This window comes from Hymenobacter terricola, assembly GCF_017921975.2.
Classification (GTDB): Bacteria; Bacteroidota; Bacteroidia; order Cytophagales; family Hymenobacteraceae; genus Hymenobacter; species Hymenobacter terricola.
Window position 1 is genome coordinate 115,343 of record NZ_JAGEMO020000013.1, and the last position, 51,152, is coordinate 166,494.

The 51,152-nt window shown below is 61.7% G+C and carries 40 protein-coding genes and 2 pseudogenes; 24 read left to right on the top strand and 18 right to left on the bottom strand.

The features are described from left to right. Positions 1-72 precede the first annotated feature (72 nt). Positions 73-2,244, top strand: coding sequence for a tetratricopeptide repeat-containing sensor histidine kinase (locus J4G38_RS11570; protein ID WP_210519423.1), 2,172 nt, complete (start codon positions 73-75; stop codon positions 2,242-2,244). A 7-nt stretch (positions 2,245-2,251) separates the two neighbouring features. On the opposite strand, the gene J4G38_RS11575 is transcribed toward J4G38_RS11570, so the two are convergent. Then, complete coding sequence (locus tag J4G38_RS11575; protein ID WP_210519424.1) at positions 2,252-2,854, bottom strand: hypothetical protein; 603 nt, start codon at positions 2,852-2,854, stop codon at positions 2,252-2,254. Positions 2,855-3,083: 229 nt separating this feature from the next. Between J4G38_RS11575 and J4G38_RS11580 the strand changes: the two genes are divergently transcribed. From J4G38_RS11580 to J4G38_RS11595, 4 genes are all read left to right on the top strand, one after another. Beyond that, positions 3,084-3,317, top strand: a complete 234-nt coding sequence (locus J4G38_RS11580) for a hypothetical protein (protein WP_210519425.1) — start codon at positions 3,084-3,086, stop codon at positions 3,315-3,317. Continuing rightward, positions 3,314-4,246 carry a UDP-2,3-diacylglucosamine diphosphatase gene (locus J4G38_RS11585; RefSeq protein ID WP_210519426.1) on the top strand — a complete coding sequence of 311 codons (933 nt, stop codon included), beginning with the start codon at positions 3,314-3,316 and terminating at the stop codon, positions 4,244-4,246. The genes J4G38_RS11580 and J4G38_RS11585 overlap by 4 nt, the downstream gene beginning before the upstream one ends. Positions 4,247-4,352: 106 nt before the next feature. Further along, positions 4,353-5,381 carry a glycosyltransferase family protein gene (locus J4G38_RS11590; RefSeq protein ID WP_210519427.1) on the top strand — a complete coding sequence of 343 codons (1,029 nt, stop codon included), beginning with the start codon at positions 4,353-4,355 and terminating at the stop codon, positions 5,379-5,381. 152 nt (positions 5,382-5,533) lie between these two features. After that, positions 5,534-7,000, top strand: coding sequence for a GH1 family beta-glucosidase (locus J4G38_RS11595; protein ID WP_210519429.1), 1,467 nt, complete (start codon positions 5,534-5,536; stop codon positions 6,998-7,000). A gap of 38 nt (positions 7,001-7,038) precedes the next feature. Here J4G38_RS11595 and J4G38_RS11600 read toward each other — a convergent pair whose 3' ends face one another. Then, complete coding sequence (locus tag J4G38_RS11600; protein ID WP_210519430.1) at positions 7,039-7,671, bottom strand: hypothetical protein; 633 nt, start codon at positions 7,669-7,671, stop codon at positions 7,039-7,041. A gap of 143 nt (positions 7,672-7,814) precedes the next feature. Here J4G38_RS11600 and J4G38_RS11605 point away from each other — a divergent pair, with 143 nt between their 5' ends. Next, positions 7,815-9,302 carry a 3' terminal RNA ribose 2'-O-methyltransferase Hen1 gene (locus tag J4G38_RS11605; protein WP_210519431.1) on the top strand — a complete coding sequence of 496 codons (1,488 nt, stop codon included), beginning with the start codon at positions 7,815-7,817 and terminating at the stop codon, positions 9,300-9,302. On the opposite strand, the gene J4G38_RS11610 is transcribed toward J4G38_RS11605, so the two are convergent. Next, positions 9,292-10,131 (bottom strand): serine protease family protein, encoded by an 840-nt coding sequence (locus J4G38_RS11610; protein ID WP_210519432.1) that lies wholly within the window; start codon positions 10,129-10,131, stop codon positions 9,292-9,294. The genes J4G38_RS11605 and J4G38_RS11610 overlap by 11 nt on opposite strands. A 36-nt stretch (positions 10,132-10,167) precedes the next feature. Between J4G38_RS11610 and J4G38_RS11615 the strand changes: the two genes are divergently transcribed. Continuing rightward, the gene (locus tag J4G38_RS11615; protein WP_210519433.1) at positions 10,168-12,942 is read left to right on the top strand and encodes a polynucleotide kinase-phosphatase; all 2,775 of its coding nucleotides are present in this window, start codon (positions 10,168-10,170) and stop codon (positions 12,940-12,942) included. Positions 12,943-13,233: 291 nt separating this feature from the next. Here the strand turns inward: J4G38_RS11615 and J4G38_RS11620 are convergent, their stop codons facing one another. After that, positions 13,234-13,794, bottom strand: a complete 561-nt coding sequence (locus tag J4G38_RS11620; protein ID WP_210519434.1) for a restriction endonuclease — start codon at positions 13,792-13,794, stop codon at positions 13,234-13,236. Between the two features lie 28 nt (positions 13,795-13,822). Further along, positions 13,823-14,134 (bottom strand): annotated as a pseudogene (locus tag J4G38_RS11625) (helix-turn-helix transcriptional regulator). Positions 14,135-14,402: 268 nt separating this feature from the next. On the opposite strand from J4G38_RS11625, the gene J4G38_RS11630 reads away from it, so the two are divergent. After that, positions 14,403-15,194, top strand: a complete 792-nt coding sequence (locus J4G38_RS11630) for an NIPSNAP family protein (RefSeq protein ID WP_210519435.1) — start codon at positions 14,403-14,405, stop codon at positions 15,192-15,194. Between the two features lie 54 nt (positions 15,195-15,248). Here J4G38_RS11630 and J4G38_RS11635 read toward each other — a convergent pair whose 3' ends face one another. Further along, positions 15,249-15,830, bottom strand: a complete 582-nt coding sequence (locus J4G38_RS11635) for a TMEM175 family protein (protein WP_210519436.1) — start codon at positions 15,828-15,830, stop codon at positions 15,249-15,251. Between the two features lie 125 nt (positions 15,831-15,955). Between J4G38_RS11635 and J4G38_RS11640 the strand changes: the two genes are divergently transcribed. The 4 genes from J4G38_RS11640 to J4G38_RS11655 all read left to right on the top strand — a co-directional run bounded on the left by J4G38_RS11640 (position 15,956) and on the right by J4G38_RS11655 (position 19,747). Further along, positions 15,956-16,720, top strand: a complete 765-nt coding sequence (locus J4G38_RS11640; RefSeq protein WP_210519437.1) for a nucleotidyltransferase domain-containing protein — start codon at positions 15,956-15,958, stop codon at positions 16,718-16,720. Positions 16,721-16,829: 109 nt separating this feature from the next. Further along, positions 16,830-17,924, top strand: coding sequence for a DNA polymerase beta superfamily protein (locus J4G38_RS11645; RefSeq protein ID WP_226163362.1), 1,095 nt, complete (start codon positions 16,830-16,832; stop codon positions 17,922-17,924). A 362-nt stretch (positions 17,925-18,286) separates the two neighbouring features. Beyond that, positions 18,287-19,204 carry a TIGR01777 family oxidoreductase gene (locus tag J4G38_RS11650; RefSeq protein WP_210519441.1) on the top strand — a complete coding sequence of 306 codons (918 nt, stop codon included), beginning with the start codon at positions 18,287-18,289 and terminating at the stop codon, positions 19,202-19,204. Between the two features lie 12 nt (positions 19,205-19,216). Then, positions 19,217-19,747 (top strand): GbsR/MarR family transcriptional regulator, encoded by a 531-nt coding sequence (locus J4G38_RS11655; protein WP_226163364.1) that lies wholly within the window; start codon positions 19,217-19,219, stop codon positions 19,745-19,747. A 131-nt stretch (positions 19,748-19,878) separates the two neighbouring features. On the opposite strand, the gene J4G38_RS11660 is transcribed toward J4G38_RS11655, so the two are convergent. Then, positions 19,879-20,805 carry a hypothetical protein gene (locus J4G38_RS11660; protein ID WP_210519443.1) on the bottom strand — a complete coding sequence of 309 codons (927 nt, stop codon included), beginning with the start codon at positions 20,803-20,805 and terminating at the stop codon, positions 19,879-19,881. 179 nt (positions 20,806-20,984) lie between these two features. Between J4G38_RS11660 and J4G38_RS11665 the strand changes: the two genes are divergently transcribed. Both J4G38_RS11665 and J4G38_RS11670 read left to right on the top strand, forming a co-directional pair. Continuing rightward, positions 20,985-21,962 (top strand): ADP-ribosylglycohydrolase family protein, encoded by a 978-nt coding sequence (locus J4G38_RS11665; RefSeq protein ID WP_210519445.1) that lies wholly within the window; start codon positions 20,985-20,987, stop codon positions 21,960-21,962. A gap of 90 nt (positions 21,963-22,052) precedes the next feature. Next, positions 22,053-28,166: a carboxypeptidase-like regulatory domain-containing protein gene (locus J4G38_RS11670; RefSeq protein WP_210519447.1), complete on the top strand. Its 6,114-nt coding sequence runs from the start codon at positions 22,053-22,055 to the stop codon at positions 28,164-28,166. Here J4G38_RS11670 and J4G38_RS11675 read toward each other — a convergent pair whose 3' ends face one another. From J4G38_RS11675 to J4G38_RS11685, 3 genes are all read right to left on the bottom strand, one after another. Further along, positions 28,167-28,646, bottom strand: a complete 480-nt coding sequence (locus J4G38_RS11675) for a hypothetical protein (protein WP_210519450.1) — start codon at positions 28,644-28,646, stop codon at positions 28,167-28,169. A gap of 237 nt (positions 28,647-28,883) precedes the next feature. Further along, a complete protein-coding gene (gene katG, locus J4G38_RS11680) occupies positions 28,884-31,088 on the bottom strand; it encodes a catalase/peroxidase HPI (RefSeq protein ID WP_210519497.1) in 2,205 nt (734 codons plus the stop codon). Between the two features lie 336 nt (positions 31,089-31,424). After that, positions 31,425-32,360, bottom strand: coding sequence for an NAD-dependent epimerase/dehydratase family protein (locus tag J4G38_RS11685; RefSeq protein ID WP_210519452.1), 936 nt, complete (start codon positions 32,358-32,360; stop codon positions 31,425-31,427). A 182-nt stretch (positions 32,361-32,542) separates the two neighbouring features. Between J4G38_RS11685 and J4G38_RS11690 the strand changes: the two genes are divergently transcribed. The 3 genes from J4G38_RS11690 to J4G38_RS11700 all read left to right on the top strand — a co-directional run bounded on the left by J4G38_RS11690 (position 32,543) and on the right by J4G38_RS11700 (position 35,363). Beyond that, a complete protein-coding gene (locus tag J4G38_RS11690; protein ID WP_210519454.1) occupies positions 32,543-33,889 on the top strand; it encodes a glycoside hydrolase family 88/105 protein in 1,347 nt (448 codons plus the stop codon). Between the two features lie 66 nt (positions 33,890-33,955). Beyond that, positions 33,956-34,621, top strand: coding sequence for a hypothetical protein (locus tag J4G38_RS11695; protein ID WP_210519456.1), 666 nt, complete (start codon positions 33,956-33,958; stop codon positions 34,619-34,621). 58 nt (positions 34,622-34,679) lie between these two features. Next, positions 34,680-35,363 carry a GDSL-type esterase/lipase family protein gene (locus tag J4G38_RS11700; protein WP_210519458.1) on the top strand — a complete coding sequence of 228 codons (684 nt, stop codon included), beginning with the start codon at positions 34,680-34,682 and terminating at the stop codon, positions 35,361-35,363. Positions 35,364-35,466: 103 nt separating this feature from the next. Here the strand turns inward: J4G38_RS11700 and J4G38_RS11705 are convergent, their stop codons facing one another. The 4 genes from J4G38_RS11705 to J4G38_RS11720 all read right to left on the bottom strand — a co-directional run bounded on the left by J4G38_RS11705 (position 35,467) and on the right by J4G38_RS11720 (position 40,349). Continuing rightward, positions 35,467-36,609, bottom strand: coding sequence for a PKD domain-containing protein (locus J4G38_RS11705; RefSeq protein ID WP_210519461.1), 1,143 nt, complete (start codon positions 36,607-36,609; stop codon positions 35,467-35,469). 70 nt (positions 36,610-36,679) lie between these two features. Next, a complete protein-coding gene (locus J4G38_RS11710) occupies positions 36,680-38,032 on the bottom strand; it encodes a TolB-like translocation protein (RefSeq protein WP_210519463.1) in 1,353 nt (450 codons plus the stop codon). 177 nt (positions 38,033-38,209) lie between these two features. Next, on the bottom strand, positions 38,210-39,733 hold the full coding sequence (locus J4G38_RS11715; RefSeq protein ID WP_210519465.1) for a rhamnogalacturonidase: 1,524 nt from the start codon (positions 39,731-39,733) through the stop codon (positions 38,210-38,212). Positions 39,734-39,941: 208 nt separating this feature from the next. Next, a complete protein-coding gene (locus J4G38_RS11720) occupies positions 39,942-40,349 on the bottom strand; it encodes a cupin domain-containing protein (RefSeq protein WP_210519467.1) in 408 nt (135 codons plus the stop codon). A 561-nt stretch (positions 40,350-40,910) separates the two neighbouring features. Between J4G38_RS11720 and J4G38_RS11725 the strand changes: the two genes are divergently transcribed. The 4 genes from J4G38_RS11725 to J4G38_RS11740 all read left to right on the top strand — a co-directional run bounded on the left by J4G38_RS11725 (position 40,911) and on the right by J4G38_RS11740 (position 44,429). Then, complete coding sequence (locus tag J4G38_RS11725) at positions 40,911-42,437, top strand: DUF2271 domain-containing protein (RefSeq protein WP_210519469.1); 1,527 nt, start codon at positions 40,911-40,913, stop codon at positions 42,435-42,437. Continuing rightward, complete coding sequence (locus J4G38_RS11730; RefSeq protein ID WP_210519472.1) at positions 42,424-43,074, top strand: PepSY-associated TM helix domain-containing protein; 651 nt, start codon at positions 42,424-42,426, stop codon at positions 43,072-43,074. Before J4G38_RS11725 ends, J4G38_RS11730 begins: the two co-directional genes overlap by 14 nt. 296 nt (positions 43,075-43,370) lie before the next feature. Next, positions 43,371-43,817, top strand: coding sequence for a hypothetical protein (locus tag J4G38_RS11735; protein WP_210519474.1), 447 nt, complete (start codon positions 43,371-43,373; stop codon positions 43,815-43,817). Between the two features lie 102 nt (positions 43,818-43,919). Next, positions 43,920-44,429: a DUF4112 domain-containing protein gene (locus J4G38_RS11740; protein WP_226163366.1), complete on the top strand. Its 510-nt coding sequence runs from the start codon at positions 43,920-43,922 to the stop codon at positions 44,427-44,429. 10 nt (positions 44,430-44,439) lie between these two features. On the opposite strand, the gene J4G38_RS11745 is transcribed toward J4G38_RS11740, so the two are convergent. After that, positions 44,440-44,733: a hypothetical protein gene (locus J4G38_RS11745; protein ID WP_210519476.1), complete on the bottom strand. Its 294-nt coding sequence runs from the start codon at positions 44,731-44,733 to the stop codon at positions 44,440-44,442. Positions 44,734-44,906: 173 nt separating this feature from the next. Continuing rightward, positions 44,907-45,203, bottom strand: a complete 297-nt coding sequence (locus J4G38_RS11750) for a hypothetical protein (RefSeq protein ID WP_210519477.1) — start codon at positions 45,201-45,203, stop codon at positions 44,907-44,909. A gap of 212 nt (positions 45,204-45,415) precedes the next feature. On the opposite strand from J4G38_RS11750, the gene J4G38_RS11760 reads away from it, so the two are divergent. Continuing rightward, positions 45,416-45,586 (top strand): YegP family protein, encoded by a 171-nt coding sequence (locus J4G38_RS11760; protein WP_226163370.1) that lies wholly within the window; start codon positions 45,416-45,418, stop codon positions 45,584-45,586. 526 nt (positions 45,587-46,112) lie between these two features. On the opposite strand, the gene J4G38_RS11765 is transcribed toward J4G38_RS11760, so the two are convergent. Then, a complete protein-coding gene (locus tag J4G38_RS11765; protein WP_210519478.1) occupies positions 46,113-47,537 on the bottom strand; it encodes a hypothetical protein in 1,425 nt (474 codons plus the stop codon). A 111-nt stretch (positions 47,538-47,648) separates the two neighbouring features. Then, positions 47,649-49,082: a T9SS type A sorting domain-containing protein gene (locus tag J4G38_RS11770; protein WP_210519479.1), complete on the bottom strand. Its 1,434-nt coding sequence runs from the start codon at positions 49,080-49,082 to the stop codon at positions 47,649-47,651. 724 nt (positions 49,083-49,806) lie between these two features. On the opposite strand from J4G38_RS11770, the pseudogene J4G38_RS11775 reads away from it, so the two are divergent. After that, positions 49,807-50,010 (top strand): annotated as a pseudogene (locus J4G38_RS11775) (transposase); the annotation flags it as partial. A 57-nt stretch (positions 50,011-50,067) separates the two neighbouring features. Further along, complete coding sequence (locus tag J4G38_RS11780; protein ID WP_226163368.1) at positions 50,068-51,018, top strand: IS481 family transposase; 951 nt, start codon at positions 50,068-50,070, stop codon at positions 51,016-51,018. Positions 51,019-51,152: the final 134 nt, after the last annotated feature.

Genomic DNA, 51,152 nt, shown 5'->3' on the forward strand with positions numbered 1-51,152 from the left:
GCTTTCGCTTTCCACGGCCCGCGTACGCAGCCACTTCCTGTTGCCGTGGTGTGATTTTCAGTGCCCGCTGGCATGAGACTTCCTGCAGTTTTGCTGCTCCTGAGCTTGGCGTGGTGCGCGCTGCCCACGCTGGGCCAAACCCCCAGAATAGACAGTTTGCGCCGCTTGTTGCGGACGGACCTCCGCGCCGACACCGTGCGGGTGCGGCGGTTGCAAGCGCTGGCGCAGGAGTGGAGCGTGGCCAACGCGCCGCAGGCCACGCGGCTGAGCCGGGAAGCATTGGCGCTGGCCCGGCAGCTGGGCGATGTGGTGGGTGAAGGCCGCGCCCTGCTGGACCTGAGCAAGGTAAGCCGCCGCCAGGCCGATTACGAAGCGGCCCGACGCTACGCGCAGCAGGCAAAAAATTTGTATGCCCGGCACCACAACCGCCTGGGCCTGGGCCGCTCCTGGCTGCAGCTGAGCCTCGTTGACCTGATGCAGGGCAACTCCGTGCCCGCCCTGGCCTCGTCCCTCAAAGGGCTGGCCCTGGCCGAGCAAACCGGCGACGTGCAGACCCGAACGCGCCTCCAGGCCACCATGGGCAGCATTTATTACCGCATGGGCAATTACAACGAGGCGCTGCCCGTGCTGCAAGCCGCCCTGAAAAACGGGCAGGAGCTGGGCGACCAGCAACTGGTGCTGATGTCGCTGAACGTGCTGGGCAACTCGTTCCAGATGCTGAAAAAATGGCCCCAGGCCGTCGCCTATTACCACCGGGCTTTGCGGCTGAGCCAGCAAGTGGGCGATGTGCAGGGGGAGGTGGGCAACGAAACCAGCCTGGCGGAGGTGTACGGCCTGCTGGGCAACCAGCCCGCGGCCCTGGCCCACGGCCTGCGCGCCCGGCAGCTGGCGTACTCGGCGCACGACGAGTACAACCTGCCCTCGGTGGAGCTGATGCTGGCCCGGGCGTATGTGCTGGCGCACCAGACCGATAGCGCGCTGGTGCTGGCCCACCACGGCTTGCGGCTGAGCCTGAAAACGCGCAGCAACGAGAACATTCGCAATGCCAGCGACATCCTGGCGCAGGCCTACGCGCAGCGCGGCGACTTTGCGCGCGCCTACCACTACCGCAACCTGCACCTGGCCTACAACGACACCCTTTCGGGCGAAGACACCCAGCGCCGGACCAGTGCGTTGCGCTACAGCTACGAGCTCGAAAAGAAGCAAACCCAGATTGCCCTGCTCACCAAAACCCGGCAGCTCCAGAACCAGAAGGAAGCCCGGCGGCGCCAGCAGCTGCACGGCTTGCTGGCCGGGCTGGTGGGCGTGCTGCTGCTGGCGGGGCTGCTGCTGCGCAACATTTTTCTGAAGCAGCGGGCGAACCGGCACCTCAACGAAAAAAACGTGCAGATTGCGGCCCACCGCGACGACCTGAACCGCACCCTGACTGAGCTGAAGACGACCCAGAACCAATTGGTTCAGCGCGAGAAAATGGCGTCGTTGGGCGAGCTGACGGCCGGAGTGGCCCACGAAATGCAGAACCCGCTGAACTTCGTGACCAACTTTTCGGACCTGAGCGTGGAGCTGATGACGGAGCTGAAGGAAGAGCTGGCCAAAGAGGACTTGTCGGTGCACGGCCGGCAAATGGTTGACGAGCTGCTCGACGAGCTGAGCCTGAATCATGCCAAAATCCATCAGCACAGCCACCGGGCCGACCGCATTGTGAAGAGCATGCTGGAGCATTCCCGGGCCAGCAGCGGCCAACGCCAGGCCATCGACCTGAACGGCCTGGCCGATGAGAGCCTGCGCCTGGCCTACCACGGCTGGCTGGCCAAGCACAAGGACTTCCACGCCCAGCTAATCAGCGATTTGGACCCCGCCACGGGGCTGCTGGCCGTGGTGCCCCAAGATATCAGCCGCGTGCTGCTGAATTTGCTGGCCAATGCCTTCTACGCGCTGGCCCAAAAGAGCAAGCTGGCGGACGAAGCCTTTCGGCCGGAAGTGTGCGTGCAAACCAAGCGAACTGCCAGCGCGGTGCTGGTGCGCGTGCGCGACAACGGCACCGGCATTCCGCCCGGCGTGGTAGAGAAAATTTTCCAGCCCTTTTTCACCACCAAGCCCACCGGCGAAGGCACCGGCCTGGGCCTGTCGCTGAGCTACGACATCATCACCAAAGGCCACGGCGGCACGCTGAGCGTCGAGAGCCGGGAGGGGGAATTCACCGAATTTACCGTGAGCATTCCCGTGGGGGCGGCCGGCAATTAGCCCCGGCTTAGGGCTGGGTTTCCGGCGCGGCCGGCAGCGTCAGCGTGTAATCGAACGTTTGGTAGAGCTTGGCGTCGCGGATGCTCACGCTCAGCTCCTGGGGGTCCATTTTGGGAAAGGGGATGAGGCGCTGGGCCTGGTAGAGGTCGCGGCCGAAGAAGCGGCCGGTGCCGGGGGCCAGGGTTTGGGCAAAAACTTCCTTGCCGGCTTTGTCGGTAACGGTGAGGGTGAGGTTGGCCAGCTCCACGCCCTTGGGGCCCTGGCGGTGCACGATAACCAGCAGCGCGCCGCCGGGGGGCAGAGCGGCCAGGCGGCGCTGGAACGTGGTATCGGCCCAGTCGTGCAGCTTTTTGAGGTGGGTGATTTCGGTGAGCATGTCGGCGTAGGAGCGGTAGCCAAGGCGGGTGAATGACCCGTCGACGTCCTGCTCCTCGTCGGTGTTTTTGGTCAGGTTCTGCACGTAGGGCGACTCCGAATCCTTCTGGGCGAAGGTGTAGCGCTTGCGGCCTTTGGCGGCTTTGCCGGTGGGCTGGGCCAGGGCGGCGCCGGCGCAGAGGCACAGCAGGCCGATGGTGAAGAAATGGCGGGCCAGGCGGGGTAGGAAATGCATCAAGGGGATTAAAATAAGGAGTTTAATAAGGTGGACGGTGACCGGTGAATAATCGGGCCCGCAAAGAAACGGAATCCGGCCTGAAATCCGGCCACGCGCCGGGCCTAGCAAATAGGACTGCACCGCCGCGCCACAAGTTGACATAAGGGTAATTCGGCCGTAATCAAGGCTTAATAGGGGTGCGCGAACTTTGAAAGCAGGATTTTCACTAGTTATAACCTTTCCTGCTATGTACTTCCCGGCTTTGGTTTCGGGGCTGCGCCGCCTGGGGCGCTGGCTCGTGTACGAGTTGTTTCAAGTGGCGCTGTGGGTGGCCTTTGCGCTGCACACGCTGGGCAGTTTGCGCTCGGCGTTTGGGGGCGGCGGCGAGCTGGCCGGGCGGCGGGCCGGCCCGGCCATCCGGCCGCGCCGCAGCGCGGGGCCCGCGCGGGGCGGCCGGTTCACGCAAATTGCTGCCGCATGAGGATAGAACCCGCAACGGTGCCCGAAACCGGGAAAAATGCTTCGGCGGCCCCATCCAAGCCCAAAATCCGCCGCAAGCGCCGGGTGCAGGTGGCCGTCATCAGCGACGTGCACCTGGGCACCTACGGCTGCCACGCCAAGGAGGTGCTGCGCTACCTCAAGAGCATCCGGCCGCAGGTGCTGGTGCTCAACGGCGACATCGTCGACATCTGGCAGTTCAGCAAAAACTACTGGCCGCCGGCCCACATGCGGGTGGTGCGCTACCTGGCCGGCCTGGCCGCCAAGGGCGTCAAAATCCACTACCTCACCGGCAACCACGACGAGCTGCTGCGCAAGTTCGCGGGCCTGAAGCTGGGCAATTTCCGCCTCGATAACAAGCTGGTGCTCGACCTGCCGCACGGCCGCACCTGGCTGTTTCACGGCGACGTGTTCGACGTGACCATGCGGCACTCGCGCTGGCTGGCCAAGCTCGGCGGGCACGGCTACGACTTGCTGATTCTGATAAACCGCTTCGTAAACTACGTGCTGGCAAAATTCGGCCGGCCCCGCGTGGCCCTGAGCAAGCTGGTGAAGGAGCGGGTAAAATCCGCCGTAGCGGCCGTGAGCAACTTTGAGGAAACCGCCGCCGCCATTGCCGCCGACGAAGGCTACCGCTACGTGGCCTGCGGGCACATTCACCAGCCCGAAATCAAAACCCTGCACACGGAGAAAGGGGAGGTGATTTACCTGAATTCCGGCGATTGGGTGGAGAACCTGACTGCCCTGGAATACACCCCGGAAGCCGGCTGGCAGCTCTATTACTACAACGACGACCCCAGAATGCAGCAAACCGCCGAAGCCGACGCCGCTGATGCCGCCGAGGAACTGGCCGATGCCAACCCGGCCGCGCTGCTGGAAGGGCTGCTGGCGGAATTCAGGATTAAGGCGTAACGGGCGGCTATTACGTATCAAAACAGAACGTCATGCTCCTCTGGCATCCGCTTGCCGACGCCAGATGGGTATGACGTTTTAAGAATTCAATTCCGATTACCAATCAATGTCCCGAATCCTCTACGCCATCCAGGGCACCGGCAACGGCCACCTCAGCCGCGCCCTCGACGTGGTGCCGCTGCTACAATCCCGTTGCGACCAGCTTGATATACTGGTGAGCGGCCCGCCCGCCGACTTACCCCTCCCGTTCGAGGTGAAATACAAGGCCCAGGGGATGGGGTTTGTCTTTGGCAAAAAGGGCGGCATCAACTTCGTGAAGACGTTTGTGCAGTTCAATTCGGCCAGGTTTCTGCACGAGGTACGGCACCTGCCGGTGGAAAGCTACGACCTGGTCATCAGCGATTTCGAGCCGGTGAGCAGCTGGGCCTGCAAGCTGCGGCACGTGCCCTGCGTGGCCCTCAGCCACCAAAGCGCCGTGCTCAACCCGGCATCGCCGCGCCCCGATACGGAAGACCCGGCCGGCCGCGCCGTGCTCAGGCACTATGCCCCCAGCACGGCGCAGTACGGCTTTCATTTTCAGCGGTATGCACCGGAAATTTTCACGCCCGTTATCCGCCAGCAGGTGCGCGAGCTGAGTCCCACGAACCAGGGTCATTATACGGTGTACTTGCCGGCTTATGAGGAGGAAATTCTGGTGGAGCGCCTGCAACACCTGAGCCGCAGCGTGCGCTGGGAGGTATTCAGCAAGCACAGCCACACGCCGGCCGAATACGGCAACGTGCGCGTGTGGCCCGTCAGCGGTACGGCCTTCCTCGACAGTTTGGCCCGCTCGGCCGGGGTGCTCTGCGGGGCCGGTTTCGAAACGCCCGCCGAGGCCCTGTACCTGGGCAAAAAGCTGCTGGTGATGCCCATGAAGCAGCAATACGAGCAGCAATGCAACGCGGCAGCCCTGGAAAAAATAGGCGTGCCCGTCATCAAAAGCTTCAAAGACAAAAATCTGGACAAGGTGGACCAGTGGCTGAACCGCGACGAAACCATCCCTGTCGATTACCCTGACCAAACCGCCGCGGTAATTGACAGGCTGCTGCGGGAGCAATTGCAGGAGAAAGGTGTTGGGGCAGCTATGCGTTCATGAAGCGCGAAAAAGAACCTCATGTCGAGCGCAGCCGGGACATCGCGCGTGCAGCAGTAATTAAATTGGTCAACGATACAAGCGAGATGTCCCGGCTGCGCTCGACATGACGTTCAGGCTATACCCGTTATTTCTAATTCTTCCGCGCCCCGCGCATGATTAAGCTACCACCTCGCTACGCCGAACCGCTGCCGGCGGCCTTCTTTCCGGCCTCCGCGCCCCTGCCATTTTCCCGGGCCGATTTCGGACCCGATTTCCACTGGGGCGCCTCGGCCGCCGCTTACCAGACCGAAGGCGCGTGGCAGCACCAGGGCAAAGGCCCGAGCATCTGGGACGATTTTACGCGCCGCAAGGGAGCCATTCGGCGCAACGAGCACGGGCGCGTGGCCACCGATTTCTACAACCGCTACGAAACCGACCTGGACCTGGCCAGCGGTATGGGCCTGACGGACTTCCGCTTCTCAGCCGCCTGGCCCCGCGTGCTGCCCGAGGGCACGGGGGCCGTGAACCGGCGTGGCCTCGACTATTACGACCGGCTGGTGGATGCCTGCCTGGAGCGCGACCTGCGCCCCATGCTCACGCTCTACCACTGGGACTTGCCCAGCGCGTTGCAGGCCAAAGGCGGCTGGGCCAACCGCAGCATCGTGGGCTGGTTTTCGGAATACGCCCAGATTATGGCCCGCCGCCTCGGCGACCGCGTGCCGCACTGGGCCGTGCTCAACGAGCCGATGGTGTTTGTGGGCGCCGGGCACCTGCTGGGCGTGCACGCGCCCGGCCGGCGGCACCTCGGGGCCTTCCTGGCGGCGGCCCACCATGCCACGCTGGCCCAGGCCGAGGGCGGCCGCGCCCTGCGCGCTCTGCTGCCGGATTCGGCCCGGATTGGTACCACGTTTTCGTGCTCCTACCTCACGCCGCAACGCCCCGGTAATGCCTATGACGAAGCCGCCACCCGCCGCGCCGATGCCCTGCTGAACCGCTTTTTCGTGGAGCCTACCCTCGGCTTGGGCTACCCCGTGGCCGAACTGCCCGCCCTGCGCTGGCTGCTGGACCGCTACCAGAAGCCCGGCGACGAACAGCGCATGACCTTCGATTTCGACTTCTGGGGCATCCAGAACTACACCCGCGAAGTGGTGAAATTTTCGCCTTGGCTGCCGCTGCAATGGGCATCGTTGGTGCCTGCCAAGCAGCGCGGCGTGCCCTATACCGACATGGGCTGGGAAGTATATCCGGAGTCGATTTGCCAAATGTTAAAGCAGTTTGCGGCTTATCCAAATGCACCAACTTTGCTCGTAACCGAAAGTGGCTCAGCTTTCCCGGATGTGGCAACGGGGGGGCGCATCCACGACCCGGCCCGTAGCGCCTACCTGCAAGCGGCTATCGGCCAGGTGCTGCGGGCCCAGCGTGAGGGCGTGGACGTGAGCGGCTATTTTGCCTGGAGCCTGACCGATAATTTTGAGTGGGCCGAGGGCTACGGGCCGCGTTTCGGCTTAATTCACGTCGATTACGACACCCAGGAGCGCATTGTGAAAGACTCGGGCCGCTGGTACCAGCAGTTTCTGAGCGGCACGGCGGTGGAAAGTAGCGCGGACTTTGCAGTCCGCGACTCGCACCAACTGGGCTGATAACCGGCGTACTCGCGGACTGCAGAGTCCATGCTACATCACAGTAGCAGGTCCCGGCAGCTCAGAAACTTCTCAACCAACTGTTCTGGCTGCTGCTCATCAAACTCCCCGAAACCCAGCACGAAAGCCGGCGCGGGCTGCACGAATTTGATGGCTTGGTTCACCTCTTTCAGGTAGGGGCTGAGCCGGTCTTTGTCGCCGTCAGCGGCGGCGAATTCAGCGTCCCAGCGCAAGGCCTCGGGGTTTTTGCGTACCAGGAACGGCAGCACGAACGGGACGAAGCGGCCGAAAATCGGGTTTTCGTCGGTCGTCAGCCGGCTATCGGGCCAGACGTGGAATTCGGCGAATGAAGCCGGCGGTACCACCACGAATGCCGCCTTTTCCAGCGTCATTTCCGCGAATAGTTCGAGGCGGTTGGGTTGGGCGTAGAGCTGCGCGTAGGCCGCGTACCATACGGATACGCCCGCCGGATTCACCAACTGGTAAGGGTGAAACGAGCTGGCAATGCCCAACCCACCGTGGGTGCCGATAGCTAAGGCATACAGCTCTCCAAACTTCGCTAAATCAGTCGATTGCTGGTAAGGATGGTTGGTGAGGCCGTAGAGGTAGAAGCAGGCGAAATCGTTCAGAGAAGGGCCGATGGGAGCGGCGGCAGGAGTTGTGTCAGGCACTGGGAGCAACGGTGAAAGTGGGAGGAGCGGCCGGTCAAAAAACGGCTTTATACCATACAAACCTACTTGTCATCCGGCTACGTCGCCTGGTTCTGGCCGGTGCCGTGCTACATTCGGCCACCCGTTTTTCTGGCTTATTGCTCATGCTCCTCACCATCTCCACCACCTACCAGCCCGCCACCGACCTCGGCTACCTGCTGCATAAAAACCCGGCGCGCCTGCAAAGCATCGAAGTAGCCGGCGGCGAGGCCCACATCTTCTATCCCGAAGCCTCCGCCGAACGCTGCACCGCCGCCCTGCTGCTCGACCTTGACCCCATCGGACTCGTGCGCGGCCGCAGCGGCAGCAATGGCGAAGGCTTTGCCCTGGAGCAATACGTGAACGACCGGCCCTACGTAGCCTCGTCCTTCCTGAGCGCGGCCCTGAGCAAAGCCTTCGGCACGGCCATGAACGGCACCTGCAAAGACAAGCCCGACCTGCCCGCCCAGGCTTTGCCGCTGGCCGTGAAAGTGGCCGTCGTATCCGCGCCCGGCCCCGACTGGCCGCGCCGCCTTTTTGAGCCGTTGGGCTACGAAGTGGAAATCGAAACCACGCCGCTCGACCCCACCGTGCCGGAGTGGGGCGACAGCCGCTACTACACCCTGCACCTGCACCACGCCGGCCTGCGCCTGCAGGACGTGCTGACCCACCTCTACGTGCTGCTCCCGGTGCTCGACAACGACAAGCACTACTACATCGGCGAAAACGAAGCAGAAAAGCTGCTGCACCGCGGCGGCGACTGGCTGCCCCAGCACCCGGAGCGCGGCTTTATTACGCGGCGTTACCTGCGCTACCTGGCGGCGTACGTGAACCCCACGCTGGCGCGGCTGATGGAAGGGGATGAGGACCTGACGGAAACCTCACCCCCTGACCCCCTCTCCCGTGGAGAGGGGGCACCGGAAATGCCCGTTGCAGAATCGTCAGGCTCCCCCTCTCCGCGGGAGAGGGGGCGGGGGGGTGAGGTGAACGGGGAGGGCGACCAACGCCTGAGCCTCCACGACCAGCGCCTCCAGCAAGTGGCCCACGAAATCTATGAACTAGGTCCCAAACGCGTGCTCGACCTGGGCTGCGGCGAAGGCAAGCTGCTACGGCTGCTCCTGCGCCAGTCCAAAATCGAGTACCTCCTCGGCATGGACGTGTCGCACCAAGCCCTGGCCCGCGCCGCCCAGCGCCTGCACCTAGACGAGATGCCCCCGCGCCAGCGCACCCGCCTCGACCTCATCCAGGGCTCGCTGCTTTACCGCGACGAGCGCCTCGCCGGCTTCGACGCGGCGGCCCTGGTCGAAGTCATCGAGCACCTGGACGAAAACCGCCTCGCCGCCCTCGAAGCCGTGGTGTTTGGTCAGGCCCGCCCGGCGCACGTCTTCGTCACCACCCCCAACGCCGACTATAACCAACTCTTCGAGAAGCTAAACGCCGGCGAATTCCGCCACGACGACCACCGCTTCGAATGGTCCCGCGCCGAGTTCTCTGCCTGGGCTGCCGGCGTGGCCGGGCGGCACGGGTATCAGGTGCGGCTGGTGGGCATGGGGGAGGAGGTGGAAGGCGTGGGCGCGCCCTCGCAGATGGCGGTGTTTGAAACTACTCTTTAACGACGGGTTTAGTACTAAGCTTTAGTTCCTCGACCTTCATTAGGGCATCAAGGACAAGACTTATTTTGTTCCCGATTAGACAGTAGTATTTGCCTTTTTTAAATTCTGTCATAATGCCGATTAGCTTGTAATCGACTGTCCATTTTTCGTTTTGATGAGTTGGTAATAGTAGCCATAAACCGCAACCGCTTAAGCCATATGGTTGAATTTTGATTTTTTTATCTTCTCCTGTCCGGACATCTACTCCCTTTCCCTTAAAATCAAGAATGAAACATGTTTTTGGGTCGAACTTATAATACTCATAAACTTTTTCCTTAGCAGGTTCAACGAAAAACCCTTCTGCTTGAGATTGCAACTCTCCATCTATCTCTTTGGTGCTATCCTCTGGATATCCAAAAACGCAATATTGTGTTGCATAGAATAGCTCTGAATGGCCACGGAATTTTGAAATAGGAAGGAACCTATAGCCACCTTCTAAAGCAGGAAGTATGTGGGGGTGAAGTTTTATATAGGCTAGGTCTATTGTTTTATCAACACCAAGGTTTGTTACCAGAACTTTACCACTTATTGCAGTGAAGCCATCACGACTTTTGATAAACAATGGTTTGGTTTGCGTTAGATGTTCAGCTACATGTGCTGCAGTTAGAATGTAGTGATGTCCACCTAAAAAAGCCATTATACCAGAACCAAATGGTTTCATCTTAGAGCTAGTATCCATCTCGAAAATTTGACATGTATGAGGCATCAGTTCATTGCCCATTAGCTTGTCTAAGGCTTCATCTAGCTCAGGCGTAAACGTTATTTTAATAGAGGAGTCAGGGTTAAGCATTTTTTAATCGTCGTTTTTGAAGCAAGTACCTTTCCAATGCCCCAAGATACCCTCAAGCTCCCCGAACTCTCCCTCGTCCTCCTCATCGGCAGCACGGGCGCGGGCAAATCCACCTTCGCCCGGCGCTTGTTCAAACCCACGGAAATCGTGTCGTCGGATGCCTGCCGAGGCTACGTGGCCGACGATGAAAACGACCAATCGGCCAGTAAAGACGCGTTTGAGCTGCTGCACTACCTGGTGGCCAAGCGCCTGAAGCGCGGGCTGCTCACCGTGGTCGATGCCACCAACGTGCAGCCCGAAGGCCGCAAGCCCCTGGTGGCCCTGGCCCGCCAATACCACGTCCTCCCCGTGGCCATCGTGCTCGACGTGCCCGAATCCGTGGCTCAGCAGCGCAACGCCCAGCGCCCCGACCGCCGCCACCTGGGCCGGCACGTCATTGCCAGCCACCGCCAGCAGCTGCGCCGCAGCCTGCGCAGTCTGAAAGAGGAGGGCTTCCGGCACGTCCACCACCTGCGTAGCGTGGAAGAAATCGACGCCGTCCAGCACCTCACCCGCGACCGTCTCTACAACAACCGCAAGGAGGAAACCGGCCCCTTCGACATCATCGGCGACGTGCACGGCTGCTACGAGGAGCTGTGCGCGCTACTGGAGCAGCTGGGGTATCAGGTGTTGGAAGAGCCGATTCTGGATGTGCGGGATTTGGGCGTGCGGGTGGTGGCGCCGCTGACCGTTCACGCGAGCGCCTCACCCCCTGACCCCCTCTCCGATGGAGAGGGGACACCGGTAATGCACGGTCAGGAATCGCCAGGCTCCCCCTTCTCCATCGGAGAAGGGGGCCGGGGGGATGAGGCGCGCCGCAAGGCCATCTTCCTCGGCGACTTCGTGGACCGCGGCCCCGCCTCCCCGCAAGTCCTGCGCCTTGTGATGAGCATGGTGCGCGACGGCACCGCCCTCTGCGTGCCCGGCAACCACGACATCAAGCTCCTGCGCCACCTCAACGGCAAGAAAGTCACCGTCAACCACGGCCTGGCCGAAACCCTGGCCCAGTTCGAAGCCGAGCCCGAAGCCTTCAAAAGTGAAGTCCGGCGCTTCCTCGACGGCCTGGTGAGCCACTACGTACTCGATGGCGGCAAGCTGGTGGTGGCCCACGCCGGCCTCACCGAGGAGATGCAGGGGCGCGGCTCGGGCGCCGTGCGGGCCTTCGCGTTGTTTGGCGAAAGCACCGGCGAGATTGACGAATTCGGCCTGCCCGTGCGCTACGAATGGGCCCGCGAGTACCGGGGCCGGGCGATGGTCGCCTTCGGCCACACGCCCGTGCCCGATGCCGAATGGCTCAACAACACCATCGACCTCGACACCGGCTGTGTGTTTGGTGGCCGCCTCACCGCCCTGCGCTACCCCGAGCGCGAGCTCGTAGCCGTGCCCGCCGCGCAAGTCTACTGCGAGCCCGTGCGCCCGCTCAACTACCGCCGCAGTAGCGCGGACTCTGTAGTCCGCGAGTCAGAACGATTCCCGGACCCGCGGACTACAGAGTCCGCGCTACAATCTGCCCAGCACGAACAAGACGACCTGCTCGACATCCGCGACGTCACCGGCAAGCAGTTCATCGAAACCCGGCTGATGCGCGGCGTCACCATCCGCGAGGAAAACGCCGTGGCCGCCCTGGAGGTGATGAGCCGCTTCGCCCTGCACCCCAAGTGGCTGCTGTACCTGCCGCCCACCATGTCGCCCACCGAAACCTCGGCCCTGCCCGACCTGCTCGAACACCCCGCCGAAGCCTTCGACTACTACAAACGCCTCGGCGTGGAGCGCGTGGTGTGCGAAGAAAAGCATATGGGCAGCCGCGTGGTCGTGGTTTTGGGTAAGGACGAAGCCACCATCCAGCGCCGCCTGGGTCTCGTGGGCGAGGGCATCGGCAAGTGCTACACCCGCACTGGCCGCAACTTCTTCACCGATGCCGCCCTCGAAACCGCCTTCCTCGCCCGCCTGCGCGATGCCTTCACTACGGCCGGCTTCTGGGAGAAATTCGACACCGACTGGGTCTGCCTCGATGCCGAGCTGCTGCCGTGGTCGGCCAAAGCCCAGGAGTTGGTGAAAAACCAGTACGCCGCCGTGGCCGCCGCCGCCAACGCTGCCCTGCCCCAGGTCGAAGCCGCCCTCACCGAAGCCGCCGCCCGCAACCTCGACGGCATCGACGCCCTGCTGGCCCGTACTACCGCCCGCCGCGAAGCCGCCGCCCACTACGCCGCCGCCTATCGCCGCTACTGCTGGCCCGTCCACTCGCTCGATGACCTCAAGCTGGCCCCCTTCCACCTGCTCGCCACCGAAGGCCGCACCTACTTCGACCGTGACCACGCCTGGCACATGGAAACCCTACGCTCCCTCGCCCTGGCCGACCCCGGCCTGCTCCGCGCCACACCCTACCGCGTCGTCCCCCTCGCCGACCCGGCCGAAATCGAAGCCGCCATCCAGTGGTGGACCGACCTCACCGCCGCCGGGGGCGAAGGCATGGTGGTGAAGCCCTACGACTTCGTCCCTCAGGGCAAAGGCGGCCTGCTTCAGCCCGCCCTCAAGTGCCGGGGCCGCGAGTACCTGCGCATCATCTACGGCCCCGATTACCTGCTGCCCGGCAACCTCGACCGCCTCCGCCAACGCAACGTGAAAGCCAAGCGCAACCTCGCCCTGCGCGAGTTCGCCCTCGGCGTGGAGGGCCTGGAACGCTTCGTGGCCCGGCAGCCCCTGCGCCGCGTGCATCAGTGCGTCTTCGGCGTGCTCGCGCTGGAAAGTGAGGCGGTGGACCCACGGCTGTAATTAATAAAATTATTGGTTGACATTCAGTGGTAAAACCCGAAGCATAATACTTTCCAGCTTCCTGATATTCTTTTTGCTCAATTCAAGTGGCGTGAACATGACGCAGAAAAAGATTAAGTCGTCGAATTCTACAAACCCTGTGTACTCTTTGCTCGGATAAGATGGGATATCAATTACACGAATTTTGACAGATGAGTCATTTCTCTTAATAGTTGGTATATAGCTGATTTTGGCAGCAGGAAAATCCTGCATTGTGTAAGCTTCTTGGAAGCTCAGAAGGTCATCAAGGCTCTATGTATCAGCATCCTTAGCAATTAAGTTAACGTACATGAATTCTTTTGAATCTCCAGCCTCTTCAAAACTCAAGCCTCTCTGATAGAAAGACGCTAATATTCCTTCTCTTCGAGTGCCATCCAGTATCCAGCCAAAAGGTGCAGTTACAATTGCTCCTGACTTTCCGCTATAAATAATCCCTTCGAAGCCTTGAAAATCTTTCAAGTCTTTGAAATTCAGTATATCGAGTTCTATATCGATTGGGTCTGAAAATGCTCTATTGATTGCTGCCGGGCTAAATCCTTGCTGAGTAATAAGTAAACCTTTGTTCGCTTCGCAATCATTCAACATGCCAATAAACATCTCAACATCTTTGACATCAATTTTTTTGGAAAAAAACTTTCCATCGATAACAATTCTGATTCTGTTGCCAGCAACATAGTCTTCAATTAAAATATCAATTTGCCTCTTAGTTTTAGAATACCGGCCGTCTACGCTCGCATTGTGGGTGATTTCGGTGTTCGGAAATTGTTCTTTAAAATAGGAGGCAATTTCAACTTCATAATCTTTCCAATTCATGTGTGTAAACTATTCGTAATTACGATTTCTACAAAACTGGCAAACTCTGATTCAGCAATTCCACACTAAAATTAACCTTCGCGTTTAGCGCCTTAAATACCTTCGTCACCGTGTCGAAACGCGCATCGGTCAGGCTGTTTTCCAGCTTGGAAATCTGCGCTTTTTGCACGCCCACCAGTTCCCCAAGCTACTGCTGGGTCAGGTTGCGTTGCAGGCGGGCTTCTTTGATGGCTTTGCCGAGCAGGTCGAGGCGGAGTTCTGCCTCAAAGGCATCGCGCTTGGGCGTACTAATGGAGCCGAGGTGCTTATCAATGACTTCATCCAGCGAATATACCTGCATTTTCTGGCGGTTTCAATAGTCACAAGTTACGCTTCTGACTTCAGGAAATCAGTCACTCCAGCGCCGTGAATTGCTTCCGCAGCCTCAGTCAAGTCCGCGAGGCTGCCGTCATTGCCTGAGGTATTTTCCTTCGGCTTTATCAACCAGAGTATGGTGCTGCTCGCAATTGGCCGCCGGCCAGGGCAAACAATAGTGTCAGCGAAGGAGATAAGTAGCAGTTGTTGCGCCCACCACGTACTTGTGGCTAAGCACTAATGCTGACCTATTCATGAAAAAACAGCTTTTCCTCCCGTTCCTCATTGCCTGCCTGGGCTTTTGGCTGACCAGCGCCGGCTTTGCAACAACTACCGCCGCTGAGCGCCCCACGTATTTTGAGCTGAAGGTGTATCACCTGAAAACCAGCCGGCAGGAAGCCCTGATTGACAGCTTTCTCCAGCGGCAATACCTGCCGGCGCTGCACGCGGCGGGCATTCCCACCGTTGGGGTATTTAAACCCATTGGCAACGATACTGCTGCCGATAGGCGCGTGTATGTTTTCACGCCGTTTACCTCCCTGAAACAGTGGGAGAAAGTTGATAAAGAAACGACCGCCAAACTGCTGGCTGCTGGCGGCGCCTACGTGAATGCCGCCTACAACAATCCGGCCTATACCCGGCAGGAAACCATCCTCATCCGCGCCTTCGATGAGATGGCTGGGCTGACTGCGCCCAAACTCGATGCACCCAAAAATGAGCGGGTTTATGAGTTGCGCAGCTATGAAGGGGCTAGCGAAAAGCTATTCCGCAACAAAGTCCAAATGTTCAATGCCGGCAAAGAAATTAAATTATTTGACCGGCTGCAATTCAACGGAATTTTCTATGGCGAAGTAGTTTTCGGCGCGAAAATGCCCAACCTCATGTACATGACTTCCTTTGCGAATATGCCGGCGCGGGAAGCGCATTGGAAAGCTTTCGGCAGCGACCCCGAATGGAAAAAACTTTCCACCCTGCCCGAGTATCAGCACAACGTGTCCCACATCGACATCACTTTCCTGCGGCCGACTGATTATTCGGGGCTCTGAATAACTACGCGGGAGAATGGGGCCACCAACCCACCTGCTCGTCGCGGCAATCTTTTAGACTTTCCCGGCCAGCATGCGCTCAATGCGCCGGTCCGGAATGAGCCACATCAGCGCCACGGCCACGTAGATGCCGCCCGCCACCCAAGGGTTCCAGAAGCTGGCCGCGATGCCAGCGCAGTAGAGCGGGGGGGAAGCCTTGCCCTTGTAATCGCGCCCAACCGCTCGGGCCAGTGTCGAATGTGGTCCTTCGATGGCGATGATGCAGTTCTGGAGTACATTGTAGGCCACGCCCGCCATCAGCAGCAGGCCCCCATACACGGCCAAGGTGGCGAGGGCGAAATGGTTTTCACCCATCCAGCCCGTGGCGAAGGGCACCAGTGAGAGCCAGAACAGCAGGTGTAGGTTGGCCCACAGCACACCGCCCGATACTTTGCTCGTGCTGGCCAGCATCATGTGGTGGTTGTTCCAGTAGATGCCAATGTAGATAAAGCTCAGTACGTAGCTGAGGACCACGGGCAGCAGCGGTTCCAGGGCCGCGAAATCGGCCCCGTGCGGCACCTTGATTTCCAGCACCATGATGGTGAGGATGATGGCCAGCACGCCATCGCTGAAAGCTTCGAGTCGTCCTTTGTGCATGGGGAGGGGCGCGGTCCGGTGCCAGTGTAAAAGTGATGCTGCGAAAGTAGGGCCACGTGGCGGCTCGTGCTACTTTCGTAGTGCTGCCGGTTGGCCGCGGCCCGATGAAAACCACTACATTGCCCATGCTAGCTCGCATCCCCACGGCCCTCGCCCACCTCGAAGCCACCCACGGCATTCGCATTCTGTACGCCTGTGAGTCGGGCAGTCGCGCCTGGGGCTTCCCCTCGCCCGATTCGGACTACGATGTTCGCTTCATCTACTGCCACCCCGCCGACTGGTACCTGACCCTGGACGAAGGCCGCGACACCCTAAACTTCCCGATGGACGAGGAACTGGACCTCGCCGGCTGGGAGCTGCGCAAGGCCCTGCGCCTGCTCCGCGCTTCCAACGCCTCCGTGTTTGAGTGGCTACAATCGCCTATAGTATATCACGAGGCGCTTGATTTTCGGGCGCGACTAGCCCCGCTTTTGCCGGCCGCCTTCAACCTAAAAGCCGGCCTGCACCACTACCTGGGCCAGCTGCGGCGCGGCGTGGAGGAAGACATGGCGGCGGAAGAAGTACGGTTGAAGCGCCTGTTCTACGCCCTGCGCTCGGCCCTGGCCGCCCGCTGGATTCGGGAGCGGCACACGCTGCCGCCCATGGAATTTGAGCCGTTGCGCGCACTGCTGCCGGTAGAGCTGGACCCCATGGCCAGTGAACTGCTGCGGGCCAAAGCCGAGGCAGACGAAATGACGACGGTGGCCCCACCTGCCGCGCTGGTCGAGTTTTTGCGGGCAGAATACGCCGCGAGTCAGGCGGAGCGCGATGTCCTGCCAATGCCGCGGGCCAGTAGCCTCGTCGGGGATATTGATGTGGTGTTTCGGGCGTTGCTCAGCGAAGCGTTGTAGCGCACTGTTTTTTGTAAGTGGGATTAATTAGTCGGATTTTGAAAAGGTTTTTCAACAAATAAACTGGTTGAATTAGCGGCCAGCTACTAATATTTTCCGCGCCATGCGAATGACTGGCACTTCCTTTCCCATGACCATTGCCGACCTGCGCCGCCAGAATCTTATTCTCTTCGAAGCCATCAGCGGGAGCCGGGCTTATGGCACCAATCTGCCGCATTCTGATACCGACCTCAAAGGCGTATTCATCCTGCCGGAAAACCAGTTTTTCGGCCTCGATTACGTATCGCAGGTGGCCAATGAAACCAACGATGAGGTATTTTATGAATTACGCCGTTTCGTCGAGTTATTGTTGAAAAATAATCCGACCGTGCTCGAATTATTGGGTACACCAGCCAACTGCGTTATTTATAAACACCCGCTTTTTGAGCAATTTAAAGCAGCGGATTTTCTCTCGAAACTTTGCCGTCAAAGCTTTGCTGAATACGCCGTGGCGCAAATTCGCAAAGCCAAAGGCCTGAACAAGAAAATCAATCATCCCGAGCCGCCGGCCCGCAAGTCGGTACTGGATTTCTGCTACGTGACGGTGGGCGCGGGAGCCCAGCCCGTGGCCGCCTGGCTGGACCGCCACGGCTACGAGGCCGCGCAATGCGGCCTGGCCAACGTGCCCCATCTCACCGATTTGTACGCGCTTTTTGTCGATGCAACGCCGCCGCGAATTCACGGCTACCGGGGCTTGTTGCGCGATGCCGAAACCTCCCAGGATGTGCTGCTTTCCGCCGTGCCGAAAGGAGAGGAGCCGGTGGCGTATTTGTCCTTCAACCGCAACGGCTACAGCGTGTATTGCCGCGCTTTTCGGGAGTATTGGGAATGGGTAGAAAAGCGTAATGCCGAGCGCTATCAAAATACCGTGCAGCACGGCAAAAATTACGACGCAAAAAATATGCTGCACGTATTTCGGCTGCTGCAAATGGCCGAGGAGATTGCCGAAACCCGGCAATTAAATGTGCACCGGCCGAATCGCGAATTCCTATTGCAAATCCGGCGCGGCGAATTTGAATACGAGGAATTAGTAGCCGAAGCAGAGAAACTAGTGGAACGGGTAGAATCAGCGTTTGCACACTCTCCCTTGCCGGATGCGCCCGATAAGGCCGCCGCTGAGAAACTCCTGATTCGGGTGCGGCAGGCGTTTTACCAAAGCGGCTAACGATAATCTAGGGGACGTCGTGCTGAGCACGATGTTCGGTTATCTATTCTCGTCACGAAGTGATTTGCGAGAGTGGGGTAGAGACGCAACACTTTGCGTTTCGTCGTTGAACGACTGGGGACGCACCGGACTGCGCAGTGATAACAATATCAGTAACGACAAGACGCAAAATGTTGCGTCTCTACCCCCACCTGATTTTCCTCAATCATTTCGCGATGAGTACAACGAAAGCACAACAGGCCGTTTATAAATAATGTATCACAAGTTTCAATAATTATTGAAACTTGTGATACATTTGTCTCGTCCAACGGAAACGCCCCGGAACTGACCGGTTGGCGGCTACCCAAATAGGGCAGAAGCGCATGCAACAACCGAAAATGGTCATTGCCGGGGGCAACGGGTTTCTGGGAAGCCACTTGCGCCGACACTTTCAGGCGCTTGGGTATCGGGTAGTTATCATTAGCCGGAGCGAGGCAGCCGGGCCCGATAACGTGCGCTGGGATGCCCATACGCCGGGCCCTTGGGCCGCTGAGCTCGAAGGGGCCGACGTGCTGGTGAACATGGCCGGCCGCACTGTGGACTGTCGCTACACCGATTCCAACCGGCGCGAAATCATGGCCAGCCGGGTGGAGAGTACCCGCGTGCTGGGCGCGGCCGTGGCCGCCTGCCTGGTGCCGCCCAAAGTGTGGCTCAACTCCTCCACGGCCACTATTTATGCCGATACCGAAGGCGACCAGCCGGCTAATACCGAAGCGGCGGGCATCATCGGGACGGGCTTTTCGGTTGAGGTGGCCAAAACCTGGGAAGCGGCGTTCGAGGCTTGCGCCGTGCCGGCCACGCGCAAGGTGGCTTTGCGCACTTCCATTGTGCTGGGGCGCGATGGCGGCGCGTTCCCGGTAATGGCGAAGCTGGCCGGGCTGGGCCTGTGCACGCCGCAAGGCACTGGCCGGCAGTGGGTGAGCTGGCTGCACGTGGAGGATTTTTGCCGGGCCGTGGAGTTTCTGGCCACGCAAACCACCGAAGGCGGGGCTTTCAACGTTTGCGCGCCCAATCCGCTACCGAACCGCGAGTTCAACGGGCTGCTGGGCCAGGGGCTGCGCCCGCTGCTGCGCCTGCCCCAGCCGAAATGGCTGCTGGAAATCGGCGCTTTGATGTTGCGCACCGAAACCGAATTGATACTCAAAAGCCGCAAAGTATACCCGCAGCGCCTGCTGGATTTGGGCTTCACCTTTCACTATCCCACCTGCAAGCCGGCCATTTGCAGCCTGCTCAGCACCTAAACTACTTTCCCGATGAACCCTACCAATTCCTCCGGCCTTCCGCTGGCCGAAGCCAAAGCGCGATTCATCCACACCTGGGGCGTGTCGGGCGCGAGCTGGGGCGTGAGTAAAACCCTGGCCCAGGTGCACGCGCTGCTGCTGGTGAGCCCGGCCGCGCTGAGCACCGAAGACATCATGGACCAGCTGAAAATATCGCGCGGCAACGCCAGCATGACCGTGCGCGAATTGCTCGATTGGGGCCTGATTTATAAGGAGCTGCGTCCCGGCGAGCGGCGCGAGTTCTTCGTGGCCGAGAAGGACATGCTGCAAGTCACGCGTTGCATCATCCGGGCCCGCAAGCGCCGCGAGCTCGACCAGATGAAGCGCAGCCTCGACCAGCTGGCCGCCCTGCCCGGCGATGCCGCCGACCCCGAATACCGGGCTTTCCACGCCGTGCTGGCCGATATTCAGCAGCTGGCCACGGTGTCGGATAAGATGCTTACGCGTCTCATGCAGGCCGAAAAAAGCTGGTTTTGGGACAAGTTTATCAAGCTGTTTATGTAGCAGCCACGGTTGCCCAAGCCCGGTGCGGCGCGCAGACATCGCATGCACACCCGCCAATTTTCGGGCGGAAGCTTCTCGGGCATCGCGCCGATGCCGGCGGCCGGCCAGTAGCCCGCAGTGCCGACGGCGGCCTACCGGGCTACGGATATATTGGACGCTACTTTCACCAACTCGCCGATGGCAACTTCCGTGCTGCCCACCATGCCTACGTGCAGCGTGAGGCCGGGCCCCAGCACACTGCCATCGAGCTGTTGCTCCTGCACATAGAGGGCTTTGGTGGGATTGGCGAAGTGCAGCCAGTTTACCGGCTTGCCCAGAAAATTCCCTTTTAGCAGACGGGCATCGTCGCGCTCAAACCCAAATTCCCGGAAAAAGTAGGAGGGGTGCCGTCCCACGTACACCGTCAGGATTTCGCGACCCGGCGTGCCCAGCGGCCGGTAGTGGTGAAAGTTGAAAACCTGGAAGTCATATTTCTGGTCGGTGCTCAAGGCGAAGTCGGTGGGCAGGTCAATGCTGAGCTTTTTGGCGGAGCCCAGCACGGCGGGAGTTTCGGTGTGGGCCGTGCGGTTGACCTGCCGCGGTCCCACTTTCAGCGACCCGAACACCCGGGCCGATAGGGCCTCGAAATCAGCTCGGTGCGCATAGGCGGCGGGGTTGATATAGGCGGCGAGGCGGAAAACGGTGTTGTCGGGCAGTTTCACCAGCAACGAGTTGACGAGGATGGCCGCCTGGGTGGTGTCAAATTTTATCGGGGTTGAGAGGGTCGTGAACAGCTGGCCATCGTCGGCGAGGACGGTGGTTTTTGCGCCGATTGACAAGCTTTCCTCCCCGGCAAACCGGGCCACCGATTTTTTGTCGCCCGTTGCAAAAAGCTCCTGTGCGAAGAAAACCAGCCGGCTGGCTTGCGCATCAAGCACAATGCGGGTTTCCAGGTTGGCGTTGCGGTCGGTCGACATAATATCGGTGGGCCGGGCGCTGCTGACGGCGGCGGCCGGAAAATCGGCGAATGCCCGGTCGTTGAGAACCGAGAGGTGCCGGGACAGCTTGGTCGTGGCCAAGGGCTGCGCATTGGCGCAAAAGCTGATTGCCGCCAGTAAAAGGGCTGCCCCGCAGCAGCGTAGTGCGAAATGGTAGCTCATTATCATTGAAGCGGCCGGAAGGAAATGGGGGGGAACAGTTGCGGACTGCCAGTCAAAGGTCCGTTCGCGGTTGCGGCCAAAGCTACTACCTTGTGCCCATGCAACTACCTCTTCTGCCTGCTGCCGCCCGCGCCGCCCTGCTGGGCCTGGCCGTGGGCGACGCCCTCGGCGTGCCCGTGGAATTCCAGCCCCGCCAGGCCCGCGTGCTCGACCCCGTGACCGGGATGCGCGCCTACGGTACGCACCGCCAGCCGGCCGGGACCTGGTCCGATGACTCCTCGCTGACTTTTTGCCTGGCCGAAACCCTGGCCCGGCCCAATGGCCGGACGGGCATGCCGGACCTGGGCGATTTCGCCCGTCGCAGCATCAACTGGCTGTACCATGAATACTGGACTGCCACGAATCAGACGTTCGATGTGGGTAATGCTACCCGCATTGCCATCGACCGCATGCAACGGGGCACCGCGCCCTCGGCAGCCGGCCCGCGCTCCGAATCCGACAACGGCAACGGCGCGCTGATGCGCATTTTGCCGCTGGTTTTTCACGACACCTGGCAAGCGGAAAACCTGAATCTTGATGCCGCCTGGGCGCTGACCGAAGCCGTGGCGAGCGTCACGCATGGCCACCCACGCTCCACGCTGGGCTGTTTTCTGTATTTGCTGGTGGCGCGGGGCCTGTTGGCCGGAAATTCAATCGGCGCAGCTTATGAGCAGATGCGCCAATTGGCTGGCCCGTGGCTGAAAAACGGCAGCATTCCCGCCGTTGTGGAAGACCGGTACTATCAAGCGGTGCTCAATGGCAAGCTGCCAGGCTTGGAGGAAAGCAATATTTCCTCCACCGGCTACGTGGTTCACACCCTCGAAGCGGCCCTTTGGTGCCTGCTGAAGCACGATACCTACGCCGCCACCGTGCTGGCCGCCGTGAACCTCGGCGACGACACCGATACCACCGGGGCGGTGGCCGGCGGCCTCGCCGGGCTGGCGTATGGCGAAGCCGGTATCCCGGCCGGGTGGCTGGCCGTGCTGGCCCGTCGCGCCGACATCGAGAGCCTGGCCGAGCGACTGGTAGGGGAGTAAGCCCCGATTTTTTTTATGCGCCAGCCCGTGTGAATTCAGCTGCGGGGCGGCATCAGGCTACCAATTCCCTGGCCTTTTGCTCCGCTGCGCATGTCTTCACGTCTACTTTGCCTCCTGCTGATTTTTCTGCTGAGCGCGCCCGTGGTGCGGGCCCAACAACCGGTGGCCAAGGCCCGGCAAAGCAGCTATTTCACCAAGACTTTCCGCCTGACCGACGCCCAGGCCCGGCAGCTGTATGAGCAAGGGCTGAGCTCAGCCCGGGCCGAATTCTTCACCCAGGTCGTGGATTCTTTCGCGACCGATAGCGCGCAGGTGCCGCGCCCCATGCTGCCGTTGGGCTACTACCTGGTGGCGCACACCGAGGGCCCGCAGCTGGTGTACTGGCTGCGCTCCGAAACCGACCGGCAGGTGATTGTCCTGGACAACCAGGTGGATTTGAGCGTGCTGGTGCGCGACACCCTGGGCCGGCCGCTGACCGATGCCCAACTGCGGCTGCACGGCCACATGGTGCCCTATGACGCCGCCAGTGGGGTTTTTCGCCGCGCCCGCCGGGGCCGGCCGGGGCTGCTGGCCCTCACCGTGGGCGGGCGCACCACCTACCACGCCCTCACCCGCAATGCGGCTATTCCGGGCCACGGCCGAAGCCGGGGCTACTGGCACCGCCTGGGAAACCGGTTGCTCTACGGCTTTCCGGTGGGCTACGCGAGCCGGCCGGGGCAGCAATTCGTGCGCGACCTGCACCATGCTTCGGGGGTGAATACCGGCCTGATTGGCCTGCTGCGCTCGGTTTTCAACGAAGACGTGCGCGATGAGCGTCAGGAGCGCCGCTCGGACCCCGACAACCACTCCGGCCACCAAACGCACTGGACCGGCTACCTCGCCCTCAGCCAGCCCCGCTACCGCCCGCACGGCGACACCCTGCGCCTGAAAGCGCGGGTGCTGCGCCGCCGCAACGGCCACCCGTATTCCCGGCCGCTGGGCCTGTGGCTGGGCACCGAATATGGCCAGCGGGAGCGGCGGCTGGCTATTCTGCGCCCGGTGCGGCCCGGCAGCTACGAGCTGGTGCTGCCTCTGCCGGACTCCCTCAACCTGAAATCCGACACCCAGCCCACCCTGCGCCTGCGCACCCGGCGCGGCCGGCAGCTGCTGGAAACCACGTTTCGAGCCGAGGACTACGAGCTGGACGACACGCATTACGCCCTGCGCCTGGCCCACGCCGAGCACCGCGCCGGCGAAGCCCAGGCCGTGTACCTGCGCGGCACCGATGCCAACGAGCTCAGCCTGCTCGATGCCCGGTTGCACCTCGCTCTCACGCCTAATGGGCAGCCGGGCCCGTTTGCCGGCCGGCAATTATTCGTGCCCGACACGCTATTTACCCACCGCCAGCCGCTGGATGCCGTGGGCGAAACCCGCGTGAACGTGCCCGAAAGCAGCTTTCCGGCCGCTGATTTGGCCTATACCGTGACGGGAACCTTCCTCAATGCCGACAACGAGCGGCACCAGGAAACCGCCCCCGCCCGGCGCCACCTCGACCCCGGCCAGCTGCGTCTGGAGCTGCGCGCCGACTCGGTGCTGCTGCGCTATGAGTGGGCCGGGCGGGCTTCGGTGCCGCACGCGGCCACCCTCACGGTGCGGGGCAGCGCCACCGGCGGCCCGGCGGTAGCCCTGGTCACGCAGCGCCTCACGCTGCCCGCCCGCCTGCTGCTCGACCCGCGCGCCATTGCCTATGAGGTGGCCGATAGCGCCGGCCGCGTGGCCCAATTGGCCCTGACCGAAACCAACGCCGCCGTGGCATTAAACGCCGAGCGCACCACCGATTCGCTGTTTCTGCACCTCGACAACCCGCGTCGGCTGCCCGTGCGCTACTTCCTCTACCGGGGCAACCGACTGGTGCGGCGGGGACAGGGGGCGGTGCCGAAGCTACAGCTTGCCCTCCGCGCCGCTGGTTCGGAGCCGTGGTACGTGTCGCTGCACTACTGGTGGGGCGACAAGATGCGGGCCGCCGAATACACCGTGCCGCTGGCCCGGCACCAGCTCACGGTGCGGGCCGAGCAGGCCGCCGTGGCCTACCCCGGCCAGCGCCTGGAGCTGCAATACACCGTGACCGACGTGGCCGGCCGCCCCGTGCCCGATGCCGACCTTACCAGCTACGCCTACACCAGCAAGTTTGCCCGCGCCGACGTGCCAAGGTTGCCCAATTATGAGCCCTACGTGCCGGGAAGGGCCTCGCGGCGACGCTTTGGGCTGGCGGCCGGCTTCGAAAATGACGCCGAAAAGCCCGCCGCGAAACCATTGCCCTGGGCGGCCTGGCGGGGCCGATTGGGGCTCGATTCGCTGCGGTTCTACCAGTTTCTGTACCCCGAGGGCGGTTTTTTCTACGAGTACCGCAAGGCGCCGGCAGGCCTCACGCAGTTCGCGCCTTTCGTGCTCGACCACGGCGTGGAAGTCCCCATCCTGGCTATTTACGTCAACGGCCTGCCGGTCTGGATTCACGACGTGAGTGCGCCCGAAGCCTATTCCGTAGTGGCCGCTGCGGGCTTGTGCCGCCTGAGCCTGCGCACGGCGGAGCACCTGCTCACGCTGCCCGAAATGTTCCTGCGCGCCGGCTGCAAGCTCACGCTCAGCGTGGATATCAACGCCGTTTGCCAGGAGTTCAAAATAGAAAAGCGCGGCTCCCTGCGGCCCGAGGAGCGGCTGAACCTTGCCCGCTCGCTGGTCCTGTTCGAGCAAAACGAAACGCTGAAACACGCCTTCCCGACCTGGCACGCGGCCGGCGAGGCTGGCCCGCTGGTGCTGGGCCAGGGCCAACGCTGGCAGCAGGTGCGCTGGAACAATGGCTCGGGGTCCTGGCTGGCGGGGCCGTTCCGGCCCGATTCGGTGGCCCTGCGCCGGGCCGATGGCCTGCGTGCCACTTTCGTGCCCGAGCCGCTGTACCACTACCGCTTCCGGTCCGGCGAAATGCGCCTGCGCAGTGCCGTGCCAGGTGATTACGGCCTGCTGACCGGCAGCGGCTACGACGGGCACAACGGATTGCGGCCGTGGGAAAAGGGCCGCCTGCCGCTGGGCGATTTTGCGCTGTCGCCGGCGCAGGTGCTGGCCAGTTTGCAGCCCCAATCCGCGCCGGAAATGTGGCCGGCGGTGCCCATTATTATCTTCGAAACCAAGCCCGGCCAGGGGCGGCTGCTGGTGCGCCAGCCCGGCTGGCCGCGTGCGCTGGTGCCCGCGCTGCCCGCCGTGCGCTGGCTGCGCCTCATCTCCGTTGTCAAGGGCGCCAAGCCGCGCTACGCCCCCGGTAACCGTGCTTTCGAAGGCCTCGCGCCGGGCGCTTACCGCCTCGTTCTACTGCTGGCCGACAGCAGCACGCTGGCCCCGGCCGAGCCTGTGCTCATTCAGCCCAACGGCACCACCTACGTGCAGCTGCTGGCCGCCGACCACCAGCCGCCCGGCCCGCAAGGCCACGCCTTCAACCGGCAGCTGCGCCGCGATTTTGCCCTGCCGCCTGTACCGCCAATACGCAAGGAAATGCGCACGGAAAGGCCCGTCAATGTGCCTTTTTCCTGGCAAACCGTGGTTGGCCGGGTGGTCGATATCAGCACCAACCAAGGGTTGCCCGGCGTGACTGTGCTGGTGAAAGGTACCACGCTGGGCTCTTCGACCAACGCGAAAGGTGACTTTGAGCTGGCCATGCCCAATGCGGTGGCTACCCTTGCTTTTAGCAGCGTCGGCTTCGTTTCGCAGGAGCGGGCGGTGCACGCCGACGAACAGGTTTTCATTGGTTTAAGCGTCGATTCAAAGCAGCTGGAGGAAGTGGTAGTGGTGGGTTATGGAACGCAGCGGCGGAGCGACCTGACCGCCTCAGTTTCCACAACCATGCTGAATACGCTCAGTGGAAAAGTCAGTGGCGTGAACATTGGGAACACGGGCTGGCGAATAACTATTCGAGGCAGCAGCGCCCTGAGCAGCAGTGTTGCCGCGCCGCTGCTCATCGTCAATGGCCTGCCGATGAACATCCGGCTGGCTGATTTAGACCCCGCCGCCATTGCCAGCATGTCCGTTTTGTCCGGGGCTTCAGCCGTCGGCATGTATGGCAGCCGGGCGAGCGGGGGCGTCATCATTATCACCACCAAAACCGGCATGGCGGCCGGGCCAGGGGTTATTCCCGGCCTGCCCACCGGGCCGGAAGGCGGCTCCGACCCGCGCCTGGCGCTGCGCCGAAACTTCCGCGACTACGCCTGGTGGCGGCCCACGCTCGTCACCGATGCCCAGGGCCAGGCCCGCACCACCGTCATCCTGCCCGACGACGTGACCGGCTGGGACACGTTTGCGCTGGTGTCAGACGACCACGGCCGGCTGGGCAGCGCCACCGCCCGCCTGCGCGCCTTCAAAGCCCTGCGCGCCGAGCTGGCCGTGCCTCGCTTCCTGGTGGCCGGCGACGAAGTCCGCATTCTGGGCAAAACGCTGAATTACCTGCCCGATACGGCCCAGGTCGTCACCAGCTTCCGGGTGGGCGACGGCCCGGCCCGCACCCAGGCGCACCGCGTGGCCACGTCTGTGCTCGACACCCTCACCGTGGCCGCGCCCGCCACCGGGGCCGATTCTATTCAGCTGACCTACAGCCTGCGCCAGCCCAGCGGCTACCAGGACGGCGAGCAGCGCACCGTGCCCATTCTGCCGGCCGGTAGCCGCGAAACGGTGGGCACGTTCGCCGTGCTCACCGCCGCCGACACCACGCTCACGCTGCCCGTCGACCCCCGCCTGGGCGAGGTGCAGGTGCGCATCGAAGCCGACGCCCTGCCCGTGCTGCTGCGCGAAATCGAGCACCTGAACCGCTACGCTTACCTCTGCAACGAGCAAATGGCGTCCAAGCTCATCGGCTTGCTTTTGAGCCAGCGCATTATGGCGCTACAGCACCAGCCTTTTACTCAGGAAAAAAACGTCCGCATACTCATTCGCCGTCTGCTGGCTGGCCGCCACCAGCCGGAGGGCCTCTGGGGGACCTGGCCGCAGGCCGCGCCCAGCCCCTGGGCCACGCTGCACGTTCTCGATGCGCTGCTGGCCGCCGAAAAGCAGGGCTACGCGGTGAAATTTGAGCGGGGTAAAGTCCGCGCCTACCTGCTGAGCGAGCTGGACCTGACCTTCGATATTACAACCCCCAAAACCGGCTATCCAGCCTACACGGGCTATTTCCGGCTCGATGACGACCGGCTGCGCCTTCTGCAGCTGCTGCATTGCCTGGGTGCGCCCCTCGATTATGCCTCTTATCTGCTGCGCCTCGGCCGGGGCCAGCACGGCCGCCAGCCCCTCGACCGTGCCCTCGCACTCACGGAATTTCGCCAGCAGCTTCAACTGCCCGTGCGGCTCGATTCTCTGCGCCGTTTCCGTTTTGCAACCCAGTTGGGAGGCGTTTTCTACGCCGATACGCTGCACCCCACCAGCTACTACCAGCACCTGCTGGCGGGCCGCATTGCCGCTACTTTGCAGGTCTACCGCATTTTGCGCACTGCCGGTGGCCAAACAGCCGAGCTGCTGCGCCTGCGCACGTTCCTGCTCAACCAGCGCAACGGCGGCCACTGGGCCAGCACCTACGAAACCGCCCAGATTCTCGAAACCATTGGCCCGGATTTATTGGCCGGCAGCTCGACGGCGCTGCTGGCCGCCACCGTGGAACTTGGCGGTGGGGGAGAAGCCGGCCAGCCGGTGGCCTTGCCCTACGTAGCCAAGCACCCGGCCCGCGCTGGCTCACTCACGCTCCACAAGCAAGGAGCACTGCCGGTCTACGCCACCGTCTATCAAACCCGTTGGAATCCTGCGCCCGCCGCGCAGGCCGCGCCGTTCACGGTCAGCAGTGTGCTGGATGGGCAGCGCGGCAATTCGGTTCGGCTCAAGGCCGGCCAGCCGGTTGAGCTGGTTGTGACCGTGGACGTGCGCGCCGAAGCCCGCTACGTGCTGCTCGAAATTCCGGTTCCGGCCGGCTGCTCCTACGCGCCACACGCCGCACCAAACCGGTACGAAACGCACCGCGAGTACCTGCGCCACCAAACCGGTATTTTCCTCGACCTGCTGCCCGTGGGCCGCCACACGTTCCGCGTGGCTTTGCAGCCGCGCTACCCCGGCCGCTACACCCTCAACCCCGCCAAAGCGGAGCTGGTTTATTTCCCCACCCGCTTTGGGCGCGAGGCCAGCAAGCGCGTGACGGTGCGTTGATTACTGAACGGCCGGCACCAGCTTTACGCCGGTGAACTGCTGCGGATTTTCGACCGAGGCAATGGGCTCGATGGTCAGCCGCTTGTCGTACTTGCTCACGTTGGCCAGCTTCAGCAGCGAGGTATAGTCGGCGGTGTGCCCGCTCTTGGTTTTAATGAAAAAACTGTTGACGTGCAGCGTGGCCGGGTCGTAGCTGACCTCCAGGGCAGTCGTGTCGCGCCAGTAGGTGTAAAGGGCTTCCGTGCCGCCGGTCGCCGATTCGCGGGGCGTTTGGTCGTGGTCGGGCCGAACGGACTGGCTGACTAAGGGCCGGGCAATTTCGTCGGCATTCATGCCAACAAGTGCGGGTACATCAAAGGCCCGGCTCACCGTCGGAACGGTGGATACGGTAGGAGTTTCGGAAGCCGGCCGGTCGGTGCTGGCGCAGCCCAGCAGGAGGGCCAGCGATAAAAAAGGGATGTAGCGCATGTCAGTTTTCAAGTAGGGAGAGCGGGGTTTTACGCAGATATTCCGGAAATAGCTGAAATTCATCCCCGAATTGTCCCGCGTGCAGCAGGTTGCGGCACAAATCAGGCCGGTTGCCCGGCCTCAGCCAGCCCGCTGCCCGCCGCGCTTCCTGTGGAACAAGCGGCAGTTCAGCGCCACAAAAAAGGCCCGTCGCGCGACGGGCCTTTCTTTTGTGGCGACCCCTGAATGGGGCCATTGCTAACCCGGCGCTTAGGCCAGGTCGAATCGGTCCAGGTTCATCACCTTGGTCCAGGCGGCCACGAAGTCGCGCACGAACTTCTCGGTAGCGTCGCTCGTCGCGTAGACTTCGGCGAGGGCCCGCAGCTCCGAATTCGAGCCGAAGATGAGGTCCACGCGGGTACCGGTCCACTTCACCACGTTGGTTTTGCGGTCGCGGCCTTCGAACACCTCGTCATCGTCCGAAATGGCTTTCCAGGTGGTGCCCATGTCCAGCAGGTTCACGAAGTAGTCGTTGGTGAGCACGCCCGGCCGGTCGGTGAAGACGCCGTGCCTGGAGTGGTCGAAGTTGGTGTTCAGCGCCCGCAGGCCACCCACCAGCACCGTCATTTCCGGCGCGGTCAGGGTCAGGAGCTGGGCTTTGTCGACCAGCATGGCCTCAGCTACGGCAATATGATTGGCGCTGAGGTAATTGCGGAATCCGTCGGAATCGGGTTCGAGGGCCGCGAATGACTGCACGTCGGTTTGCTCCTGCGAAGCATCAGCCCGGCCGGCGGCAAAGGGCACTTTTACGTCGTGGCCGGCTTCCTGCGCGGCCTGTTCGATGCCGGCGGAACCGCCCAGCACAATCAGGTCGGCTAGCGAAACCTGCTTACCGCCCGCCTGCGCGGCGTTGAATTCCTGCTGAATGCCTTCCAGCGTGTCCAGCACTTTGGCCAGCTCGGTGGGGTTGTTGGCTTCCCAGTATTTCTGGGGAGCCAGCCGGATGCGTCCGCCATTGGCCCCGCCCCGCTTGTCGGAACCCCGGAACGTGGAGGCCGCCGCCCAGGCCGTGGACACCAGCTGCGGCACCGACAGGCCGGAAGCCAGCAGCCTGGCCTTCAGCTCGGTAACATCGGCTTCGTCAATCTGCTCATACGTGGTGGCGGGGATGGGGTCCTGCCAAATCAGCTCCTCGGTGGGCACTTCGGGGCCCATGTAGCGGGCGCGGGGGCCCATGTCGCGGTGCGTGAGCTTGAACCAGGCGCGGGCGAAGGCATCGGCAAACTCCTCGGGGTGCTCGTGGAAACGGTGGGAGATTTTCTCGTAGGCCGGGTCCACGCGCAGGGCGATATCGGACGTCAGCATGAAGGGCGCGTGCGACTTCGCCGGGTCGTGGGCATCCGGAACAGTGCCGGCGCCGGCATTGTCCTTTGGTTTCCACTGGTTGGCACCGGCGGGGCTGTGGGTCAGCTCCCACTCGAAGCCGAAGAGGTGCTTGAAGTAGTCGTTGCTCCACTGGGCGGGCGTGGTGGTCCAGGCGCCTTCCAGGCCGCTGGTAATGGTGTCGCCGGCGTTGCCGCTGCCGAACGAGTTTTTCCAGCCGCGGCTCTGCTCCGCGATGCCTGCCGCTGCCGGCTCGTGCTCAATGTATTTGCTGGGGTCGGCCGCGCCGTGGGTTTTGCCGAAGGTGTGGCCGCCGGCAATCAGAGCCACCGTTTCTTCGTCGTTCATGGCCATGCGGCCGAAGGTTTCGCGAATGTCGTGGGCCGAGCCCAGCGGGTCCGGGTTGCCGTTCGGGCCTTCCGGGTTCACGTAGATAAGGCCCATCTGCACGGCCGCCAGCGGGTTTTCCAGCTCGCGGCCGGTGGTGTAGCGCTTGTCGCCGAGCCATTCTTTTTCCGAACCCCAGTACACTTCCTCCTGCGGCTCCCACACATCGGCGCGGCCACCCGAGTAGCCGAACGTCTTGAAACCCATCGATTCCAGCGCGCAGTTGCCGGCCAGAATCATCAGGTCGGCCCACGAAATCTGCTTGCCGTATTTCTGCTTCACCGGCCAGAGCAGCAGGCGGGCTTTGTCGAGGTTGGCGTTGTCGGGCCAGCTGTTGAGCGGCGCAAAGCGCTGCATGCCGGAGCCCGCGCCCCCGCGGCCGTCGGCGATGCGGTAGGTGCCGGCGCTGTGCCAGGCCATCCGGATAAAGAAGGGGCCGTAGTGACCGTAGTCGGCGGGCCACCAGTCCTGCGAATTGGTCATCAGCTCGAACAGGTCCTGCTTCACGGCAGCGAAGTCGAGCTTCTGGAATTCCTCGGCGTAGTTGAAATCCTCACCCATCGGGTTCGACAGGGCCGAGAACTGGCGCAGGATGTTCAGCCGCAGCTGGTTGGGCCACCAGTCCCGGTTGCGCATGCCGCTGCCGGCACTTTGCTGTATCGAACCACCCAAAAACGGGCATTTACCCCCCGAAGGGTCGTTCATGAAGAATTCAGTGGTGTTCGATGCGGGTTCGTGGCCCGTTGGTTCGTGTCCCATACTTGTTCTGGTTGTAAATTAGGTGGTTCCGATAGTAAGGCTCCGATAATTGCTATGAGGCTAGTTTCCTCAAAAACAATGTGTTACGAAAACACTTTGTGGCGACAAATTGTTATTGCCTCCGTAAAAATAACTACCCCAGGGCTAAGTTGTTCGGGTGGCCCAGTCCACCGGCTGGGGATGGCGCGGCGGCGGCACTCTGGTCAGCCCGTGCGGCTACCCCGCGCGCTCATCCAGTGGGACAAGCTCACCCTGACGACCCATTTTCCGGAATATGGAATATTAGGCTTTTCGGGCCCTGGAGGCTGGTTTGGTGGTGGCGCTGGTTTTGGCGTCGCGCCAGCTGTATTCGGGCTCGTAGCCCAGCTCGCGGCGGGCTTTTTCGATGGAAAGCAGCGTTTCGTGCCGGCCCAGCTTTTTGCGCACTTCCACGGTGGGGAATACTTCGGCCATGAGGTCGGTCGAGGATTTCGACATCACGGTATCGGCGTTGGCGATGATGAAGGCGTGCATGCCGGTGGCCGGCCACTCCACGGCTTTGCGGATGGCCTGGGCGCCGTCGCGGGCGTCGATGTAGGCCCACATGTTCCACATGCGCTCCTTGGGGTCGTCGTTGTAGGCCGGGAATTTGGCGTAGTCGGCGGGCTCCATCACGTTGGAAAAGCGCAGGCCGATGAGCTTCATGTCCGGGGTTTGGTAGCAGAACTGGCGGGCCATGTCCTCCATCAGCACCTTGGCCAGGGCGTAGGCGCTTTTGGCGCGCAGCGGGTAGTCCTCGTCCACGGGCGCGTAGGGGGCGGCTTCATCGAAGGGCTCGCCCAGCGTGGTTTCGCTGCTGGCCCAGATGACGTTGCGGATGCCCAGCCGGCGGGCGGCCTCGAACACGTTGTAGGTGCTCATGATGTTGTTCTGGAAGATGTGGGCATCGGGGACCATGCGCGGGGTGGGGATTGCCGCCAGGTGCACCACCGCGTCAAAAGCCTGCGCAGCCACGCCCGCATAAATCTCCTGGCCCACGGAGGAAAGCGCATCCAGCGTCTGGCCGAAATCGGCGAGGTCGGCCACCATGTGGGGCACGGATTTGTCGGCCGCCACGGTATCGACCACGAATACGTCGTAGCCGTGGGCCTGCAAATCGGCTACGCACACTTTGCCCAGCTTGCCGGTGCCGCCCGTCACCAGCACGCGGGGGCGGGGCTTTTGATTGGTTGATTTCATTGAAGTAGAATAGGGGGTAGGTTGGTGGCCGGCTATACGGGAATTGGGGCAGAAAAACCGGGCCGCAGGGAGGCAAAAAAGCAAAAAGCCCGAAGCAGGACACCGCAGGAGAATCTGCCCCTACCCGGCTGCTACCTTGCCCCAATCAACGCCGGCAGCTCTGCCCGCCAATCCCACCCGCCATGCGCTTCCTCTCCAAAACCCACCTGCCGGCCCTGCTCTTGCTGCTGGCTGCCACACCCCTCCACGCCCAAAAAGCCAACGATGCCACCACCCCGCTGCACCTGCTCAAGCCCGACTACCCCATCCCCTACGGCCAAACCACCGCCGAGAACGTGAAGCAGGTCCTCGACCGCGTGTACGCCTACCTCGATGCCGCCACACCCGCCGAGCTGGTCGATAAAACCACCAACACCCCCATCACCGACCGCCGCAAATTCAACCCCGACGCCATCATCAGGCCCGGCGATTTCCGCCTCACCAGCTACGAGTGGGGCGTGACCTACGCCGGCATGCTGCGCGCCTCCGAAACCACCGGCGACCCCAAATACGCGGCCTACACCGCCAGCCGCCTGAAGTTTCTGGGGGAGCTGGTGCCCTACTTCCGCGAGTACCAGACCGCGCACCCCGAGGCGGCCACGCCCGTGCGCTCCATCCTTCAGCCCCACGCGCTGGACGACGTGGGGGCCATCTGCGCGGCCATGATTAAGACCCAGCGCCTCGACCCCACCGCCAACCTGCGGCCCATGATTGACCCGTTCATGAGCTACATCATGACCAAAGAATTCCGCCTCCCCGATGGCACGCTGGCCCGCAACCGCCCCCAGCCCAACACCCTCTGGCTCGACGACCTGTTTATGAGCATCCCGGCGCTGGCCCAGATGGGTAAGCTCACCGGCGAGGCCCGCTACTACGACGAGGCCGTGAAGCAACTCACCCAGTTTGCCCCGCGCATGTTCGATAAGCAAAAGGGACTCTACATGCACGGCTGGGTGCAGGGCATGGCCGAGCACCCCGAATTCCACTGGGCCAGGGCCAACGGCTGGGCCATCCTCACCAAAGTGGAATTGCTCGACGTGCTGCCCGCCAACCTCCCCGGCCGCCCGGCGGTGCTGGAGCTGCTGCGCGCCCACGCCCGCGGCCTTGCGGCCCAGCAAAGCGGCTCCGGTTTCTGGCACCAGCTCCTCGACCGCAACGACAGCTACCTCGAAACATCGGCCACGGCCATCTACGCCTACGCCATCGCCCACGCCGTGAACCAGGGCTGGCTCGATGCCCAGGCCTACGCCCCCATGGCCCTGCTGGCCTGGAACGCCGTGAGCACCAAAGTCAATGCCCAGGGCCAGGTAGAAGGCACCTGCGTAGGCACCGGCATGGGCTTCGACCCGGCCTTCTACTACTACCGCCCCGTGAACGTGTACGCCGCCCACGGCTACGGCCCCGTGCTGCTGGCCGGTGCCGAAATCACCCAGCTCCTCAAGCAGCACCCGTATGGCATCAACGACAGCTCGGTACAGGTGGGAAAGTAGTAACGGTTAGGTTGAAATGAGCCATTCATTTAGTAGACCTTTGCGAGCAAAACCAGCTGCGTGCAAATGAAATCCACTCGCGTATTCCTACTGCTTTTGATAGCAGTTCTATGTACACAATGCCGACCAAATATCAGCGATGAGCAACTGGAAGCGGCTTCTAAAATACCGGTTGATACCATTTCCGTTGATTCATTCACCTTCCAACGAGATTCTATCTCCACGTTGAAGGATTGGACAGGCATTCAGGACAAGGGAGAATTTATTCCTCTTCCGCCGGGGTGGAAAGTCCATGTTGCTGACCGCAAATTATATCAAGAGGCTGTTGCGTTACCACCAAATAGCACCGACAGTATAGAGTGCGTTACATTTTCGCGTTGGGAAAATGACGACCCGTCGTTAGATAATTACGCCTTTGCCCGACAATTAGCAAAAAATGCTTTTTCCACTTTCCACGTTGCCAGCGACACACTGAAGAAGCTAGTATTTCAACACGATTTTGGCGTGGAACGGATTGCGGGTTTTCTCGCTCAAAAGAAGGCCTACAAAGGCTACTGCTTGGCCTACGTAAACGACAGTTGCACCTATCGATTTCGCATCATTTTATCGGACGACCGTCTCAAAAGATACCAAGGGAGCCTTGTGGCAGACATTGTTGGAAACATACAGATTAACCACAAGGATTTCTTAAGGAATGACAACCCTTTGAAACAGATAATCCGTCTTCATTAGAGTTCGCCTGTTTCATTCCGTTTAATATCTCAGTAAACTCTGGGCAGCACCTCCCGACATGAAAAAGCTTCTCCTGTTTCTACTGCTCCTGCCGCCCCTGCTGTCCGCGCAAACCCCGGTGGCTTCGGACAAGGTCCTCAACATCTTTACCCTGGGCGACAGCAACGGCACGTTTCCCCAGAGCTGGCCCAAGCAACTGGAGCTGGCCCTGCCCCGCGCGCACGTCTTCAACCTCAGCAAATCGGGCCGCACCATTGGCTTCGTGAACAACGGCGACAGCACGTTGAATTCGCTGCTGGTTATTGACGAAAACCTGCGCAAAGCAGCCGAGTTCACCAAGGACCGGCCGTTCGACTTCGTGGTGCTAGCGCTGGGCACCAACGACGCCAAAGCCGTTTTTGCCGACCAGCAAAAAGCCGTGCCCGCGAACCTGGAAACCCTCCTCAACAAAATCAAAACCTGCCCCTTCCCCGCCATCAGCCGCGCCCGGATTATCATCATCTCCCCGCCGCCGTACGGGGCGAAAGCGGAAGCCCTGCCCAAATACCAGGGCGGCAACCAGCGGGTCAGCAACATGGGCAAAACCTTCAAAAAGGTGGCCCAACGCACCCATTGCCTCTTCGTGAACGGCTACCAAACGCCGGGCCTGGACATCAATACCATGACCGCCGACGGCCTGCACCTGGACGCCACCGCCTCGCGGCTGCTGATAGCGCCCGTGCTGGCTATTGTGGGGCGTTAGGGTGAATCGTTTCAGAACGGAGTAAAGGGAACCTGAAACGGTCATGCTGAGCGCAGTCGAAGCATGACCATTTCAGGTTCCCTTATATACTTCATTAACAGCCTCACTTCACGGCCACGTCCCACACCTTGGCCATGCGGGCCTTGCCGGCCGGACCGTCCACGTCCAGCACCACGATGTACTTGCCGGCTTCCTGGTAGCGGTGCACCGGGCTTTGCTCGGTGGAGGTGGTGCCGTCGCCGAAATCCCAGTGCCAGCGCTTGATGGGGCCCCGGCTTTCGTCGAGGAAGGTGACCTGGCGGTGGGCCGTGTCCGTGACCTGGAACGACCATTGGGCCGCTAGTTTCGGCAGGTACTGCGCGGCCAGCGGCAGGAGCGTGAAGACGGTGCCCAGGCTGGAATTGCCGTACATCTTGTGGTTCTTCGAGAGGTTCCAGAAGCCTTTTTTGCTTTCGTCGGCCACGTCGTCGTAGTCAATCACGGCCCACGTGAGGCCGATTTTCTTGCCCTCGGTCAGCACCGATTCTACGGCGCGGGCGGGGCCTTCGGTGCCGGCGTAGTCGAAGGGCGTAATCCAGAATTCGGCGGTGAGCTTGCCGGATTGGCCGGGTTTGAAATCGTAGGAATAGGCGATGTTGGCGTAGGGCAGGCGCTTTATCCAGGGCTGCGCGCCCCAGGCCAGGGCCCAGTCTTTTCCTTCGGCGGGCATGAAAATGTGGTAGTTCTGGGCGTGCACGCCGTGGAAAGCGAAGTAGCGGTCCATCAGCGGCAAGTCCTGGTTGGGGTGCTGCTCGGCAATGAGCGGGCCGCCGGACAGGTCGCCATCCACCACGATTTCGAAGGTGTCGTTGTGCAGGCCCGGCAGGCTGAAATCCCAGTAGTTGTCGTAGGCTTCGTACAGGAAATAGAGCCGGTTGAGGCCCGCCACCCAGGCCACGCGCACCTTCACATCGAGGTTGCTGGAATCGGGCCGGGGGTAGTGGCCGGAGTCGTCGCGCAGCTGGTCGGTGCCCACGATGTACTCTTTCGGGAAGCTGGCCCAGTCGTCGGCTTTGCCGTCGATGCGCGGAATCATGTTGGCCGGGAATTGGTAGACTTTGAAGCCCCGGTCTTCCTGCGCGTGGGCGGTAAGGGCGAGGAGAAGCTGTAGGAGCGCAAGGCCCGTTTTGCGCCCCCAGAACGTCATGCCGAGCGTAGCCGAGTCATTATCTCGCGTGCGGCAGTAATTCAATCGTTGTTTCATCATTGATTAGTGGCGGCACGCGGAATGCCTCGAATGCGCTCGGCATGATGTTCCATTAATACTCAAAACCACCCTAATACTTCCGCTTCAGCCACGATTCCGGCACCGGGATGATGCAGATATTCATGCTCCGTCCATCGGCCGAGAGCATGGCGGATTGGATTTCGATGCGCGTGCCATCCGGGCTCATGGTGGGGTGCGGGTGGTCGGCGGCGGTGGTTTTGTGGCCGGTGGAGAGCAGCAGCATCTCGCGGGTGTGCCGGTCGATGAGGTAGACGTTGCGGGCGAAATCGTCGCCCACGGCCCAGCGCCCATCCGCCGAGCCGCTGACGTGCCAGAGGCCGCTGCCGCTGGGCGTCTGGCCGATGATGGTCATTTCGCGGGTGCGGAAGTTGACAATGCCCAGGCCCGTGGGCTTTTCGCGGGTGCCGGAGGGGCCCCAGGCGGCCTCCTGGCCAGGGTTGGCCCCGGTTACGGGCGTGCCGGGGGCCACGTCTTTGGCCACGGCGGGAATGGGGCGGTGGCCCATGATGGCGAAGGCGGTTTCGTCCTTCGAAATCACGGCCTCGTGGGTCACCCATTCGGTTTCGGCTTCGGGGTAGAGGGGGCGCAGGCCGCTGCCGTCGGCCAGCACCGTCCAGGTGCGTTGGGGCGACTTGCCGCCCGTTTCCCAGCAAAACACGATTTCGCCCGGCACCCAGGGGTTGGTCTGGATGTGCCCAATCTGGAACGGCACCGACACCACGTACTTGATGGCCCCGGTGTGCACGTTCATGGCCGCGATGCCGGCCGGGCCCGCGCCCATGTGGCGCGGGCCGAATTCCGATTCCAGCTTGGTGCCGGGGGCCAGGTGGCGGGCGGCTTCGTCTTTGCCCACGCGGAAGTAGGCCCAGTTTTCGTCGCCGTCGAGGGCCATGTCGCCGCCGGCTTGCAGGGCGGGCGGCGTGGTGCCGCAGATGCGTTGGTAGGCACTGGCGGGCTGCATGTGGCCGGCCTTGCTGTCGGCAAAGACTTTGGCGAGGTCCACTTCCACGATTTGCAGGGCGGCGGGCTGGCCGTTGGCCGCGTCGTCCGCGCCATTGGGGTTGCGCATGAAATACAGCTTCATGGCGTGGCGGGCCACGTTGAGCATGCCGGTGTAGCCGCCCTCGCTCACCTGCACGATTTCGCCGGTTTTCTCATTCACGGCCATCGCCTCGTTCTTCGCCCGATTGGAGCGGAAGATGAGCCATTGCAGGTCGGAAGTCCACTGGTTATGGGTCTGGTAGATTTTGGAATCGCCGGCCGGCGTGCTGGTGAGGAAGGTGAGCGGGGTACCGGTTACGGGGTCTTTTACGACCTTTTTTTCGGCCGGGAAGCGGCGGCCGATTTGGGCGTGGGCGGTGGTGGCAAGGAGCAGGCCGGCGAGGATTAGGGTTTGTTTCATGGGGTGGGATTGGGGATTGAGGAAGGGTACGGCCGTCAAGCTGAGCTTGCCGAAGCATCTCTACCGCTTCGTTGCAGCGGGATTGATTACTTGCGCGGTAGAGATGCTTCGGCTGCGCTCAGCATGACGTTCCAGTTGACTTCAACATCAGCAACGACGAGACGCAAGGATGCGTCTCTACCTCGTTCTGGTGGACTTTTTCAATGGTTCGCTCTCGCTTACTGATAAACGTTGCACGCCCTTCAAAACCAGCAGCGGCTCGGCCCCGGCCTTGTCGGCCGAGACGTTTCGCAGGCTCGCCCCATCCACGTCAACCAGCATCAGCGCGGGGCGCGTTTCGGCCCCCAGCAGGTGGATGCTCACGTCGCGCAGCTCGATGTTTTTGGCGTGGCGGATGTAGAAGCCGTAGGCCGGGCCCACTCCCAGCTTCTGGGGTTCGGGGTAGCCGTTTTCGTCCTCGGGCAAATCGGTTTGAATGCCGGCGACTGAGGCGGCGTCCAGCGGCTTATACCAGATGCGGATGTTGCTCAGCCGCACGTCTTCGATGGGGTGGCCGGGCACGCCGCTGATGAGTGTGGCAAACCGCGCATCGGCATTATACACCGTCACGTTGCTGATGCTGATGCGGCGCAGCGCCCCGGTGGCGGTGCCGGCCGGCCCGCGCAACCGGCTGCTTAGCCGCAGGAAAATGGGCGAGTTTGTGACGTCGCGCATCGTGATGTTGTCGATGGTCACGTCTTCGAGCAGGCCGCCGTCCACGGTTTCCAGGGCCAGGCCGCGGCAGTAGGTGAACACGCAGTTGCTGATGGCGATGTTGCGAAAGCCGCCGTTCGACTCGGTGCCGAATTTGATGCGGCTGGTGGGGCCTTCGTGGTCGGGCACGAGGGCGGCTTCCTTGCGCTGGTAGGTGCCGTCGAGCAGGGTGCCGCGGTCGAAGCCGCTCACCTGGCAGTTGGTGATGGTGACGTTTTCGGTGGGCCTCGCGTAGCCGAGGGCGAAGGAGCTTTTCAGGCAAATGCCGTCGTCCCAGGGCGAGTTAATAGTGCAGTTGCTCACCCGCACGTTCTGGCAGCAGTCGATGTCGAGCCCGTCGCGGTTGGTGTCGAGCTTCAGATTATCAATGGTCAGGTTATCTACGCCGGTGGCCAGCAAGGCAAAATGACCGCCCTGCCGCACCGTAAAATCCTTCAGCAGCACGTTGCGGCACAGCTTCAGGGCAATGGCCTTGTTGCCCACGGGGGCCTGGTGCGGCCCCTCCCGCGTGAGGCCCTGCCCGTGGATAGTGCCCGGCCCGAGGATGGAAATGTCCACCAGATTCTCGCCCCAAATGAGGCTGTTGTGCCAGTGGCTGTGCCCGAAATCCTGGAATTTGTCGTTGCTGGCCGGCTCCGGCGCATCGTAGCCCACGCTGCCCACGGGCGCGGCCGCCAGCAGCGTCGCGCCCTGGTCGAGGTAGAGCGCAATGTGACTTTGCAGCCGGATGGAGTAGCTGCGGTAGGTGCCGGCCGGGAAGTACACCGTGCCGCCGCCCGCCTTGGCCGCCGCCGTAATGGCCCGGTTGATGGCGTCGCTGTCGAGCGTGGTGCTGTCGCCCTTCGCCCCAAAATCCCGGATGTTAAAACCGCTCGTGGGCGGCGCGGCAGCCGCGTTTCGGATGAAGCCGAGGCCCAGCAGGAGCAAAAAAACGAAACATCGCATCATGCCCGCAAGCACCGGAAATCCGAAGCGGGAACCCTCCTGTACTGTACTGAGCGTGTAGAGGAAGTTTCGGAACGGTCGTGTAACGGTCATGCTGAGCTTGTCGAAGCATCTCTACCGCTTCGCCTGCACCGTTGCAACGAAGCGGTAGAGATGCTTCGACAAGCTCAGCATGACCGTTCAGTATCGTTTCATTGGCTTGCAAACCCGTTCAGCCCGCTGTCAGTTTGGGGCCGACAATCCGGCACTGGTGCGCGAGGTGGATTTTCTGCGCATCGTCCAGCGTGGCGGTGGGCGGAAGCTGCGCGAGCTGCTGAAACAGCATTTCGGTGGTGCCGCTGGGGTGGGTCAGGAAGACCATTTTGGCGGTTTCGCTCAGCACCAGAAAGGCGTGGGGAATGTTGCGGGCCAGGAAGATTAAATCGCCCTCTTTCAGCGTGAATTCCTCTTCGCCCACCTGCACCAGGAATTCGCCTTCGGTGATGTAAAACTCTTCGTCCTGCTGGTAATGAACGTGCAGCGGCGGCTCGTCGTGCCGGCGGTAGTCGCCGGAGAAGACGGACAGTTGCCCATCGGTGTCCTTGCCGGCCACTTTCAGGTACAAGTTGAAGCCCATCATGCGGTAGTGTTCGGCGAAGCGGCCTTCGCCGGTGCGCAGCGCAACCCCATGGCAACTCCCGCCCGTAACCGGAATAAGCCGGGGCCGTTTGGCAATAGCTCATTAACTACCCCGCGCCCTAACCAACCCAAGTTGCGGAATAGCCGCATAGCGGCGACAGGTTTGTAGAAATGATGTTACCAAGACGATAAAGCCGTGCAGCGGTGACAGATTGGTCCGGTATTTCTGTCTCCGCTACGCGGCTTTTTCCGGGCTGGCCGCCTGCCTACTACAAGCCTGTCGCCGCGCTGCGGCTGTTCCGCAACTTGAGTGAGCTAACTCATCTGCCCGGCTCTTAAACCCGCAACCATCCGTAAATCGGCGCGCAGCCGACGTGCTCTACCTTTTGCACCGGGCAATCGTTCCCGTTATTAAGCCGTTAAATTGATTTTGGCGGAATTAGCCGCTTTCATTTCAGAAGCAGGAATGTTAAAGCACCTGAATTATGAAATTCAGTAACCCGGCAGGGGAGGGCAATAAATGCCCTTGGCATAGTTTCAAATCCACTGATTTTATAAAGCAATGAAAGCGTTTTCAACTCGAATAGCCGGTGTGCTGCTGCCGCTGGCGGTGCTCAGTAGCCTGGCTTTCCTCCCCCGCAAGGCCAACAAGCCCTATGTTTCCGACTATGAGAATGTGCTGGGCACGTCCATGGAAATCAAAATGACCGCCGATGCGGAGCAGCACGCGGCCACCGCCGAAGCAGCCGCGCTGCGGGAGGTGGACCGGCTGAATAAAATCCTCAGTGGCTACGATGCGACCAGCGAATTCAGCCGCTGGATGCGGGCGGGCAACGCGCCGGTGGCCGTTTCGCCGGAGCTTTACGAGGTGCTGGCCCTGTTTGAGCAGTGGCGGGTGAAGAGCAACGGCGCGCTGGATGCTTCGGCCGAAACGGTCAGCAAGCTGTGGCGGGAGGCGGGCAAGCAGAACCGGCGGCCGTCGGACGCGGAAATTGCCCTGGCCGTGCAGGCCGTGCACCAGCAGCATTACGTGCTGAACGCGCCAACCCATACGGCCCGGCGAACCAGCACCGCGCCGCTCATCCTCAATTCATTTGCCAAAAGCTACATCATGAACAAGGCCGCCGATGCGGCCCTGGCCACGCCCGGCGTGAGCAGTGTGGTCGTAAATATTGGCGGCGATGTCCTGGTGCGGGGAGCGCACACCGAGCAAATCAACGTGAGCAACCCGAAAGCAGACGCGGAAAACGACCCGCCCGTGGCGCAGCTGCAGCTCCGCGACAAGACAATTGCGACCAGCGGCAACTACCGGCGCGGCGAAATGATTGACGGCCACTGGTACTCCCACATCATCGACCCGCGCACCGGCCTGCCGGCCAGCGAGGTAATCAGCGCCACCGTTATTGCCGACCAGGCCACGGACGCCGGTGCTCTGGCCACGGCCCTGAACGTGCTGCCGGCCGCAGAAGGCCAGAAACTGGTGGCGGGCGTGCCCGGCGCCGAATACATGCTGCTCACCGCGGACGGCAAACGCATGGAAAGTGCCGGCTGGAAAAATCTTGAGCTGCCAGCGGCCAAAACGGACGCCAAAAAGCCCCTCGCCGTGGCAAAAGACAAGCCCTGGGATGCCAATTACGAAGTAGTCGTCAACCTGGAGCTGGCCACCGTGGAAGGCATGCGGGTGCATCGCCCCTTCGTGGCCGTGTGGGTAGTGGACGCCAGGAAAAAGCCGGTGCGGCAGGTGGCCTTGTGGTACAACAAACCCAAGTACCTGGACGACATGCGCTTCTGGTACTCGACGTACTATGACCAGTTTTCGGCTGGTAACAGCAGCATCAGCTCGACCACCAGCGCAACCCGGTCGCCGGGGAAATACACCCTGAAATGGGATGGCAAAGACGACCAGGGCAATCTGGTGAGCCAGGGCACGTATACCCTGTTCATCGAAGTGGCCCGGGAGCACGGCACGCACCAGCTGATGAAGCAGGACCTTAACGTTAAAAAACAACAGCATTTCGACCTGCCCGCCAACCCGGAGGTCGCGGCGGCGTCGGTAGACTACCGGAAAAAAACGAATGAAAAGCAATAGCGAATCGCTGAAGACAACCTCCGTTGCGCCCGGTAAACAAAAACAGGTCTGGAAGAAGCGAACGGCTTCTTTTTCGCGCTGGCTGCACCTCTACCTGTCGATGCTCAGCTTTTTTGTGGTGCTGTTTTTTTCGGTCACGGGCATTACCCTCAACCATGCCGACTGGTTTGATGGCAAGCAGGCGGAAAACAAGCGCACGGGCGCCCTGCCGGCCACCTGGGTCAATCCCGCTGATACCGCTGAAATCAAAAAGCTGGAAGTCGTGGAATTCCTGCGCAGCAAGTATGGAATCAAGGGCTCGGTGAGCGATTTTCTGGTGGAGGACGACCAATGCTCGGTGTCATTCAAAGGCCCGGGCTACAGCGCCGATGCATTCATCAATCGCAAAGACGGCACCTTCGAGCTCACGGAGCTGCGGCTGGGATTGGTGGCCGTGCTGAACGACCTGCACAAAGGCCGCGACAGCGGCAAAGGCTGGAGCTGGGTGATTGATGTATCGGCCGGCTTCTTAACCCTGGTGTCCCTGAGTGGACTGGCCATGCTGTTCTTTCTGAAGAACAAAAGGGTTAAAGGCATATTGGTGGCCATCATTGGCGGGGCCTTTGGCTTCCTGATGTATGCGCTTTGGGTGCCTTAGGTGGTGTTTGGGATTTGAGGGAGCCAAAAAAAGAAACAAGTCGGGAGTAATGGCCGGCGTTTTCAAATCATTTTGCGGGAGAATGAACGGGGCATAAAACCGGTTGCCCGACAGCAGTTCAATAGGTTCGTTGCGCTTCATCGGCCCGCGCAGGCGCTTGACCATAATCCGGTCTCATCGCGCCTGAGCGCCTGCAGCCGGTGGGCATGAGCGACGCCATGGCTACCCGGCAGCGCGGCTTGGCCCACTTTGGCATTGACTTCTACGTGGTGGGAGCGGTGGCGCGGAACATCTGAATGAGCCGGGTGTGCCACGCGCCGGAGCGGCGCATGACCAAGGACTTGGACCTGGCCGTCTTCATCAACAACGCGGCGCAGTACGAGGAGCTGCAAGCCTGGCTCATCGCGCCGGAAAATTTTACGCTGACCCGGCACAGCGCCTTCTGCCTGCACTACCACGCGCCCGGCAGCCCCGTCAGCGTCGCCGTGAGGGCCATTGCCGACGAAGCCGGCGACGTATGGAACCTGGTGGAGGGGTATTTTAGCCTCATTGCCGACGATATCTATGCCCAGCACCTGGACTTGTTCGACGAGAACGAAACGGCCACCAACTTCATGCTGCTGGTGGGCGGGCCCGTGCAGACGCGAGCGCCGCCCGTTGGCGAAGGCGCTGAGTCGGCCGGGGGCCGCGCTGGCTACCGGCCTGCAGGTACTCGGGGCGCTGCATATGGGGCTGACCGATGACTGGCCGACGTCCAAGGCCCCCTGAGTGTCCGGTATAGCCTCTGCTTTATACTTTCTGCGAGGCAGGCCGTATAGGTCTCGCGCTCCTTTTTGCTTATGCCCGTGACCAATCGCCTCCCCGTACCCACCACCTTCGACGCCGACGAGCGCCTGCGGTGGGTGGCGCGCGTCGCCCGCCTCATGGACAGCCAGTTTCAGCTGCCCGGCACGCGCTTTCGTTTTGGCCTCGACCCGCTGCTCGGCCTGTTGCCCATCGTCGGTGACCTGTCCACCACCGTGGTATCCGTCGCCTTGCTGCTCACCATGCTGCGCCACGGGGCCAGCGGCGCGGTAGTGGTGCGCATGGCCCTCAATATCTTCATTGATACCGTCGTCGGGGGCATCCCCATTTTAGGCAATGTGTTCGACTTTGCCTACAAAAGCAACGAGCGTAACGTGGCCCTGCTGCGCCGCCACTACGCCGAAGGCCGGCACCAGGGCAGCGGTCGGGGCCTGGTGGTGTTGTTACTGCTGGGGTTTGGAATCGTATTCAGCCTGGTGGCCTGGGGCAGCGTGGTTCTGCTGAGTTGGGTCTGGCATTACTTCGATGCCCACCCCATCCTGAACACCTAGCCGCAATTCCTTATTCCCGGCCTTTGCCAAACCACCGTTTCAGCGTCCACCTGGTCCGCTCAAACACCGTGGGTTTTCGCACCGAAAAGGCAATTATTCTGAGGTCGGGTGCCAGCTGGGCCGGCGCGTACATGCCACGCAGTGCATTGCCGTGCGTCGCCTGAGTGCGCACAATTTCCGGCCACGACATGGCCGAGAAATCGTAAATCTCCTTCCCGCATTGCCCGCAATGCCGCCCGTTGTCCGTGGGCTGCATGTCGAGCCAGTTTTGGCCGCAGGGTTGAGGCTTGGGCAGTGCATTCATAGGCAAAGGGGAGGAGTTAATGGGGCTGGAAGCGGCGTTGCGTCAATGAATGCCGCTGATGCGCCCGCTGTTAGTGAAACAGGGGTTTTCTCTGCATTGATGCAGCCCCGGCCAGAATTACGCACCGTGCATTGCTGGAACAGTAGCGTAAACTCTCGGTCAACTATTCCCGACTACCTCGTGGTCCAGGCTGGCGAACTCAGTCGGCCAGCAGTTGGGTGCAGGTGTTGTGCTTCAGCCTTGCTGGTCAGGAGCTGCCCGATGCTGACCTTGCTGTCCGGTTTGCGCAGCAGCGTGCGCACCCCGTTGAAGTTGAGCTTCTGCACCACCTGTCCCTGAAAAGCCATTTCCAGCCGTACAATCTCGCGCTGCGCCACGTCCAGCACCCCGAACACCAGGCCTTTGGTCACGCGCACCTGGTGCTGCCCGCACGAGGGGGCGTAGGCCACGCCGCTGCTTGAAATGCACATGGGAAAGCGGCTGTTCATCCAGCCCACTACTAAGTTCGGGGAGAGGGCCCCGTTGCTGTAGGCATTGCCGGCGAACGTGACGTACCGTTCCTGTGCCTTCCAAATTCAGCTCGATGTACTCGGCTTTTTCCAACAGGCCGGTACTGGTACCACCTCCGCGCCGAAAACAGCGAAATTGTCCGGTCGGACGAAGGCTACACCACCAAAGCCAGCTGCCAGAACGGCAACCGGTCCGTGCAGGCCAGTACGGCTTCAACCACGTCGCGGCCAATGGCGAAATCATCGGGCGCGGTGAGAAGTATACCGCCGCCCAATCACGCGACCATGGTATTCAGGCCGTGCTGCGGGAAGCTCCCTCGGCCCGCGTTGAGGACCTGAACTGACGGTAGTTTTCCCGGGAAGTAAAAAAGCTCCGTTGGCAACCAGCCAACGGAGCTTTTTCTGTAAACAAAAACAGGCCTTCCAGCCGCAGCTCGGCCGCTTCGAGCACCGCGCATCACTCGGCAAAGACCCGCTCCAGGGCAAACGGGCCGTGCTGGTTGCCGACGGGCAGCCGGTTTTGCGCTGGCAGCACATGGCGCCCACGACCTCGGCTGGGGCAGCAGTGGGTCGGCGGCCACCGGGCCGGGCCGGCAAGTGCGGGGGTATCCAGCGGGTAATGATATCGTTGGTCAGGACTTCCACGGAGGAGGGTAAGGAGATGGGTCGCACCTCAAATTCCCCGCTTTTGTGGGAATCTTTTCTGTTGGGCTTCACCCGGGCCACTTCCTAAACAGGTTCGATGAAAAAAAGCAGAGCACCCGCGCCACCGACGGGCTGAACATTGCAGACACGCGGAGGCGGCTACTGGCGCATCAGGAAAAGCTGCCGGTGCGGCCCGGCGTGCAGCATTACGCTCGCGGGGCCGGGCTAATCCGTGACCCGGAACTGCAGTTCCTCCACCACCAGCGACGTAGCGTTTCCGTTGTTGGTCCGAAGGAAGGCTTCCACGTAATCGCCGGTCACCATATCCAGTTCGGTGGTCAGCGTTACCTGAAAGCTCTGGTTGTTGGTTGCCGCCGCCATCGACCCGTTGGGGTTCGGAATGACCGTGCCGTTTTTGGCAATGGCAATGGAAAAGTCGCTGCTCGTTGCCGGCGACTTGGCCCCTGCCACTATCAGCACCTTGGCCGTAATGCCTTCTTTGCCGGTGTAGGTGAGCCGGTTGGCAGTAGAAACAAACCGCTGCTGTTTTACCGTCGTGGTGGCGCCGGCTATTTTGTAGAAGGTCCCTACCGTGGACAGCGCGGTGGGCGTGGTGTTGTTGTTCAGGTACACCGATGCCAGGGCCCGGGTGTTGGGGATGTACGTATTCTGCCGCATTTCCCAGGCCGGCGTGTAGGAATCAAACCCGCTGATGTAGGTGCTCACGCCCCGAAACATGTTCGTCGTCATGCGGCCCCGGTCGATGGTCGCGCCGGCGTTCACTTTCACCCCGGTCTGGCCCGCGTAGATGAAGTAGTTGTTCGACAAGTCGATGTCGTTGATGACCAGGCTGGGCATAAACTCAATGCCTGCCCCTGCAGTGATGCCGACAATGAAGTTGGTGGTGGAGCAGAACTTGCCCACGTTGCCCGCTACCTTGAGGCCGTCCTGGCAGTTCCAGTAATTCTGGGCAATGGTGATGGCCTGAAACCCACTTACCAGCCCCACGCCCAGGCTCGGCACCCCAGCTTCGACCACCGAGCAGCCCGAGAACAGGTTGCAGTACTTGGAGCCCGTGGCGTCGGCAAAGTCGTAGGCCTTGGTGCTGCCGCTGGCCGGTAGCACCACCATATTTGCCATAAACACCGACACGGCCGTGCTGCGCAGCACGGCCCCGCTCACCGTGGACAGCACGCCGTCTTTGCCAGGGTCGGTGCCCCGCAGGTTGGCACCGTTCAGGTTCAGGTAGTTCGGGGAGATGTTGACGATACCCGAAAAGACGTACATTTTGGTGGCGTCCAGCGTGATGGCATTGCCCACCGGAGCGGGCAAATCGGCCAGTGAGTATACGTACACCAGGTTTGTGGTGGGCGCGGTCAGCGTCACCGCTTCCCATCGGCCGGCCTTGTATAAATCCAGCGTGTTGGTGGTGAGGTTGAACACCTGCAAGCCCACCGGCGGCGATGAAATGGCGTCGCGCTGGGCCGTGGTCATGCGCGGAATAAGCAGGCCGCTGGAAGTCGACGAGATGTCGAGCATCGCCTTCGGGTCCGGCAGGGCACCCGTCGCGTTGATGCCCACGTTCTGGGCCATCAAGCAGCCCGCGCCGGTGTTAATAGTCAGCAGGAATAACAGGGAAATCTTTTTCATGTTAGTAACAAAAGCGGATAAGCAAGACCTGATGGGCCTCAGAAAACGTTAGGAAAAAGCATAGGAAGCCCGTCCGGGGTGGCCGGGCAAAGCGAAGCAGGAACGCGGCGGTTACTGGCGGGTGAGGGTGAGGCGCTGCCGTTGCGCGCCCTGCGCCACGGTGAGCAGGTACACGCCCGCGGGCAGCGGGGCCGGGGGCACCAGCGCAAACGCGTTGGCCCCGCAGGCCAGCACCACGGTTTCCTGCCACACGGTGCGGCCCAGGCCATCGCGCAGCATCAGGCTGGCCGTGCCGGCTTCCGGAGTATCCAGGGCCAGCATAACGGACTCGGCGAACGGATTTGGGTACGCCTGCAGGCGCAGGGCCACGGGCAGGGTAGCGGTTACGGAGCGAACGGGGGAGAGAGATTCGGTGCCATCCCGGTCTACCTGGCGCAGCCGGTAATACACCAGGCCTGCCCCATAGCGGGCCAGGTTGGGGTCTGTGGCTTCATATGCCGCGCCCTGGCCATTGGTGCCGCGACTAGCCACCGTGGCAATTCGCTGGAAATGGCTTGCGTCGGTGCTGCTTTCCACTTCAAATCGGTCGTTGTTTTTTTCCGAGGCCGTGTTCCAGCGCAGCCACGCGGCGGTGCCCAGCCGCTCGGCAGCAAAATAAATGAGTTCGATGGGCAGCGGGTTGGCGCGGTTGCTCACGGTAAAGCGCGAGAAAGAACTGACGGCGGTGCTGATGCTCCGCGTGGCCGCCGACACCGGTGCCGCGGTAGCCACCCACGTCGCTGCTGGCTGCTGCTGCCACACCTGGGCTGCGGTGAAATCCGTGAGGCCGTTGTCGTCGTCGGCCGTCCAGGTCAAGGTCAGGGGAATGGCCTGCGTGGGGGCTAGTGTGGAGGAAATGGCCCAGATGCGGTCAATGCCCTTGGCCGTCCCCCCGTTCGGGTTGGTGGCGTAGCTCAGGCCCGCCGTGGTCAGCCCGGCAGTCCGAGTGGCGGTTACATCGCCCAGAGGCGAGCCCGTGGCATCGAGCGTCAACCCGTTGCCGAAGTCCACCACCCCACTTACTGCATTGCGCACCACGCGCAGGTTGCCTTGCACGTACCGGCCCGTGGTTTCGCCCTGCACGGTGGCGCCCATGGGCAGCAGCAGAAAAGCGGCCGGCCCGGTGCGCACGCTGCCTTGGGTAAGCAGCAACTGGCCGGTGAGGGTAACGTTGTTAGGCATCAGGACGCGGTTGTTGCCGGCGCTGCCGCTGTTGCGGACTTCTAGCTGGGCCACGCTGCTGCTGCCCGGGGCTAGGGTTTGGTCGACGGCCCCGCCGAACACCAGCCACCCGGACGACGTAAGCGCACCGGCGTTGGTGAAATCCCCGGTCAGGAGCACCGTGCCGGCATTGCTAAAGGTGCCGCCCGCCGCATTGGCCACCGAACCCCGCACCACCAGGTTCGCGCCCGGTTGCACCAGCACGTACGCGCCGCGGTTGTTCAGAATCTGGGCCGCTGAGGGTCCACTGGCGCCAGCGCCCAGCGCCACGATGAAAGCGGCCACGCGGAGGCCACGGCTAGGCGCTGTACGAAGCGGTGGCCGGCCGGCAAGGCCAACAAACGCAAGTAGTTCGGTAAAAGTAAAATACATCTAAAAACAGCTTGAAGTGAGTCTTGAAATTCATATTGCGCTTGCCCGCAGCCAGCGCCCAAGCATCACCCGAAAAGAAGGGGCACCTTAAAAATATTCACGGCCGCCAGGCCGCCAGGCCGCCAGGCCGCACGGGGTGGTTTCCGATGCCTGGTCCAGCACTTGCTGGAGGGGCGAGAGCAGGGCAATGGATTCACGCGGTGCCCGATGATGAAGCACTTGCTCGAACGTCTTCTAGTAGGTAGGTCGCCGTAGGGGGATAGGAATCCGGCGTAGTCTTGGTGAAATGCGATTTTTTCGGCCAGCGACATGCGGTGCACGAATGCCAGCGCATCCGCGCCGATGCGGTGATGAAGCGGGAAAAACTACGCCGCGAGCAGAGTGAGGCACATAATAAAGCATGTTGATGCCAGCCGCCAGCACCATTACTGTGCCGATATCAACACGCGTTATTAAGCCGCTTACTATGAGGGCTATAGCTGATTATTCGCTGCGGAGTATGCTCCGGTTTTAGAACTAGCGTCCAGGAAATGGAGCGTTAAGGACTGCTGGAGCGCGTCTACGATGCGCACCAACGGCCCGCCGCGTAACTGAGTTGGTCTAGAGGCTGTTATGAACTTGTAGCGAACTTGGGGGTATGGCAGCCGTGCGAACCTACCCCAGCGATGTAAAAGACGACGCATGGGCCTTTGTGGCCCCGTATCTGTGCCTGATGCGCGAAGATGCGCCGCAACGGGCCCAGGCCTTGCGCGACCTCTTCAACGCCCTGCGCTACCTGGCCCACACGGGCTGCCCCTGGCGCTTCCGGCCGCACGATTTGCCGCCCTGGGCCACCGTGTACCTGTATAGTCCCAAAGAGTGATGGTGTAGTTTCCGGGCTGGAATTTCGCACGAACCTATGGGACCAGTACTCCACGGCCGCGCCCGCACAACAGCGGCAGTACGGCGCGCTATCCAACACCGCCCGGAAAGCCGACAAGGCTTAGCCACCCGTTACAGCATCCACCCGAAAACGGTGGCCAAGTGGCGCAAGCGTCCGACCACAGCCGATGCGCGCATGGGGCCTGCGCCGGCTTCGACGGTGCTTACGCCCGAGCAGCAAGCCATTGCCCTGGCCTTTCGTCGGCATACCTTGCTGGCGCTCGATGACTGCCTGCAGGCGCGGCAGGCCACGATTCCGCGCTTATCGCGTCCGGCGCTACACCGCTGTTTTCAACGCCACGGCATCCGCCGCCTGCCCCTGAACGAAGACGGGCAGAGCCCGCCGAAAAAGAAGTTCAAGGATTGCCCCATTGGCTGCCTGCACGTCGATTTCGCCGAGGTCCAGACCGAAGAAGGCAAGCAGTACCTCTTCGTCGCCCTCGACCGCACCAGCAAGGTGGCCTTTGCCGAGCTACACCCGCGCGCCAAGCGGGGCGTCGCGGCCGGATTTCTGCGGCGTGGACTCGATAAATTGCCTTACAAAGTGCCTACCGTGCTGACGGACAACGGCGTGCAGTTTACACCCCAGCCCCACCAATTCCTGCCGGGCGGGCACCGTTTCGACCGCATTTGCCGCGAATACGGCGTGGAGCCCCGCCTGACCACACCGGCCCACCCCTGGACCAAGGGCCAAGTTGAGCGCATGAACCGCACCCTCAAAGAAGCCCCTGTCAAGCGCTGCCATTACCAGAGCACGCAGGAACTCAACGAGCACCTGCAAGCCTGTTTGCTGGCCTACAACCACGCCCGGCGCTTGAAGACCCTACGCGGGCTAACCCCGCATGAATTCCTCTGTGCACAGCGGCAAAAGAACCCGACTATCTTTACCCAAGACCCGACCCACCTCACCTTGGGACTATACAGCTAAGTCATCCGGGCAAGTTCAGTAAAAAAATGTGCGCTACGGGATATTTTGACTAGGACGTGTAAACAATTAAAGCCACATCAGGATGGCTCCGAGGGTGACCATTGCCAGAAAGGTGCTGGCGTTCTTTTCGTAGC

Excerpts from the sequence above, each read along its gene's own strand:
- J4G38_RS11595 (WP_210519429.1), top strand. The coding sequence starts at position 5,534 with ATGATTAAGCTACCACCTCGCTACGCCGAACCGCTGCCGGCGGCCTTC.
- J4G38_RS11610 (WP_210519432.1), bottom strand. The coding sequence starts at position 10,131 with ATGCTTAACCCTGACTCCTCTATTAAAATAACGTTTACGCCTGAGCTA.
- J4G38_RS11725 (WP_210519469.1), top strand. The coding sequence starts at position 40,911 with ATGAAAGCGTTTTCAACTCGAATAGCCGGTGTGCTGCTGCCGCTGGCG.
- J4G38_RS11580 (WP_210519425.1), top strand. The coding sequence starts at position 3,084 with ATGTACTTCCCGGCTTTGGTTTCGGGGCTGCGCCGCCTGGGGCGCTGG.
- J4G38_RS11695 (WP_210519456.1), top strand. The coding sequence starts at position 33,956 with ATGAAATCCACTCGCGTATTCCTACTGCTTTTGATAGCAGTTCTATGT.
- J4G38_RS11730 (WP_210519472.1), top strand. The coding sequence starts at position 42,424 with ATGAAAAGCAATAGCGAATCGCTGAAGACAACCTCCGTTGCGCCCGGT.
- J4G38_RS11630 (WP_210519435.1), top strand. The coding sequence starts at position 14,403 with ATGAAAAAACAGCTTTTCCTCCCGTTCCTCATTGCCTGCCTGGGCTTT.
- J4G38_RS11685 (WP_210519452.1), bottom strand. The coding sequence starts at position 32,360 with ATGAAATCAACCAATCAAAAGCCCCGCCCCCGCGTGCTGGTGACGGGC.
- J4G38_RS11715 (WP_210519465.1), bottom strand. The coding sequence starts at position 39,733 with ATGATGCGATGTTTCGTTTTTTTGCTCCTGCTGGGCCTCGGCTTCATC.
- J4G38_RS11765 (WP_210519478.1), bottom strand. The coding sequence starts at position 47,537 with ATGAAAAAGATTTCCCTGTTATTCCTGCTGACTATTAACACCGGCGCG.
- J4G38_RS11780 (WP_226163368.1), top strand. The coding sequence starts at position 50,068 with ATGGGACCAGTACTCCACGGCCGCGCCCGCACAACAGCGGCAGTACGG.
- J4G38_RS11655 (WP_226163364.1), top strand. The coding sequence starts at position 19,217 with ATGAACCCTACCAATTCCTCCGGCCTTCCGCTGGCCGAAGCCAAAGCG.
- J4G38_RS11670 (WP_210519447.1), top strand. The coding sequence starts at position 22,053 with ATGTCTTCACGTCTACTTTGCCTCCTGCTGATTTTTCTGCTGAGCGCG.
- J4G38_RS11690 (WP_210519454.1), top strand. The coding sequence starts at position 32,543 with ATGCGCTTCCTCTCCAAAACCCACCTGCCGGCCCTGCTCTTGCTGCTG.
- J4G38_RS11585 (WP_210519426.1), top strand. The coding sequence starts at position 3,314 with ATGAGGATAGAACCCGCAACGGTGCCCGAAACCGGGAAAAATGCTTCG.
- J4G38_RS11640 (WP_210519437.1), top strand. The coding sequence starts at position 15,956 with ATGCTAGCTCGCATCCCCACGGCCCTCGCCCACCTCGAAGCCACCCAC.
- J4G38_RS11570 (WP_210519423.1), top strand. The coding sequence starts at position 73 with ATGAGACTTCCTGCAGTTTTGCTGCTCCTGAGCTTGGCGTGGTGCGCG.
- J4G38_RS11650 (WP_210519441.1), top strand. The coding sequence starts at position 18,287 with ATGCAACAACCGAAAATGGTCATTGCCGGGGGCAACGGGTTTCTGGGA.
- J4G38_RS11750 (WP_210519477.1), bottom strand. The coding sequence starts at position 45,203 with ATGTGCATTTCAAGCAGCGGCGTGGCCTACGCCCCCTCGTGCGGGCAG.
- J4G38_RS11575 (WP_210519424.1), bottom strand. The coding sequence starts at position 2,854 with ATGCATTTCCTACCCCGCCTGGCCCGCCATTTCTTCACCATCGGCCTG.
- katG (WP_210519497.1), bottom strand. The coding sequence starts at position 31,088 with ATGAACGACCCTTCGGGGGGTAAATGCCCGTTTTTGGGTGGTTCGATA.
- J4G38_RS11605 (WP_210519431.1), top strand. The coding sequence starts at position 7,815 with ATGCTCCTCACCATCTCCACCACCTACCAGCCCGCCACCGACCTCGGC.
- J4G38_RS11615 (WP_210519433.1), top strand. The coding sequence starts at position 10,168 with ATGCCCCAAGATACCCTCAAGCTCCCCGAACTCTCCCTCGTCCTCCTC.
- J4G38_RS11720 (WP_210519467.1), bottom strand. The coding sequence starts at position 40,349 with ATGATGGGCTTCAACTTGTACCTGAAAGTGGCCGGCAAGGACACCGAT.
- J4G38_RS11665 (WP_210519445.1), top strand. The coding sequence starts at position 20,985 with ATGCAACTACCTCTTCTGCCTGCTGCCGCCCGCGCCGCCCTGCTGGGC.
- J4G38_RS11745 (WP_210519476.1), bottom strand. The coding sequence starts at position 44,733 with ATGAATGCACTGCCCAAGCCTCAACCCTGCGGCCAAAACTGGCTCGAC.
- J4G38_RS11735 (WP_210519474.1), top strand. The coding sequence starts at position 43,371 with ATGAGCCGGGTGTGCCACGCGCCGGAGCGGCGCATGACCAAGGACTTG.
- J4G38_RS11705 (WP_210519461.1), bottom strand. The coding sequence starts at position 36,609 with ATGATGAAACAACGATTGAATTACTGCCGCACGCGAGATAATGACTCG.
- J4G38_RS11700 (WP_210519458.1), top strand. The coding sequence starts at position 34,680 with ATGAAAAAGCTTCTCCTGTTTCTACTGCTCCTGCCGCCCCTGCTGTCC.
- J4G38_RS11590 (WP_210519427.1), top strand. The coding sequence starts at position 4,353 with ATGTCCCGAATCCTCTACGCCATCCAGGGCACCGGCAACGGCCACCTC.
- J4G38_RS11645 (WP_226163362.1), top strand. The coding sequence starts at position 16,830 with ATGACTGGCACTTCCTTTCCCATGACCATTGCCGACCTGCGCCGCCAG.
- J4G38_RS11635 (WP_210519436.1), bottom strand. The coding sequence starts at position 15,830 with ATGCACAAAGGACGACTCGAAGCTTTCAGCGATGGCGTGCTGGCCATC.
- J4G38_RS11620 (WP_210519434.1), bottom strand. The coding sequence starts at position 13,794 with ATGAATTGGAAAGATTATGAAGTTGAAATTGCCTCCTATTTTAAAGAA.
- J4G38_RS11710 (WP_210519463.1), bottom strand. The coding sequence starts at position 38,032 with ATGAAACAAACCCTAATCCTCGCCGGCCTGCTCCTTGCCACCACCGCC.